Genomic DNA, 57,157 nt, shown 5'->3' on the forward strand with positions numbered 1-57,157 from the left:
ACTTCCCGTTTGGGTTTTTCGCCGGGTTTGGGGGGGGGGGGGGGGGGTGTTTTTTGGGTCCCCACCCAAAACCCCCCCCCACGACCCCCTCGTGACATCGCCCATCTGGACATCAATCAGACATCGAGTCAACGAAAAGTGTCCTTTGTGGACACTCGGGGGCGCGGCCGGCTCCTGTCGGCCAGTCCAGAACCCACGACCGCGAAGGCCGCCTCTGCCTTGAGCCAGTGAAGGGTCCTTCACCGCAGAGGCTCGGTCACGCCACATTTGCCCTTCCCCTCAATAGAACCGTCCTCACCACTCACGAGACTGATAAATCCCCCGCATCCGTTTGACAACACCGTTCTCGCGGGGCCATCGTCCTGGGCATGAGCGCTTACACCCGGCAGGCGATGGCGCGGCTGTTCGATCGGACGGCGGAGACCTACGACGCGCTCGGCGTCGACTTCTTCGGCGCGTTCGCCGCGGAACTGCTCGACCGGGTCGGGCTCGTTCCCGGTGAGCGCGTGCTGGATGTCGGCTGCGGACGGGGCGCGGTGCTGTTCCCCGCGGCCGAGCAGGTCGGTCCGGAAGGATCGGTGCTGGGGATCGACCTTTCCGCGGAAATGGTCGAGCGCACCGCGAAGGATATCGAGGCACGTGGTGCCAACGCCTCGGTTTCCCTTATGGACGCCCAAGAACCGACGCTGGACGACGCCGCCTTCGATGCCGTCCTCGCGTCGTTCGTGGTGTTCTTCCTGCCTGTTCCGGTCGACGGCCTGCGGTCTTGGCATCGCCTCCTCGCACCCGGCGGCCGGCTGGGTGTCACCACGTTCGGCGCCGACGATCCCCGGTGGGCGGGCGTGCGCGAGGTGTTCAAACCGTTCGTTCCGCCGGAGCTGGCCTGGACACTGGCCGTCAGGGCGGGACTGTTCGCCACCATCGAAGGATTCGGCCAGGCCGTGGAGTCGGCGGGTTTCACCGGTGTCACGTCCGTGGAACGCGTCTATCCGGTGAAGTTCGCCGACCCCGGGCACTGGATCACCTGGTCGTGGTCGCACGGCCAGCGGATGTTCTGGGAGCTGATCCCGGAAGACCACCTCGACGCCGTGCGCCAGGCCGTGCTCGCGGAGCTCGAACCGCTTCGCGAGCACGACGGGAGCGTGGTGCTGGCGCAGACCGTGCGCTACACCCTCGCCCACCGCGGTTGACCGGTCACAACGCGAGCCTCGGCCAGGACACCGTGTCGCGTGACAACTGCCGGTCGTGCGTGGCGATCACCACCGCGGCCGGGGTCGTTTCGAGCGCGGCGGTCAGCTCGTCGACGAGTGCGGCGGAGAGGTGGTTGGTCGGCTCGTCCAGCAGCACGACGTGCGGACGGCGAGCCAGCACCAGTGCCAGGTCCAGCCGACGCCGGGCGCCGACCGACAGTTCGGCCACCGGCCGGTGCCGGTCGTAGCCGGCGAGCAGGCCCAGCTCGCCCAGCCCCGGCCCGGGGATCCCGGCCCTGGTGAGCTGTTCGTCGTACAGCTCCATCGCCGTCCGCCTGGCCGGCAGCTCGGATTCCTGGCCCAGCCTGCCGATCCGCGCGGACCGCGAACGCGTGACCGTGCCGGTCCCGGGCTCCAGCTCCCCGGCCAGCACGGACAGGAGCGTCGATTTGCCCGCGCCGTTGCGGCCGGTGACGACCAGCCGGTCGCCGCTTTCCAGCACCAGATCGACCGGACCCGCGAGCCGTCCGGCCACCGTCACCCCGGCGGCACGCAGGAGCGTCGCGCCTCCGTGCGCCGGTAGCTCGGGCATGGCGAACCGGGCGGGTGGCGGCGGAACGGCGACCACGTGCTCGGCCAGTTCTTCCTGCCGCCGGTGGACCGCGCGGACCAGCCCTGGCGCGCGTGTGGCGCGGACGTGCCTGCCGGTGCCCTTGGGCGGCCGCCAGTTGTCACGCAACCGGTTCCGCGCCGCGGACAGGTCGTCGGCCAGCCGTTGCCGCTCGGCGATCTGCTCGGCGTGCGCCGACTCCCAGCGGGCGCGTTCGGCTCGCCGGGCCTCGACATAGGCCGCGTATCCGCCGCCGTAGACGCGTGGCCGTCCGTCGCTCGACGGATCGAGGTCGATCACCGTGGTGGCGACGTCCGCGAGCAGGGCCCGGTCATGGCTGACCAGGACGATCACGCCCGGATGCGCGCGCAACCGCTCGGTGAGATGGTCGAGCCCCGCCGCGTCGAGATGGTTGGTCGGCTCGTCGAGCAGCAGGACCGGGTGCCCGGCACCGAGCAGGCAGGCCAGCCGGACCCGGTGCCGCTGGCCGACCGACAGTGTCCCGAGTGGACGGTCGCGGTCGTCGAAGGCGTTCAAGGCCGCCAAGGACACTTCGACACGCCTGTCGGCGTCCCACGCGTCGAGGGCCTCGGCTTCTTCGAGCGCGGCGGCGAACGCGTCTTCGGCTCCGGAACGTCCGTCGCTGAGCGCCTCGGTGGCGGCCTCGAGCCGGGCCAGCGCGCCGCGGACGGCGGCCAGTTCGAGGTCGATCAACGCGCCGACGGTGTCGGTCGCCCCGAGCGGGATCTGCTGGTCGGCGACGCCGGCCGAACCGGATCGATGCACCTCGCCGCGGTCGGCGGCCAGGTCACCGGCGAGTACCCGGAGAAGAGTGGTCTTGCCGCGACCGTTCTCCCCGACGATGGCGACACGTTCGCCGGCCGCGGCGACGAGGTCGACCCCGGACAGGACGGGCCGTCCCCCGAAGGAGAGGTGGACGCCGGACAGGCGGACGTGCGCCGCGCGCACAGGCGCGGGCGAAAGAGGGGATGACATGAAGGAACTGCCTCCGGTGAAAGTGATGAGCAGGAAGAACGAAGTCCGGTACCGCGGCTCGCGGTACCGGTGGAGGCGTCGTTCCTCAGAGGAACAGCAGTTGCTGCATCACGATCACGAGGGTAGGTCACGTCCGGAGAGCGCCGCATCCGATTTTCGGGACCACACGTTCGCACCATCCCCCACGACTAGCGGTCACCCCATGGAGACCCCCTTTCACCTGCGGCGACACGCCTCTCCTAGCCCGCGATCACGGCTTCAAACCCCCACTTTCAGGGGTCACCCTCAGGGGCATCACGACGGTTGCCATGATCACCGGCCCGTTCGACGGTGGGCTTCTCAGCAGGCATCTTCCGAGAGGAGCGGGACCGATGGCGAAGACCATGCAGCCGCAGGAACTCATCGACAGTGCCGTGGTCGACCCGACCGGCAACAAGCTCGGCAAGGTGGGCAACGTCTACCTCGCCGACGCGACGCGCCAGCCGGAATGGATCACCGTCAAGACGGGCCTGTTCGGCACCAAGGAGAGTTTCGTCCCGCTGTCCGGAGCGCACGCGGACCAGGACGGCGTCCACGTCCGCGTCGACAAGGACGCGGTCACCGACGCACCCCGCATCGAGGCCGACGGCCACTTGTCCGCGGAGGAAAGCGCGCAGCTCTACCGGCACTACGGGCTGCCGATGCCGAGGACCTCGCCGGACGGCCGGATGGACGACCGGGCGCAGGGCCGGGGCGACGCGGGCCGGACCAGGGCAGGGATGGACACGGGAACGGACACCGGCAGGAAGCACCGGGACGCCGAGCCCACCATGACCCGGTCCGAGGAGCGGCTGAACGTCGGCACCGAGCAGGTCGAAACCGGCCATGTCCGGCTGCGCAAGTACGTCGTGACCGAGGAGCAGCAGGTCACCGTTCCGGTCAGCCACGAGGAGGTGCGCATCGAACGCGAGCCGATCACGAAGCCGGGCGGTGAGCGCGCCGAGATCGCCGAGGACGAACAGGAAGTCGTGCTCCACGCCGAGAAACCGGTCGTGAACAAGGAAACCGTCGAGGTGGAACGGGCGAGGCTCAAGACCGAGACCGTCACCGAGGACCAGACCGTGTCCGGCAAGGTACGCAAGGAACAGTTCGAGGTCACCGACGACGAAGGCAAGCACCGCAAGTCGTGAGCCCGCCCCCGGGGTCAGCGCATGCGGCGGGCGCGGGCGGCCGCGACCACGAAACCGGTCGCCACGGCGCCCGCGATCGAACAGCCGACACCGAACAGCACCGCGGGCTCGTGCACTCGCAGGACCGACACGCACAGCCACGCCGACGCGCCGAACAGCAGGCCGAGCACCGGGCCGCCGACGAGGGCGCCCCGCCAGCGGTGACCGTTCCGGATGGTCCGCAGCCCGGATTCCAGGTACGCCAAGGCGAACAGGGCGAGGATCAGGCTGCCCGCGCCGAGCGCGCTCGCGAGCGGATGCTGCCGCGTGACGACGGCGAAGGTCCTCGGAACGCCGTCGGCCGTCAAGGTCGCGGTGACGGCTCCGCCGACGATCCAGCGGGTGACCCCGGGAAAAGCGAGATCGGCACGGAAGCCGTCGCCCTCGGGTTTCGGCACCGCCGACGCGGATCCGAGCGGGATCCCGGCGGCCGAAAGGGCGAGGGTCACCTGTTCCGGGCGCCCCTCCCCCGTCACGGCGAACGTCTTGCTGAGGTCCACCGGCGCCGACGAGGCGGCGACACCGTCGATCTTCAGTGTCGTGGCCTCGTGCGGCAGGCGTTCCGGGGTGAGCAGCGTGAGCACCACGAGCGCGATCGCGGCGGCCGCCGCGGCCAGTCGGAACCAGAGCACCGCACCGGACCGGGACTCGGGCTCGAAGCTCGCGCGGGTCGCCGACAGTGTCGGATCCGGTGCGGGGCGGTGCACCGGTCTTGTCGGACCGTCTCCGGCCGGGACCGGCGCGCCGAACGCGGAGATCACCCGAGGGGTGAGGTGCCGCACCGGCACGCGGGAGCGTTCCAGCCAGCCCGGTCCGTACACGGCGGTGGCGGCCGAGGCGAGGTCGGCCGCGAAGGTCTCCGCGTCGCGATACCGGGAGTCGAGCTCGCGCGAGAGGCTGCGCATGACGACCCCGGCGATCGGCGACGGCACGCCGTCGATCGGGCGCGGATCGGTGAACATGTGCTGGCGCATCATGCTGATCGCGCCACGGGTGTTGTCGAACGGCAGCTTCCCGGACAGCAGTTCGTAGAGCACCGTGCCGGCCGAGTAGACGTCTGCCGCCGGGCTCAGCGCGTTGCCCATGGCCTGCTCGGGCGCGATGTAGGCGGGTGTGCCGAGGACCTCGCCGCCGTGCGTGACAAGGGTGGCGCCCTCGCTGATCACCTTCGCGATGCCGAAGTCGGCGACCTTCATCACGCCTTGTGTGGTGAAGAGCAGGTTCTTCGGCTTGACGTCCAGATGCAGCACGCCCGCTTCGTGCGCCGCGTGGAGCCCGGCGAGCATCGCCAGCCCGATCGCGCAGGCCTGCTCCCCGCCGATCTCCCCGCTGCGGAAGCGGCTGTACACGGTGCCGCCGTCGAGGCGTTCCATCACCATCAGATGCTCGCGGCCGGTGCGGACATAGTCGTACACGGGCACGATGTGCGGATGGTCGAGGCTGGCCAGCACACGCGCTTCGCGGTCGAAGAGCTCACTGCTGGCGGCGTGGTTCAGCACGTCCCACGGCAGCTGTTTGATGGCGACGTCGCGGCGCAGCGAACGATGGACGCCGGCGAAGACGACCCCCATACCGCCCTGGCCGATCGCCGGCCCGATCTCGTACTGCGGCAGCGCGGCGACGACCTCGGCGGGTGCGCTCATCGGTTGAATTCCTTGGTGGAGTCGGGAAAGCGGACCGTCTCGTCGACGGCGGGCCCCGGCGCGGGATGCGGGGTCAGGTAGCCGAGCAGGAACGCGATGACGGCGGCGCCGAGCACCACCGGGATCTCGATCGCGGGCTCCGGCGGGACGAGCCGCAGGACCGACAGCGAGACGACGGCGACGAGGCCGGTGCCGAAGCCGGCGGGCAGGAAACGCAGGCCGCGACGCCACCGGTTGGCAGGGAGGCGATGGCGGGCGAGCGCGAGCAGGGCCGTCAGCCACGCCAGCACGGTGAGCACGAGCATCGCGAGCCCGAAGGCGCCGTAGACGGACCAGAAGGATCCGCGGATGTCGGCGACCGTGGTCGCCTCGCCGAGGGTTCCGCGCCGGGCGTCCAGCAGTTCGACCGTCGACGGGAGCAGCCCGATCGCCTGGCCGGAGAGGTCGGCCATGTCCAGTACGAAGGTCCTGGTGACGCGACTGTGCGCGGGCACTTCGAACGGCGCCGTGGTGTCGTAGGCGAAGAAGGTCAGGGCGAGCGCCACTCCGGACACCCGCACGCTACGGACCTTGACGGCGGTGCCGCCGCTGTTGGTCGCCGTGACGGTGAGTTCTAGTTGCTTCGCCGGATCGATCACGACCGTGGCGTTGGTGATCGGCCGGTCGTCGAAGGTGACCGCCAGGTCGAGTCCGCCACTGTCCGCGACGGCCGGTGGCGAGCCGAGGAGGACCGCGCACAGACCCAACGCAACCCCTGCCGCGATGACACGTCCCATTTTGCGCATCCCCTGTTTTCCTTATCCGACTGGTCCGGAATGCTACAGCGAGTACTTACCGGAGAGGGACGTCCCAATGCGTATCGTGGTTCGCCTGATATTCGGCACCGTGACCGGGTTGTTGTTCCTGCTTTCCCAGGTGGGAGCGGGAAACGCGCAGCAGTCCCCTTATCAGTCCACGGTTGGTTTGAAACCTTCGAGCGGCCCCGCCGGGAGTTCGTTCACCATTTCCTGGAATTTCTCTCCGTGCAAAGGCCCGATTTCTTTCACCTGGGAAGAAACGGCCATTACGTCGGTCAGCGCCCCCAGTGGACAGACCGGGGCGACGGTTCCGGGCAACGCGACACCCGGCGGCCACACGGTCACGGGCACCTGCACGAACGCGCGGACCGGTCAGCCGTTGACCGGAAACGCGACCTTCCGGGTGACCGGGACCGTGACGACGGCGCCACCGACGACGAAGGTGCCCCCGACGACGAAGCCGACCGTCCCGGTGACCACCACGACCAGACCCGGAACGACCACCACCCCGGTCACCACCACCCCGGTCACCACGACGACGCCGCCGTCCACGACGACCCCACCGTCCACAACAGGCACTCCCCCGCCGACGACGACGGACGTCCCCTCGTCCAGCAGCACGCCGCCGGGCCCCGACGACCTGATCCTCGATCGGCCGATCGTGAAGCCCGGCGACGCACTGTCCGCGACCGGCAAGGGGTGCACGCCTGGCGAGCGGGTCACGCTGACGTCGGACGGCGAGCGCGTCGGCGGCGCCTATGCCGACGCCACCGGCGCCTTCACCGCGGCCGTCGAGTTCACCCGGATCGAGGCGGGCAGGCATACCGTCGTCGCCGACTGCGGCGTGCGGCTGACCGGCGCCGTCGAGCAGGTGGTGACCAGTTCGTCAGGCGGGCACAGCGGCACCCTGGTGGTACTCGTGTTCTTCGTGCTGGCCGGCATCACCGTGATCCGCTTCCCCTGAGGTCACCGAGGTGGCCGCATCGCCGCGAAGACCAGGAACACCGCGGCGAGGAAGAGGGCGGCGACCGCCAGGTCGACCAGGAAACCGACGACGAGTGCGGTGATCATCGCTCACTCCTGTGCCGTCCTGGCGGCTTCGCGGCGGCGCGCGTACAGACTGGTGAACGAAACCGTGACCAGGACGGCGATGATCACGCCCAGCGACGCCGGTGTGGGGACCTGCGGCACCGACGGCCAGATCCCGTGTGCCCAGTGCAGGACCAGCTTCACCCCGATGAAGGCGAGGATGATGGCGAGGCCGTGGTTCAGGTGGACCAGCTTCGCCAGCGCCGAGTGGAGCACGAAGTACAAGGCACGCAAGCCCATCAGCGCGAAGGCGTTGGTGGCGAACACGAGGTACGGGTCTTCGGTGATGCCGTAGACCGCGGGCACCGAATCGACCGCGAACACCACGTCGGTGGCGAACACCGCGACGACCACGACCGCCAGCGGGGTGAGCGCGCGGCGCCCGTGTTCACGCACGGTGAGCCGGGTGCCGTGATAGTCGTCGGTGACCGGCATCAGCCGTCGCAGCAGCCGGACCGACCGCAGCTGCGAAAGATCCAGCTCGTCCTTGCCGCCGGACATGGCCTCGCGCAGGATCTTGACCGCCGAGACGAACAGGATCACGCCGAACACGAGGAACGCCCAGGTGCCCGCCGACAGCATCGCGGCACCGGCCGCGATGAACACGCCGCGAAGCACCAGCGCGCCCACGATGCCGTACAGCAGCACGCGTTGCTGCACGGCCGCGGGGACCGCGAAGGCGGCGAGCAGCAGCATGAAGACGAACAGGTTGTCGACCGACAGGGACTTTTCGACGACGAAACCCGTCATGAACTCCAGCGCCTGGCCGCTACCGAACTCGAGCCACAGCCAGAGCCCGAACACGACCGGGAGCGCGAGGTAGAAGACCGACCAGCCGACGGCCTCCCGCATCGACACCTCGTGGGGACGGCGGGTCACCACGAAATCGGCGACGAGCAGCGCGACCAGGACGGCGATGCTGATCGCCCACAACCCCGGCGATCCCACGGTTGCCACGGACTCGGGCATGAAGCCTCCTCGAACTCGAAGTTCGAGGTCTCCTTCACCCCTGCGGGGCGGTCTCCCGGGGACACCAGCGGAGTGTCCGTATTGACCGGGCAGACCCTTGGGAAGTACTCCCCTCGCCGGTCCAGTATCGCACTTGGTAAAGAGTTATTAAAGGTCGGGTCAAGCCGGGCCCTCCCTCAGCACGCCGCGCACCGCGTCGACGGACAGGTCGTCCCAGGGAAATTCGGCCATCCACCAGGTCGCGCCCGCTCGTTCGTAGGGCGCGAGATCCGTGCCCACGGGGACGCCGATGGCGAAGTCGTACGGCTTCTCGCCGTCTTCACGCAGCGCGGTGATCGTCTCGACCACCTCGGCGAACTCGTCCGCGTGCGGCAGATGCACCGGAAAGAACCCGTCGTACCGCGCGGCCCTGCGCATCGGCTTCGGCTTCCCGGGGAAGCCCGCCAGCCACACGGGAATCCGCCGCGCCGGCCGAGGCAGGAAGGTGATGTCGTCGACGGTGTAGTGCACGCCGTGGTGCCGCACGGGCTCCCCCGACCAGGCCGCGATGAGGATCTCGAGCGACTCGTCGAGCATCTCGCCGCGCTTGCGGTCGTCCACTTCGTCGCCGGTCTTCGAGAACTCGCCGCCGAAGCGGTCACTGCCGAGCCCCGCGCCGAGGATCAGCCTTCCGCCGCTCAGCTGGTCGAGGGTGGCCGTTTCACGCGCCAGCTTGACCGGACGGCGCCTGGCCAGCGGCGTGACCATCGGGCCGATGGCGAGGTTCTCGGTGGCGGACGCGACGGCGGCGAGGGTGATCCACGGATCGGCGATCGCCCGCACCGGCTCATGCCATCGGACGTGGTCCCACACGAACAGGCCGTGCCAGCCCGCTTCTTCGGCTTCTGCGGCGAGACGCGCGATGATCACCGGATCGGCCAGTTCGTCGAAGATCGGCAGCCAGAGTGCTGAGCGCAGAGTCATGAGTGCGACCGTACGGACCGACACCGACACTCGCGGCGAATTCCCGACGTGCGCTAAGCCGTAACTCGCGTGCTTCCAGCCGTAACTCGCGTGCTTGGAGGCGGAACACACGGCACCGGCGTGTTACGCCTCCAAGCACGCGAGTTCCGTCTTCAAGCACGCGAGTTACGGGTCTGGACACGCGAGTCACGCCTCACCGCTTGACACGACCACTAGAGTTCAACCAGTAAGTTGATTAACCTTGTGGTTGATTGCCCTGTGGAAGAGACTTCGATGACCGACCTGACGATCACCCGCCTCCTCGACGCTCCCCGCGAGCTCGTCTTCCGGGTGTGGACCGATCCGGACCATCTCGCCCAGTGGTGGGGCCCGGTCGGATTCACCACCAAGTCCTGCACCGTCAACCTCACCGAGGGTGGCAAGTGGCGCACGTGCATGAGCGACGGCGAAACCGAGCACTGGGCGTCGGGCGTCTATCACGAGATCGTCCCGCCGGAGCGGCTCGTCTTCAGCTTCGCCTGGGAGGAACCGGAAGGCTCCCGCGGCCATGACACCCTCGTCACGGTCGTCCTCTCCGACCTCGACGGCAAGACCGAAATGGCGTTCCACCAGGCGATCTTCGAGACCGTGGCGGAACGCGACAGCCACGTCGAAGGCTGGCAGTCCTGCTTCAGCCGCCTCGCCACCCACCTCGCGGAGCAACGCTAGCCGAGTTCCCGCAGGACCTCCCGCGCCCGCGCCACTCCGTCCTCGTCCCGCAGCCGCCCGGCTACGTACTGGGCACCGCGGCGGAACAGCAGGTTGCCGGACAGCTCCAGCAGCCGCGCGGTCAGCGAGTCCGCGGTGAGGTCCCGGAGCGGCAGCGGTCGCGGCCCGGCACCGAGCCGGAACACCCGGTCTCCCCAGTAGGGCTGGTCGGAGAACACCGGGCAGACCAGCGCCGGGACCCCCGCGCGCAACGCGGCCGCGGTCGTGCCCGCGCCGCCGTGGTGCACCACCGCCGCCGTGCGCGGGAACAGCCACGCGTGCGGGACGTCCTCGACCGTCAGCAGATCGTCGTCGCCGGACGCGGCATCGGTACCTAGCAGGCCGCGCAACCCCGCCCGGCGCAACGCCGTGCGGACGGCGGCGAACGTCCGCTCCGCCTCCGACGGCCGCATGCTGCCGAAGCCGACGTACACCGGAGGCGGCCCGGACGCGAGGAAATCCCGCAGTCGCGGGTCCGGCCGCCACGCGGCGGGCGCCTCGAGAAACCAGTACCCGGTGACGTGCACCCTCGACGGCCAATCCTTCGGCCGCGGCACGACCGCGTCGGAAAAACCGCACAGCACCGGGGTTTCCGATCGCCGGGGTCCGCGGAGACCGGCCGCGGGCAGCCCCAGCGACCGCTCGCGCCACCGGTCCACCTCCGGCCTCAGCACCTGCCAGGCGGCGGCGTCGACAGCGCGGAAACTCAACCGCCTGCCGCACGGCCCGGCCTTGGCCGCCCACGGCACCAGCGGATGCGCGAACGCCCGTGTCGGCACGCTGGGCTGGTAGTGCAGCTCGACGTCGGGGACACCGAGCGAGGCACCCAGGTGCGCGCCGAGGAACCCGAGCGTCGGGGCGAGGACGAGGTCCGCCCCCGCCGCTCCTCGCTGGACGTCGGCCAGCAGACGCTCCATCACCGGGGCCAACGCACCGCGCAGCCCACGCAGGAAGGTCGCGGACGTGCGCCCCTGGGTCCATTCGCGTCCGCCGTCCGATCCGAGGATCTCGCTCGGGTCGGCGGAGAGCGGCGCGAAATCCAGGCCGTGCCCGGTCACCAAGGTGCGGAACCGCTCGGCCGCCAGCACCCGGACCCGGTCGCCGTCGAGACCACACCCCAGGGCGATGCACGGCTGGACGTCGCCGCGGGAACCCGGAGCGACGATCACGACGAGCCTGGTCATCGCTTCGCCGCCGTCAACCAGTAGCGGAGGCGGAACGGCAGCTTCGCCAGTATCGCCGCGATATGCGCGTCCCTGCCGACCAAGTACCGCGGCGCGACCCGCCGGGCGGTCAGCGCGTGGACGACGACCCTTGCCGCCCGCTCCGGCGGAACACCGTTCCGCGCGGACCGCTCCGCGCTGCGTTCGGCCTCGTCCAGTTGCGCCGCATATCTCTCCCGCGCGGCTTCCGGCAGGGCGGCACGCACTTCTTCGGCTGCGGCGCGGGCGCGCGGCCAGATCGACGTGGCGACGGCACCGGGCTCGACGAGGACGACGCCGATCCCGGACGGGGCCAGTTCGGCGCGCAGGCTGTCGGTCAAGCCGACCAGGGCGAACTTCGAGGTGTGATACGGCCCGACCATCGGCCCGGCGATCCGCCCGCCCATCGACCCGACCGTCACCACCCTGGCGGCCGGCGCGGCGCGCAGCGCGGGCAACATCGCCTGCGTGACGGCCAGCTGACCGGTGACGTTGACCTCCAGCTGCTGCCGGAAGTCTTCGAGCGGGACGTGTTCCAGCGGTCCCGGCCGGGCCATCCCGGCGTTGTTCACCAGACCACGCAGCGGCCCCGCCGCCGCGACCTTCTCACCGCACGCCGCGATCGACGCCGGATCGCGGAGATCCATCCGCAGTACGGTGACGGCCTCGCCGTGAACACGGGCGAGTTCCGTTTCGTCCGCGTCGGTACGCACACTGGCCCAGACGTGGGCGCCCCGCCGGACGAGTTCGGCCACGCATGCTCGGCCGATCCCACTCGACGCCCCGGTGACCACAAAGGACGGACGGGTCACGATGCCTCCCCCTGCTTCACCGGCGCGGAAAGCGCCCGCAGCATCCTCGGCCAGGTCTTGTGCAGCTGGTCCTGCCAGTACGCCCAGTGGTGCGTGCCCGGCCCGTAGAAGTCCGTCATGACCGGGACGCCGAGCCGGTTCAGCCGGTCCGCCATCGCGGTGGTCTGGCCGGAGCACAGGAATTCGAGCAGCATCGCGCCGGGCAGCACGTCGATCGGGAGTTTCCCGTCGAACGGCCCCGGTAGGCCGTTGCCCGTGGACAGATACAGCTCGGTGCCGCGAAGGCGGTCGGCGTTCACCAGCGGATCGTGCGCGTCCCACCGGGACGACTCGCGCCTCCGGTCGCCCCAGAGCGCTTCGGGATCCTGCCGGGCCGAGGCGACGATCGCGCTGGTCAGCAGCTCGCCGTACGGGCCGGTGGGGTTGAGATTTCCGCTGAACGACCCGGCGAAGCGGAACACTCCCGGCCGCCGGGCGGCGAGTTCCACCGCGCCGTATCCGCCGAGCGAGAGCCCCGCCGCGACCCGCCGCCCGTCCCCGCGATAGCCGCGATCGATCAGCTGCGGGATCTCGACCGCGGTGAACGTCTCCCACTGGTTGAGCACGACGTTCTTGCCGTAATTCCACCAGTCGGAAAAGAACCCGGCGGAACCGGAACCCGGCATCACCACGAGCGCACCCGAGTCGTCGGCGAGTTTCCGGATGTCGGTATTGGCGGTCCACCCGCGGTAGTCCTGGAGGCGCGTCTCACCGGCGAGCAGGTACACCGCCGGCCACTTCCGCTCCGGTTCGGCTTCCCACCTTGACGGCAGGATCAGCCGGACCATCGCGTAGCTTCCGACGCCGACCGAGCGCACGGTGAGGTCCAGCATCCGCGGGTCACCGTCCACAGTGGTCTGGGCGACGACGTGCGAGCCGTCGTCGGCACGGGCGTCCGGGACACCGCTCTCGGCCCGCGCCGGTGCGGCGGCGACGCTCGGCAGCAAGCACATCGCGACCGCCAGCGACGCGACGGCCCGCAGCCGCCTCGAAGTAGTGCGCATACGTAATCCTTTGTCCCGGTCGTTCGATCGAATTCGAAAATGTGACAGCGATTACCCGAGAAAGAAAATCAGAGGTGGCGACACGTTAAGCGGACGGACCCCTTCCAGGCAATTGTCCTGCCCACAATCCGGGAGGACAATATGAATGCCAGGGAAACAAGAAATGCCCCCACCTCCCCCATCAGGGTGACCCGTCGCTCACGGACAGTGAAGAACTGTGGCACGGGAGTACCAGACCGGCTCGCGCACCAGCGAAAATCCCGGAACCCGCAGGTCACACCCAGTACACGAAGGACATTTACGTTCTCTTGACACCTTCCGGTATTCGATTTCCCGTCGTAGCCTTCGTCGTGCCGCCCGGGTTCGGCGTCCCCTCACGCGACCCGGCGCCCCGCGTCCCACCGAAGGGACCAGACCCCATCAGGACCCTTCCGAAAGGGCTATTCATGGCTGCCCGAATTCGCGCCCTCGTCTTGTCCGCAGCAGCATTGCTGACCATTTCCGGCACACCCGGAGAATCGATTCAGGCCGCGCCCGCGCCGCCTTCCCCCACTGTTCCGCCCGCCGCCCTGCTACCTCCGGAAACCGTCCCGGACGCGTCCGCGCGCGACGGTTTCGACGTGGCGTCGGCACTGTCCACCTCGGACCGCGGGCGAAGCGGCAAGGTCGACGTCGGCGGATGCGAGGACGTCGTCCACGGCAGGCTGGTCGGCGCCGGTGCCACCGGCCAGGGCTTCCAGTCCGCCGTGCCCGGCGGGCAGGTCTCCGAACTCGTCGCGCGTACGACGAACCCGCCCGATCTGGCGGCGTGGGCCGCGCAGGCCGGACGGTGCTCGAAGGTGACGGTCGACGACGCGGCCGGTAACGCGGTGTCGACCGTCACCGTCCACCCCGCTCCCGCCGTTCCGGGGGCGAAAACCCTTTCCTACCAACAACTCCTGACACTACCCGGCCAGCCCCCCGAGCTGCCGGGACTGCGTCTGCGCACCGTCGCCATCGCCGCCGACGACGTTTTGGTCGTGCTTCGTGACGCCGGAACGACCGGCCTCGATCTCGACGCCCTCGCCGTCGCCGCCTGGCGGCACGCCGCAGGGCCGCTCGGCCGCTGAATCCCCCCTGAAAACCCCGAGGAGACGCCATGTCCCTGGCCCCCGAAAACCTGCCCGCCACGGCCGGCCCCACCCTCCCCGCCTGCCTCCGGCACTGGGCGGACACCGACGGCGACCGGGCCGCGCTGACCTTCGCCGACTTCTCGGCCGATCGCGCCGGACGACGGCGGACGTTGAGCTGGAAGCAACTCCAAGAACGCGTCGACGCCGTCGCGGCGGCTCTCCCCGTCGGGCCCGGTGACCGGGTGGCGGTGCTGTGCCCGCAGAGCGCCGATTACGTCGTCGCCTTCCTCGGCGCGATCACCGCGGGCGCGATCGCCGTGCCGCTGTTCGATCCCGGGTTGCCTGGGCACGCCGGACGGCTCGCCGCGGTGCTGACCGACTGCTCCCCCACCGCGGTCGTCACCACGTCCGCGTCGGTGGACGCGGTCCGCGAGTTCCTGGTGGGCCTGCCCGGTGGCGAAGACGTCGCCGTCGTCGCGGCCGACAAGCCCACCGCCGGGCCCGGCCGCGCGTGGCCCGCCCCGGCCCCGGCGCCGGACGACGTGGCGTACCTGCAGTACACGTCCGGTTCGACCCGCAGCCCGGCGGGAGTGGTGCTGACCCACGCGAACGTGCTCGCCAACGTCAGCCAGGCGGTGCACGGACTCGGGATCGACCCGGCGGGGACCACGGTGTCGTGGCTGCCGCTGTTCCACGACATGGGTCTCGTCCTCGGCCTGATCACGCCGCTGGCCATGGGCATGCGGTCGGTACTGATGGACCCGCTGGCCTTCATCGAGCGCCCGGTGCGCTGGCTGGAGTTGCTCGGCGACCACAACGCGAGCTGGAGCGCCGCCCCGAACTTCGCGTTCCACTACGCCGCGAGCCGGGTGCGCGAGGAGGACCGCGCCAAGCTCCGCCTCGACCGCGTCGCCGCGATCGTCAACGGCGCGGAGCCGATCAACACCGGAGTGCTCGACCGGTTCCATGACACCTTCGCCGAAGCCGGGTACACCCCGGACAAGACGCGGCCCGCGTACGGGCTGGCCGAAGCGACCGTCTTCGTCACCACTGGCCCCGGTGTTCCCCCGCGTGTCACCACGTTCGACCGCGTCGCGCTGGGCGCGGGAACGGCGCGGCAGGCGGACACCGGTCTCCGGCTCGTCGCCTGCGGTGTCCCGGTGGGTCAGCACGTGGCGCTGGTCGATCCGGAAACCGGCGTCGCGCTCGAAGACGGCGCGGTCGGCGAGATCTGGGTCCACGGACCCAACGTCGGCACCGGCTACTGGCAGAAACCGTTGGAGAGCACCGAAACCTTCGGCGCCCGGTTGACGGGCGACCACGGGGACCTTCCGGCTGGTCCGTGGCTGCGCACCGGCGACCTCGGCGTCCGGCACGACGGTGAGGTCTACATCGCGGGACGGATCAAGGACCTGCTCATCGTCGACGGCCGTAACCACTACCCGCAGGACGTCGAAGCGACCGCCGCCTCGGCCGACCGCGACATCCGCCCCGGCAGTGTCGCCGCGTTCGCCGTCGAAGGCACCGACACCGAAGCCGCGGTGGTCGTCGCCGAGCACCGCGGTCACACCGCGCTGACCACGGAGGACGAACGAGCCCTCGCCGCCTCGATCCGACGGCTGGTTTCCGACGCGCACGGCCTCGCCCTGCGTGACGTCGTGCTCGTCCCGGCGGGCCTGGTCCCGCGGACCTCCAGCGGCAAGATCGCGCGGAGCGCCTGCCGCGACCGCTACCTCGCCGACGATTACGGAAAGGCCTTGGTGCGATGAGAAACCCGACGTTCGACGCCCCGGCGCTGCGCCGCTGGCTGCTCGACACCGTCGCCGAGCACACCGGCGTCGACGCGGCCCGGCTCGAAGCCGACCGCCCACTCAGCGACTACGGCCTGTCCTCCCGCCAGGCCGTCGGTATCGCCGCCGACCTCGAAGATCTGCTCGGCACCCCGCTCCCGGCCACCCTGCTGTGGGAGAGCCCGACCATCGATCACCTGGCCCGCTCGCTCACCGGCGGCACGGAGCCCGAGGCGGAGCAGACGGGCACGGACCGCCGCCGGACCGACCCGATCGCCGTCGTCGGCCTCGGCTGCCGGTGGCCGGGCGCGGACGGCCTCGACGAGTTCTGGGATCTGCTGCGCAGCGGACGGGACGCCGTCCGGACCGCTCCGCCGGGCCGCTGGAACGCCGACGCGGCCCCGATCGTCGGCGGCTTCCTCGACGACGTGGCCGGTTTCGACGCCGACCACTTCGGCATCACCCCGCGCGAGGCGTCCACAATGGACCCGCAACAGCGGATGCTGCTGGAGGTCGCCTGGGCCGCGCTCGAACACGCCGGGATCGCCCCGGCCTCCCTGCGCGGCAGCCGGACCGGCGTGTTCACCGGGATCTCGACCCACGACTACGGGCATCTCACGATGGCGGGCGGTGGCGTCGACCTCTGGACCGCGACCGGTGCCGCCGGGAGTATCGCGGCCAACCGGCTCTCCTACGTCTACGACCTGCGCGGGCCGAGCATGGCGGTGGACACCGCCTGCTCCTCGTCGCTGGTCGCGGTGCACCACGCGGTGCGCGCGCTGCGCGACGGCGAGGCGGATCTGGTGTTGGCGGGCGGGGTGAACCTCATGCTGCTGCCCGGTCCGACCGCCGCGTTCGCCGCCGCCGGCCTGCTCGCCGGGGACGGGCGGTGCAAGACGTTCGCCGCGGACGCCGACGGCATCGCGCGTGCCGAGGGCTGCGGTGTCGTCGTGCTCAAGCGGCTGACGGACGCCGAGTACGACGGCGACCGGGTGCTGGCGGTGATCCGCTCCACCGCGGTCAACTCCGACGGCCGGTCACAGGGTATGGCGGCGCCGAACCCGGTCGCCCAGCAAGACATGCTGCGCACGGCGTACCACGGCGCCCGGCTCGATCCGTCCACTGTGGACTACGTCGAGGCGCACGGCACCGGCACGTTGCTCGGTGACCCGATCGAGGCCCGCTCGCTCGGCGCCGTGCTCGGCAAGGACCGCCCGGCCGACGCCCCGCTGCTGATCGGCTCGGTGAAGACGAACATCGCGCACGCGGAGGCGGCCGCGGGGATCGCCGGGCTGATCAAGGTCGTCCTGGCGATGACCAGGGACGAATTGCCACCACAGCTGCATTTCACCGCCCCCAATCCGCACATCCCGTTCGACGACCTGCGCCTGAAGGTGGTCACCGAGCCGACGCCGTGGCCACGCCGGTCCGGCCGTGCCACGGCGGGAGTGTCCGCGTTCGGGTTCGGCGGGACCAACGCGCACGTCGTCCTCGAACAGGCGCCGCCGCTGGAACCGGCGCCGGATCGGGCCGACGTCCGGATCGGACTGCTGTCCGCCCGCACCCGCGACCGCCTCACCGAACGGGCGGCGCAGCTGGCGGACTGGCTGGACTCCACGCCGTCGCTTTCCCTCGCCGACATCACCCACACGTTGTCCCGGCGTGACAACGGCGGATCGCACCGTGCCGCCGTCGTGGCAGGCGACACCGCCGAACTGGCGGTACTGCTGCGGGCCGTCGGTTCCGGCGCCGATCCGCTTCCCGCGGGCGCCGTCACCGGCACCGCCGTGAGCACCGGCGGCGCGGTCTTCGTGTTCTCCGGTCACGGCTCGCAGTGGCCGGGGATGGGGGAAGGGCTGCTGCGCGCGGAACCCGCGTTCGCCGCGCAGGTCGACAAGCTGCACGACCTGTTCACCGAGCACACCGGCCGATCGCTTCGCGCGTTGCTCACCAGCGCGGATCCCCTGTCCCTGCCCGAAACCCAAACGGCCATCTTCGGGACGCAGGTGGCGCTGGCCGGCCAGTGGGAGGCACTCGGGGTCCGGCCATCGGCCGTCGTCGGGCACTCGCTCGGTTCCGCGGCCGCCGCCGTGGTGAGCGGCGTGCTCACCACCGACGAGGCCGTCCACCTGGTCGCGACCCGTGCCCGACTGCTGGGCACCCTCGGCCCGGGTGGCGCGATGGCGGCGGTCGAACTGGCGCCGGAGGAACTGGAGCTGTACCCCGACATCGAACTCGCCGTCGAATCCGCGCCGGGGCAGCTGACCGTGGCCGGGGACGCGACCGTGCTCGACCTGCTCGTCGCGGAACTCGAAGCCGCCGGGCTGACCGCGCGGCGGCTGCCGGTCGAGGTCGCCGGGCATTCCGCCCGTGTCGATCCGGTGCTGCCCGCGCTCCGGGAGGCGCTCGTCGAACTGGGCGGCCGTCGTCCGACGGTGCCTTGGTACGACACGGTTCTGGCCGATCCGCGGGAGTTGCCGGACTTCGACGCCAGGTACTGGGCCGCGCACCTGCGCCGTCCGGTGCGGTTCCGGCAGGCCGTGGCGGCCGCCGCCGCGGACGGGCACCGTGTCTTCCTGGAGGTGTCGCCGCATCCGATCCTCCGGGGCTCGGTGGCGAGAACCCTCGAAGCCGAGGGGATCCACGACGCCGTCGTCACGGGAACCCTGCGCCGGGGCCAGGACGAGGTCCGCACGCTGGGCACCGCAGCGGCCGAGTTGTACTGCGCGGGCACCTGGATCACCACCGCCGACCCGGACGACGGTGCCCGGTTGGTCGACGTCCCGTCGATGCCGTGGCGGCACGAACGCCACTGGTACACCACCGCCGAAGCAGCCCCGACGTTCGCGGCACGCACGCCGGAACCCGAACCGGTGCGCATCGCCGGGGGCGACCGGCTGACCGAGATCGTCGCCGCCGTCATGGGACTGCGTCCCGATCGCCTCGACGCCGACGTCCCGCTGGTGGCACTCGGGCTGGACTCCCTGATGGCGAACCGGATCTCCGACGCCGTCCGCCGGGAGTTCGGTACGGAACCCGACGCCGTCAGTGTGCTCCGCGGCGCCACTCTCGCCGATCTCAGCCGCGATCTCGCACCCCGCGAGAACGAGGAACCATTGCCGTCCCGTGGTCGCGCCTGGGACGCGGCGGATCGCCTCGTCCTGCGTCTGTGGCAGGAGCACACCGGGACCGAAGCGACCGGCACGCAGGTTCGGCTGACCGAGACCGGCACACCCGACCGGCTGGCCGAACTGCTCGCCGAGGGGCTCAGCGCCGAACTCGACACGCCGGTGACCGCCGCCGAACTCCGGCGACACGACTCGCTCGCGGCCATCGCCGATGTCGCCCGCGCCGTCCTCGACACGAGGGAGGAGCGGGGGGCGGTGCACGTCCTCGCTCCCGGCGAAGCGGGAGTCGCGCCGCTGCTGCTGTTCCACCCCGGCGGCAGCACCTGCACCGTGTACCGGCCGCTGCTGGACCGGCTGCCCACCTCGGTGCCATGCGTCGGCTTCGAACGAGTTCCCGGAGTCAGTATCGAAGACCGTGTCGAGCAGTTGCTGCCGCTGGTACGGGAACAGCGTCGCGACCGGCCGTATCGGCTGGCGGGCTGGTCGTTCGGCGGGGCGCTGGCCTACGGCGTCGCCGCGCGGCTCGCCGAAGAAGGGGAAGAGGTCGAGTTCGTCGCGCTGATCGACACCATGCTCCCGCTCCCGGAGCCGGACCTCGACCCGCGGGCGTCGTCCGCCCGGCGGTTCCTGCGGTTCACCGGCTATGTCGAGGGCACCTACGGCCGCGAAGTGCGGCTCGGTCACGAAGAGTTGGCTCCGTTGCCCGAAGAGGAGCAGATCGAGCTGACCATGCGGCGGGTCGCCGAGGCGGGCTTGCTCAGCCCCGGCGTGCTCCGGCACCAGCGTCAGTCCTTTTTGGACACGCTGGCGGCCGAACGGGGCACGCCCCGCCGTTACGACGGACGGGTCGTGCTCTACCGGGCGACCGAGCAGTACGCGGCCGGGCTGGCGATGGAGCCCCGGTACTCGCGCACGGATCTCGCGGCGGGCTGGGCGGAATTGTGCCCAGGGCTGGAGATCGTGCCGGTCGAGGCGCACCACCTGTCGGTCGTCGACCCGCCGCACGTCGATGTCGTGGCGAGGCATCTGACGGGACTCCTGTGACCACGGCCCGGGCCGAGCGAGCGGTCGACCGCGCCTGGCCGCTGCTGGCGGTACTCGGCGCCGGGCTCTTCCTCGTGGCGGTCGACGCGACCGTGCTGCACGTCGCGTTGCCCGATCTCGTCCGGCAGCTGCGGCCCGGCGCGTCGGCTCAGGTGTGGATCGTGGCGATCTACCCGCTGACCGCCGCGCCGCTGCTGCTGCCGTTCGGCACCCTCGGCGACCGGTACGGACGGCGACGCGTGCTGGTCACCGGGTACGTCGTGTTCGGGATCGCGTCGCTCGGCTGCGCGTTCGCGCCGAACGTCCCGGCACTGCTGGCGTTCCGCGCGTTGCTCGGCTGTGGCGGCGCGATGATCATGCCGGTGACGATGTCGCTGCTCCGCGAACTGTTCCCGGAGCAGCGGCATCGCCGCACGGCGATCGCGGTGTGCAGCGGGATCGCGGGCACCGGATCGGTGTTCGGGCCGATCCTCGGCGGGGTGCTCGTCGAGGCGTGGGGCTGGCGGACGACGTTCCTGCTGAATCCACCGGTGATCCTGGCGGCAGTCGCGCTGGCGTTGCGGTGGCTCCCCCGGAATCCGCCGGGCCGAGGTACGTGGGACGCGCTCAGCGCCGCCCTCGCCGCGGGCGGTGTCCTCGGGATCGCTTTCGCCGTCGGGCACCCGGGTACGTGGCCCACGGCCGTCGCGTCTGGTGCGACCGGATGTGTCCTCATCGGACTGTTTCTGCGCCGCCAGCGCCGGACCGAACCGCCGCTGCTGGACCTCACCCTGTTCCGGCGGCCGGGAGTGCGCGCCGCGGTGGGCGGGGTCCTGCTGGTGATGAGCACCCTCGTCGGGCTCGGCCTGCTGTTCGCCCAGTACCTGCAGGTGGTGCTCGGGCTTTCGCCCACCGCGGCGGCGGGCCGGTTGCTCCTGGTGCTGAGCGCTTCGGCCGTCGGCAGTGTCGTGACTCCGTCGCTGCTGGGACGCTTCGGCAACGCCCGGGTCCGCACGGCCGGGTTCACCGTGGCGGCGGTGTCGTTGCTGGTCCCCGCGGCGGGATCGGCCGCGCTCACGTCGCCGGTGCTGCTCGGCGCCGGGCTGACGGGACTGGGCCTGGGGATGGCTCTAGCGCTCACGTCGAGCACCGACACCCTCCTTTCGGCGACCTCGGCGGACCAGGCAGGCGGCGCCGCGGCCGTGGAGAAGACCGGCTACGAACTGGGCGCCGGCTTCGGGACGACGGTGTTCGGTTCCCTGGCCGCCGCGGTGTACGCGGGGCACCTGGCCGTCCCCTCCGGCGTGCCGGAACCGGCGCGGCAACTGGCCTTGTCGGGGCCCGCTCAAGCCGAAGCGGCCACGGCCGGTCTCACTCCGCGTTTGACCGGCGAGTTGCTCGATGCCGCGAAGGCCGCCTGCACCACAGGACTACAGGTGTCGGCGGCCGTCGCTTGTGGACTGTTCATGGTGGCCGTCGTCGTCAGCGCGGGCGTGCCTCGTCGGTGAACTGCTCGGCGAACTCGCCGGTCGGCGGGATCTCCTGGATGACGTCGATCAGCACGCCGTTGGGGTCGGCGACGATGAAGTGCCGCTGTCCGAAATCCTCGCTGCGCAGGGAAAGCGCCTCGGGCAGTCCAGCCTCTTCGACCAGCCGCCGGTGCTCGGCGTCGACGTCTTCGACCTCGAAGTTCAGCAAGAGTCCCTGCACGGGTTTGCCTGCCCCGGCAGGAATGGTCTCGTGCCCGGGGGCGAGGATCGCCAGCTCCCACTCGCCGCGTTTGAGGCTGACGTACCAGTCGGCTTCGAAGGTGGGCTCGAAGCCGAAGTGGTCGCAGTAGAAGTCCCGTGTCTCGGTGATCTTCTCGGTCATGAGAACGGGGTAGAAGCTGGTCAGACGCATGATGCCACCTTGCTCGCGAACAATACCGACCGTCGGTTTGTTTCTCTGAAGTTAGCCAACCGACGGTCGGTATGTCAAGATTCCGGCCATGGCCCGCACGAAGCAGCAGCAACGCGAAGAGACGATGGAGGCGTTGACCGCCACTGCCCGGCGACTGTTCGCCGAGCACGGGTACGGCAAGGTGGGGCTGGAGACCATCGCGCAGACCGCGGGCGTGAGCAAAGGCGCGCTCTACCACCACTTCAGCAGCAAGTCGGACTTGTTCCGGCACGTGCTCGGCGTCGTGCAGCACGACGTCGGCGAGCAGATCGCACGGGCCGCGGACGCCGCGCCGGACTCGTGGTCCGGACTGCTCGCCGGCTGCCGCGCGTTCCTCGCCGCGGCGACCGATCCGGTGACTCAGCAGATCATGCTGCTGGACGGTCCTTCAGTGGTCGGCTGGCAGGATTGGCGCGAACTGGACGCGGAGTCGTCCGCCCGGCACCTCGCCGAAGCGCTGACCGAACTGATGGCCGAGGGTGTCCTGGCGACGCGGCCTGTCGAACCGTTGGTACGCCTGCTTTCCGGCGCGATGAACGAGGCCGCCGTCTGGCTCGCCCACTCCCCCGACCCGAAGGCCGACCTCGCCGCGACCATGGACACGCTCACGCCGATGATCGAATCGCTGCGCTGAGGCCGAACTGACGGCGTTGGGGTCTCGTGAGTGGTAAGGACGGTTAGAACCGTCCTTACCACTCACGAGACCCAGCGCCCACCGCAACGCGAAAGGCCCCACCCTCGCCGGGTGGGGCCTTCACTGCGGTGGGCGATACTGGGATCGAACCAGTGACCTCTTCGGTGTGAACGAAGCGCTCTCCCCCTGAGCTAATCGCCCGCGGTACGAACTTCGGTCCACCGGGGAAGCGAACCTGGTGCGCGATACTGGGATTGAACCAGTGACCTCTTCCGTGTCAGGGAAGCGCTCTCCCGCTGAGCTAAACGCGCGTGGTGTTTCGTTCGTACTGACGATAGCTTAGCGGACCCCGTTTCCGGGGCTGTCACAGGGGGTTGCCTACCCGCGTGGCTCAGGGTTTCGGCAGCCGCGAGGCGACCGAGCCCGCGATCTCCTTCGCCCGGTCGCAAGGGCTTCCGCTCCCCTCACGCGCCAGCAAGCGGACCGCGACGTGTTCGGCTTCGCGGTCCGGCAGCGGGCGATGCCGCCAGGTGACGGCGCAGTTCGAGTCGCCGAACTCCCGCATGTCGCCGGTGACACCGCTGCCGAGATCGACCGGCGAACCCTCCGGCGCGTAGGAACCTCGCTGCAATTCGACGGTCAGGGTGTCCCCGCCGCCCACCCACTCGCAGATCCGCAGCGTCCGCGGGGCAGGCTGCGCGTTGGGCATGGTCTTGCCGAGCACCGCCGGGTCGGCGATCGTGCACGGATCGAGCGGGAGAAGGCTCGCCGGATCACTCGCGCGGTCGACCTCGTGCGTGCGCAGCCGGGTGAGCGCGGCGGTCAGCATGTCGTCGGCGGCCTTGCAGGGGTCACCTTCCCGGCCGGGATGGGAGACGACGACGCCGAGCCGCCGGTCCGTCGGCAGCTGGACGACCGAGTCGCATCCGCCGCTGATCGTGCTACGCAGCAACGGAAGTCCTTCGGCCGTGCTGTCCGTCCGGTCGAGACTGCTGGTGGACACGCCTTCGCCGAGCCGCAGCTCGAAGTCGACGCCCTTGAGACCGGTGTACTTGCAGCGAGCCGGGTAGATCGGGCCCGTCTCCGGTTTCAGGGTGCCGAACTCCTGCACGAACCGGCCCGCGAGCACCTTGCACGGATCCACCAGGCGCAGGCGTTCCGCGCCGAGCGCGTCGGTCGCCGACAGCGAAGTCGTCCCGGGGTTCTCCGGCTTGGCGTAGTCCGCGATGGTGAGGCCTAGCGCGACCATCCCCGAAACGACGAGCAGGACGACCGCGGCGAGCGAGCCGAACAGGATCTTCTTCGTCCGCGGCGCCATCTTCTTGGGCGGCGGGCGCCAGATCGGCAATGGCAGGGCCAGCACCGAGCGTACTTCTGCGTCCTGTTGCCGGATCCGGGCGTGCACGGCGGGCGGCCAGGGCGCCGCGCCCGGAGGCACTGGGCCGAGGAAGTCCAGAATCTGTTCCGGAGTCGGCCGTCGTGCGGGGTCCTTGGCCAGACAAGGCTCGGCGATCCGCCGGATCTCGTCCGGGACGTCGCTGAAATCCGCCGCGGCGTGCACGACGTTATACAGGGTCTGCGGCGCGGTCGGGCCGGTGAAGGGGCCGCGTCCGGTCGCGGCCATGACCAGGATCGCGCCGAGGGAGAACACGTCGCTCGCGCCGGTGACCCGCCCACTGCCCGCCTGTTCCGGCGACATGAACGCGGGCGAACCGATGATCGCGCCGGTTCCAGTGAGATCCTGCGCGTCCTCCGCCACCCGCGCGATACCGAAGTCGATCACCCTGGGGCCGTCACTCGTCAGGATGATGTTGCTGGGCTTGAGATCCCGGTGGATCAGTCCGGCGCGGTGGATCTCGGTCAGCGCCGCGGCGAGCCCGGACGCCAGCAGCCGCACCGACTCGACGGGCAGCGGCCCGGCACCGTCCACGGCCTCCTTCAAGGACGGTCCGGTGACGAAGACCGAGGCGAGCCACGGGCTTTCCGCTTCCGCGTCGGCGTCCATGACCGCGGCCGTGTAGGCGCCGGAGACCAACCGCGATGTGGCGACCTCGCGCCGGAACCGTTCACGGAAGCGTGGATCGTGCGCGAACTGGGCGTGCAGCTGTTTGACGGCGACGAGCCTGCCGTCCGGGGCGAGGCCGAGCACGACGCGGCCCATCCCGCCTTCACCGAGTTCGGCGATGATCCGGTACGGGCCGATCTGCCGGGGTTCGCCGGGGTTCAACGGTTTCACTGGTCAGCCCTAGGGTTTCGGAAGTTTCGGCAGCAGTGCCCCGGCGAAGGCCTTCGCCTTTTCACAGGCTTCGTCGGCGGTCATCTTCGTACCACTGGTCCCGACCGTCAGCTCGACGTTCTCCCCGTCGCGATCGCTGACGGACCGGTGCTGCCAGGTCAGCGAGCAGGTGGAGCGCGCGATGCCGTCGTCCTTCTTGGCCAGGTACACCTTGGCGCCGCCGAGATCCAGGGTGGCGGCCTCCGTGTAGTACGAGTCCTTCGATTGCGCGGGCGGGTACGCGCGCACGAAGCTCAGGCGGACGCTGCCCGCCGCGTCGTACCGGCATTGGTGCAGGTGTTCGCGGATCGTTTCGACGACCGGGCCGATCAGCCGGTCCGTGGTCGCGGGGCCGAGCAGCGCGCACGGGTCCAGCGGAGCCAGTGTGCCCGCCGGGAGTTCGCGTTCGTGGCCTCCGGCGCGGATCCGTTTGACCGCGTCGGCGAGCGCCGCCTTGACCACCGAACACGCCTGGTCCTTTGTGGACACCGAGTTCACGTCGACGCTGAGCTTGGTGTTCGGCAGGCCGCTGACCGGGACGGCGACCGCGCACGCGTCGTCGGACCCCTTGATGCGCAGCGGAAGCCCTTCCAGCTCGCCGCCGGCTTCGCCTTCGACCAGGTCGCCGCCGACGCTCAGCTCCAGCCACTTACCCGACGGCGAGGAGTACGTGCACGAGTCGAACTGGATGTCGATCTCCGTACTCAGCTTGCCGAACCCGGGCACGTCCCGGCCCGCGAGCACCTTGCACAGGTCGACCCGGCGCAGGTTGTCCGGGCCGAGCGGATCCTGATTGACCGGGGTGGCGACCGGTTCGTCCGGTTGCGGTGACGAACTCGGCGCGATGGCGGCCGGAGGCGGATCGTCCCCGGACAGCGAGATCGCCGCGACGGTGCCACCGGCCAGCAGCACCACGGCGGCCGCGGCCAGTCCCGCGTACAGGCCGCGGCGGGATCGCTTCGGCGGCGGCGGGTTCAGCAGCCGCCGGACCTCGGCCTGCTGTGTCTCGATGAGCTGCGACACCACCGGCGGCCACGGGCTGGTCGTCGGCGGGATCGGGCCGAGCCGCTCCAGCACCCAGGCGGGTGACGGCCGGTCCGCCGGGTTCTTCGCCAGGCACGGCTCGACGATCTGCCGCAGCTCCGGCGCCAACTGCCGCAGGTCGGGCTGGAGGTGCACGACGTTGTACAAGGTGTGCGGAGTGGACGTCCCGGTGAAGGGGCCGCGTCCGGTCGCGGCCATCACCAGCAGCGCGCCGAACGAGAACAGGTCGCTCGCCGGGGTCAGCGGCTTCCCCTCGGCCTGTTCCGGGGACATGAACCCGGGCGAACCGATGACGGCGCCGGTGTGCGTGAGCTCGGAGTCGCCTTCGACGGCGCGCGCGATCCCGAAGTCGATCACCCTGGGGCCGTCACCGGTGAGAATGACGTTGCTGGGCTTCAGATCGCGGTGGATCAGCCCGGCACGGTGGATGTCGCCCAGCGCCAGCGCAAGCCCGGCGGCGAGATGGCGGACCGCCATCGGCGGCAGCGGGCCGGCGGCGGAGACCGCCTCCGACAGTGCGGGTCCGGGCACGAACACCGACGCCAGCCACGGTGTCGGCGCGTTCGGGTCGGCGTCCATGACCGGTGCGGTATACGCGCCGGACACCAGACGGGACGTTTCGACCTCCCGGCGGAACCGCTCGCGGAAGCCGGGGTCCTGCGCGAAACCCGGGTGAACCTGCTTGATCGCGACCAGGCGCCCGTCGGCGGAGATCCCGAGCAGCACCCGGCCCATCCCGCCCTCGCCGAGCGCGGCGAACACCCGGTAGCGCCCCACGCCGGTGGGTTCGCCGGTGTTCAACGGCTTCACGAAGGCCCCCCTTGTCCCGAGGGGCGATGGTACAAAACCACCCGCAAGTGTCACGCGGCGCGTCGGTCCGCCCGGCCGAAGTCCTTGAGCCGGAGGCTGTTGGACACGACGAGCACCGAGGACAGCGACATCGCTGCCCCGGCGATCAGCGGGTTCAGCAGGCCGAGCGCGGCCAGCGGGATCGCGGCGACGTTGTACCCGAACGCCCAGGCCAGGTTCCCCCGGATGATCCGCAGGGTGCGGTCGGCGAGCCGGATGGCGTCGGGGACCACGCGCAGATCTTCGCGGACCAGCACCATGTCGGCCGAGCGCACCGCGATGTCGCTGCCCTGCGCCATCGCCATGCCTAGATCCGCGGTGGCCAGCGCCGGGCCGTCGTTGATCCCGTCGCCGACCATCGCGACCCGCGCTCCCCCGGCCCGCAGTTCGTCGATGACCGCGGCCTTCTCCGCGGGCAGCACTCCGGCACGCACGTCGGAGACGCCGATCTCGTCCGCGACCACGCGGGCGGCGGCTTCGTTGTCGCCGGTCAGCAGCACGGTCCGAAGGCCGAGCGCGTGCAGGGCGTCGACAGCGGCTCGTGCCGACGGCTTCACGACGTCCCGGACCGCGAGCTGCCCGGCGATCCGGCCGTCGACCGCGACGAGGACCGCCGTGGTGCCGTCCTCCGCCGTGAAGTCGTCGGGGACGGCGATCCCGCGGTCGGCGAACAAGCGCGCGTTGCCGACGAGGACCTCGTGCCCCTCGACCTCGCCCTTCGCGCCGAGCCCTGGCAGTGCGCCGAATCCTTCGACCGGGGGCAGATCCGGCAGTTCCGCCCGCGCCGCGGTCACCACGGCCGCCGCGATCGCGTGCTCCGAACCGGCCTCCACGGCCCCGGCGAACCGCAGCACCTCGCCGAGGGTGAACCCGTCGGCGGGGCGGCCCGAGGTGACGGTCATCTTCCCGGTGGTGACGGTGCCGGTCTTGTCCAGTACGACGGTGTCCACCGTGCGGCTCGCCTCGAGCGCGTCCGGCCCCTTGATGAGGATGCCGAGCTGAGCGCCGCGGCCGACCCCGGCCATCAACGCGGTCGGCGTCGCCAGCCCGAGCGCGCACGGGCAGGCGATGATGAGGACGGCGACGGCCGCCGCGAACCCTTCGCGGGCGGGTGCCCCGCCGAGCAGCCAGGCCGCGAGCGTCACCACCGCCACGCCGAGCACGGCGGGGACGAACACCGCGCAGATCCGGTCGACCAGCCGTTGCACCGCGGCCTTGCGGGCCTGCGCGCGTTCGGCCAGCGCGGTCATCTGGGCCAGCTGCGTATGCGTGCCGACCGCGGTCGCGCGGACGACGAGCCTGCCGTCCCGGTTCACCGAAGCACCGACGACCCGGTCCCCGGTGGCGACTTCCGCGGGCACCGGCTCACCGGTCACCGCACTCACATCCACAGTGGACAGTCCGCTGCGGACGACGCCGTCGGCGGCGATCGACTCCCCCGGCTTGACCACGAACAGGTCCCCGACGGCCAGTTCGCCGACCGGGACCATGCGCTCGACACCGTCCCGCAGCACCCGGACGTCCTTGGCGGCCAAGGCGTCCAGCGCGGCCAGGAGTCCGGCGGCACTGCGCCTGGACCGGCTCTCGAAATACCGGCCCGCCAGCAGGAAGGTGGTCACACCGGCGGCGACGTCGAGGTAGATCGCGTCGGCGCCGGCCGCTGTCGGGCCGAAGCCGATCCAGTACCCGGGTTCCGTGCCGCCCGCGAAGGCGGACCACGCCGACCACGCGAACGACGAGAGCACGCCCAGCGACACCAAGGTGTCCATACTGGACGACCGATGACGGAGATTCCGCAGCGTGGCACGGTGGAACGGCAGCGCGGACCAGAACACCACGGGAACGGCCAGGGCGAGGCACAGCAGTTCCCAGCCGGGGAACCGCAGCCGCGGCACCAACGCGAGGGTGATCGAGAGGTTCCCCAGCGGGATCGCCAGCAGCGCGGCGACGACCAGCCGTCGCCGGAGATCCCGGACCCGGGTGAAGCCGATGTCGGGATCCTCTTCGCCGCGAAGCTCCGCCGTGTAGCCGGATTTGCGGACCCGCTCGATGAGCACGTCGTCAGCCAGCGCCGCGGGCACCTGCACGGTGGCGCGCTCGGTCGCGTAGTTCACCGACGCGCGCACCCCGTCCAGCTTGTTCAGCGTGCGTTCCACCCGCGCCGAACAAGCGGCGCAGGTCATCCCCGACACGGTCAGTTCCACCGTGCGGACGGCGGCCTCCGGCGCGGAAATCGTCATTTCGTGGCACTCCCAGGATTCACCAGTGGTTCCTCGGTGGCGGAACAGGTGTCCGGGTCGTGTCGCGAGGCAGATTACCGCCGCCGGGAACCGGCGCCGCCGTCGGCCCGACTACTGCGGTGGTGGTGGAAACAGGCGTCTCAAGTCAGGCTTCGGTACAGCTGGTCGTGAGTGGCGTTTCGGGTTCTAATGAGAGGAAGGGCAAACGTGGCGTGATCGAATCCTGTCACGCGGGCCGTCTTCGCCGGCTTCGTGATGAGATCACCGCCCTGGACAACAGGGTTCCGGACTGACTCGCCGGCCGACTCCGGCGTGAAGTGCCCACCCGGGACGCTTCACGCCGATTGCGTGCCCGATTGATGTCCTGATGTCCGCTTCTTGCCGGGGTCGTGAGTGGCAAAGACGGTTAGAACGATCATTGCCGCTCACGACCCCCGCACAAAGCACCCAAATCGGGCACAAGGGGGTGTCTTCGTGTCCCTTGTGGACAGCGGGGTCGCGATCAGCTCGGCAGGCCGGGCCTCCAGCACGCAGCACGCCGCATTTGCCTTACCCCTCAAATAGAACACGAATCGCCACTCACGACCGGCTGTACCACTAGGCCTGGCGCGGGGTCAGCGCGAGTTCGAAGGTGTTGCCGTCCCCCTGGACGAGCGTGCTCACGTAGGAGGTGAACGCGCCACAGCCGGTCAGCGGCGCCAGCGAATAGGTGCCGCTGAGCGCGCCGCCCTTCGCCATGGTGAAACCGTCGCCGGTGCGCAGTTCCGCCGTCGACGGGGCCGACGTCCGGCAGCCCGGCCCGGTGCTGACCGGCATGCCGACGAGCGTCACCAGCGGGAGGACGGTGGTGAACCGGGATCTCGCGACGAAACCGGTCCCGGCGAGATCGCCGCCCTGCGGTCCGTCGGCGACGAACTCCAGATCGGCCGAACCCGGCAGGAAGCCGAACAGCCGGAAATCGGCGTGCGCCTTGTCGAACACCGGGCCGCCACTGAACACCGTCGCCGCGGTCGGGCTCAGCTCGAAGGCGCCGGTCAGCGGCGCGTCGGCACCGAGTGCCTTGATACCGGTCTTCCCGGCGATCGTGAACCGGTGCCCCGCGGGCTTCTCGCCGAGATCGAAGGAGAGCAGGATCGGGTCCTGGCCGGGGTCGAGCGTGCAGTCCGAGGTGAAGGAGCCCAGCCCGGTAAAGGAGCCATCGGCCTTCTTCGGAGTGAGTCGAGTGGTGAAGTCGCCGACGGTCAGCGTCGTCTTGCCCGGTTTCGCCAGCGTGATGGTGGGCACGGAGCCGGTCGCCACCGGGCTGAACGTGCCGGACGGCGGGACGTCGGTCTTGGCGACGTTCAGCGGGATGCGCACGGGAAGCGGGTTCGCGTCGCCGTTGACCAGTGTCACACCGGCCGCCGCGGTGCCTTCGATGGTGGTGGCGCCGACGAGGTTGAGGCCGCGCGCCGCCTTGTCCGGCACCGTCACGGTGATGGTCAGGCCGGAGGTGGTGAGCGTACCGCCGGGCGCCGTCGGCACCTCGAAGTCGGCCTTGATGTTCACGTCGAGCTTCTGCAGCCCGATCAGTGGGAACGGGCAGGTGAACGACAGTTTCTTGTCGACGGGCGTACCGGCCGCCGCGCCGCGGACGGCGACGAACAGCAGGCAGCCCGCCGTGAGCAGGACGGTGAGGCCCGCCGCGAGCAGCATCCGGACGTTGATGCGAAGGGGCATGGTCGCCTTCCTGGACGGCACGGAAACGGCACCGGTCCCCGTCACGGAACGCGACGGGGACCGGCTGCCTGACTTACTTCTTGGTGAGGTTCAGATCGAGCGTGTTGCCGTCGCTCTTGGCGAACGCGCTGATCCAGTCGTTCAGCTGACCGCAGTTCTGCAGGGCCGACAGCGAGTAGGTGCCCGTGAGCTTCCCGCCCTTGAGCAGGTCGAAGTCCGGACCGGTGGTCATCTCGCTGGTGGACGGGCTGACCGTGCCGCACTTGGGGTCACTGCTGATGGGGATCCCGAAGACCTGCACGCTCGGCAGGAACACGTTGAACTTGATGTGCGCCTTGAACCCGGTGCCGACGAGCTCACCGGTCTGCTTGCCGACCTGCTCGACCTTGATCTCCGAACGGCCGTCGACGAACCCGAACAGCTTGAACTGGGTGGACGACGGGTCGAGCTTCAGGTCACCGGTGAACGTCTTCGACGCGAGATCCACGTCCGCGTCGAAGCCACCGTTGATCGCCGCCGTGCTGCCGAGCGACTTCAGCGCGGTCTGTCCCTTGATGCCGAACGCGTACTTGATCCCGCCGCCACCGGGCGTGGTGGTGGTAGTGGGCGGGGTCGTCGGCGTGGTCGGGGTGGTCGGCGTCGTGGGAGTGGTGGGCGTGGTCGGGGTGGTGGGCGTGGTCGTGCCGCCACCGCCGTCACCGATCTTGATCGTGGCCAGCGTGTTGTTCTGGCCAGGATCCTGCTTGCACGGCGCGTCGATCGTGCCGTCCGGCGTGATGCCGGTGACCGAACCGTCGGCCTTGCGCGGGGTGACCTTCAGCTGCAGGTCACCCACGGTGATCTTCGCTTCGCCGGGCTGGTTGAAGGTCAGCGAAGGCGTCTTGCCCGCCGCGTTGACCGTCATCTCGCCCGAGGTGGGGATGTTCTGCTTGGCGATGTCGTTCGGGACGTTGACCGGGAGGTTGAGCCCCGGTGCCGCCACGGTCGCCGCCGCGACGGCCTGTCCTTCCAGCGTGGTCGCACCGATCAGGTTGAGCCCGCTGACCGTGTCCGCGTTGATCGTGGAGACGGCCTTGATGTCGAACGTGCCGGTCGGCTGACCGGTCTTGACCGACAGCGGAAGATCGGTGTTGATCACCACCTTCAGCGACTGCGACCCCACGAGCGGCAGGTCGCAGTGGTAGTTGAGCGGGAGCGAGATCGGATCGGCGACACTGGACTGTGCCCCGACCACGAGTACCGCGGCGGCAAGCCCCACGGCACCGGCAGCGGCGGCGGCGACCGCCTTCTTGGTTCCTCTACGGTGACTCACGATCGTCCTTCCGTGGTATCAACGATGATACGAAACGGCGTACAATTCCCCAGAGCAATGAATATCGGCCCGAGAGAATTCTCCGGGTAGCGACGATGTCTGACGGATCGCAACCGAACAGTAAACTAACGACGCGTCCACACCGCTATCAAGTGCTTCACCGGAAAAGTTGACCGGCCACGGGTAAATTGTCACGCGGGCACGGTACAACCGGCTGGTTCCTAGTAGCGGCACATGGGTTTCCCCAGTTCAGAGCCAGGTAAGACCGCTCGCGGAACCGCTGACGAGAGTGACAATCTCACCACTGAAAACTATCTCGCGCATGCCAATCACCTTTTTCGGTGTCGCGGCCGCCTTGCCTGCCTGAATCTTTCGTGAGTAACCTCGCGGTTCAGCAAGCCGGTCACCGCCGACCAGTGCGGAATCCCGCTCGTCGCGCCGGGGCAGGCCCTCTTTCGCCGAATTCGACGGGGAAACCATGAAAAGAATGCGCCGCATGGCAGCGCGAATCGCGTTCGCCGCCGTCTCCACGACCGCCGCGGCGGTCCTGTTGAGCGCCTGCGGGTCCGACGATCCCGCCGACGCCGGCAGACACGCCGACCCGGCCGCGCTCGCCTGGGTGGACAAGGTGTGCTCGGGTGTCGCGACGGGCTCGGCGAAGCTGTCCAAGCCACCCGCGTTCGACCCCGCCGACCCGCAGGGGACCAAGACCGCCATGGTGGGTTTCCTGAATTCGCTGTCCGCCGCGCTCGACGACATGGCGGGCGGGATCCGGAACGCCGGTGTGCCACCGGTCCCGGATGGACAGTCCGCTGTGGACAAGGCCACCACCACGCTCGGTGAGACCAAATCGAAGGTGTCCGCCACCCTGACGCGGATGCAGGACGCGAAGGTCACCGACCAGGCGAGCCTGCAGAAGGTGGTCGCCGACGCCGACAGCACGATGAGCGGATTGAGCGAGCCGGAAGGCCCGATCAAGCACCTTCGTGCCAACCCCGAACTGGAGCTCGCGTTCGCCGAGTCCACGACCTGCCGCCAGGTCTACGGCGGCAACGCCTGAGCGGACACCCTCGAAGCCCGGGGCAGGTGTCGCGAAAGCCACTTTCGGGACACCTGATGTCCTGAAAGTGGCTTTCGCGACGCTCTGCCCCTCACCCAGCCCACCGCCTCTGGAGGCCCGGCCGTGCCGACCCCGTTCCCCCGCCCGTCCCGCCGGACGCTCGCCGTCGCCCTGGCGATCGTCCTGTCTGCCGGTCTCCTGACCGTGCTGAGCGGGAGCCCGGCGAGCTCCGCCGCCCCGTCGGCGTCCGACGACTCGTTCTACACCCCGCCGTCCCCGCTCCCGGCGGGCAAACCGGGTGACATCATCCGCTCGCGTGTCTCGAAAGCCGGTCCGCGTAAGGATTCCGTCAACGCGTGGCAGGTGATGTACCTGTCGACCGACGCCCTCGGGCGGCCGGACGCGGTGACCGGGACCGTGCTGGTACCGAAGAACGTGGACCCGGCGAAGGCGCCGATCGTCTCGTTCGGCGCCGGTACGCACGGCCCCGCCTTCCACTGCACGCCGTCGAAGATGATCGACATCGGCGCGTTCTACGAGCAATCCGGCCTCGACGACGCGCTCGACGCCGGATTCGCCGTCGCGCTCACCGACTACGAAGGCTATCGCCAGGATCCGAAGACGACGTACGTGGTCGGGCGTTCGGAAGGACCGGCGATGATCGACGCGGTCCGCGCCGCGCAGCGCCTGCCGGAGGCGAACCTGTCCACCGACGCCAAGGTGCTCTTCCGCGGGTACTCGCAGGGCGGCGGGGCGGCGGCCTGGGCCGGCGAACTGCAACCGGCCTACGCGCCGGAGCTGAACCTCGTCGGTGTCGCCGCCGGCGGCGTGCCCGCCGACCTCGTCCAGGTCACGCTGCAACTCGACGGAAAATTCGGTTTCGGCGTCTTCGCCTACGCACTGATCGGCCTCGACCACGCCTATCCCGAGCTGAAGCTGGATTCGTTCCTCAGCGACAACGGCCGCGTGAAGCTGGCGGAGATGCAGAAGAGCGCGTGCACCTTCGAGCTGCTCACCACCTACGCGAATCAGAAGATCGCCGACTACACGACCAGCGCCGGTTACGTGCGGCCGGAATGGGTGAAGCGGCTCAACGAGAACAAGCTCGGCGGCACTCCGCCGAAGGTCCCGGTATTCCTCTACCACGCCACCCAGGACCAGCTCGTGCAGTTCGCGCAGGCCGAGGCGCTGCGCAAGGCCTACTGCGCCGCGGGTGTCAAGACGACCTGGAAGACCTTCGACACCGACCACATCACGGCGGTCTACACCGGCAACGCCGACGTGCTCGCCTTCCTCAAGGACCGGGTCACGGGCACCCCGGCGACGTCGAACTGCTGAGCCGGGCGGTGCTCAGAACCGCCCCGGCATCCTTTGTGGACGATGGTGCGCGGACCGGCGAGCGGCGTGAGCTGCTCCGGTTCGCCACCGTCGGCCTCGCGGCGTTCGGGCTCACGCTCGGGGCCAACTACGGGCTGAAACTCACCGTCCTGCAAGAGAAACCGGTCACGGCGCTCGCGATCGCGACCGTCGTGACCACCGCCTTCTCATATCTGCTGTCCCGGCGCTGGGCGTTCCACACCCGCGGCGGCAGACGCGGCTTCCCGGAAGCGGCGCTGTTCTTCACCGTGAACGCGATCGCCGTGACGATCAACCTGTGCCCACCGCTGATCTCGCGCTACGTCCTGCGGCTCGAGGTGCCCGAAGTCGGTTTCCTCGTCCAGGAGATCGCCGACTTCGTCAGCGGGATGGTGCTGGGCACCGCGGCGGGTTCGGCGTTCCGCTGGTGGGGCTACCGCCGCTGGGTGTTCCCGGTGGCGGGAGCGCGTCAGACGTCGGCGGGCCGCAACCGTTCCGCGCGCAGCGCCAGCTCGATCCGCAGCCGCTGATCCGGATCGTCCAGCCGTTCGCCGAACAGCTCCGTGAGCCGCCGCAGCCGTGCCCGCACCGTCTGCGGATGCACGGCGAGCCGTCGGGCGATCTCGGGCGCGCTCCCCCGCGTCTGCACCTGTGTGAGCAGGGTCGCCGCCAGTTCGTCGTGCTGGCGCGGCGCCAGCCTCGACAAGGGTTCGAGCGCCTCGCCGGCCAGCCGGTCGAGCAGGAACTCGTCGGCGAGCAACAGCAGCGTGGTGATGTGCTCTTCGCACCACAGCACCGGGCCGACCGTCGTGATCATGCCCCGCTGGGTGAGTTCGGACGCGCGCCGCGCGATCCGGAACGACTCGGCGGCCTGCGCGACCGGGACGGACACCCCGACCGTCGCCGACCAGCCGGACGGCAGGTCCCGCAGGCCGCCGAGGTCGGCCTCCGGACAAGCCACGAGCGCGCCGGGAACGTCGGAGACAAGGTCCACCGGGACCGCCGCGGGCAGCAGGCCCGGCGGGAACGAGGGCGCGCCGGGCGCCGCGGTGAAGACGACCGCGGTGATCCGTTCGGGGATCCGCCAGCCGATGGCGACGGCGAGCGCGCCGGCGTCGGCCTGGCTGTATCCGGAGCCACCGGTCAGCAGCCGGAAGAGCCTGGCCCGCTGCTCCGCGGGGCCCGTCGCCTCGGCTTGGGCGGCGTTGTACCCGTCCGTCAGCGCCATCGTCACTTCGACGACGTCACCGAACAGACATTCCGCCGCGCCGTAGAGGACGTCGCCGGGCAGCTGGAGCTGGCGGCCGATCGCGGCGATCGAACGCCACAGCACCCGGCTCGAGACCCGGAACGCCGCCTGCGCGGACTCCCTGCTGAGCCCTTGCTGGAACGCGATCCGGCCCTGGGCACGGAAATCGGCCAGCAGGTCGTTCTGCAGGAGTTCGGGGACGCCGACCCGGTCGATGGCGCGTTCGATACTGCGCCTGGTCAGCTCGACGGCCGCGGCACGGGCCTCGCCGTCGCTGAACACTTCGGCGCATTCGCCCACCTCGGACACCACGCCTTCGACACAGTGCCGGGCGATCGCCGGGATGCGCGGGCGGATGGCGTCACCGAGTTCCCTCGGCAGGCGTTCCCACAACACGCCAACGGACTGCCAGCTCACGTGTGCGATCCCCCGCTGTGAAGTAGGCCGACGATTTCGGGCACCCAATCCCTTTCGTCCGCGCGCCACCGGCGCACTCGAATGCACGGAGCGTAGGACCGCCGACACATCCGTGTCAAAAGACGTCACACCGAAACGCCCGCTCGTTGTCACGTGGCTGAGCGTCGCGACTTTCCGTTGCAAATTCAACGTCACATTCGGGGTACAGGCCGTCCGCCGATCCAGTACAAACGGCCCGCACCGTTCCCGTCGATCCGACGCGATTATGCAAACGGATTCATGTTTCCCTTCCTGGTTCGAAGAAAATCAAAGGGTGGTCTTGGTGGTCGAGTACCGCGGTTTCGGCATGCTGGCGGCGCTGCCGCGTTCGCTCGGCGAAGAACTGCGTCCGTATACCGGTCACGCCGCGGCCGCCATGGTCAAACAGGTGCAGCGCTCGGTCACCGCGTATTCGCAGCCGTTGCGCGGGGTCTTCGGCCGCGTCCTGGTCGTCTCCTGCGAACGGGCGGTGCGCCACTACGTCGAGTGCATCGGCGATCCGGACGTGCCCCACGACCGCTGGATCGACTTCTACCGTATGCGCGGGCGGATCGAATTCACCGAGGGCCGCAGCCTGGAACCGTTGCACGACAGCGTGACCATCGGCGCACGGGCGGCATGGCGGGCGATGCGGCCCATCGTGCGCGGGCTCGGCGTGGGCCTCGACGTCATCGCGCTCGCGGCCGAGTCCGTCTTCGTCTACGTCGACGAACTGTGCGCCACGACGATCGAGGGGTATCAGGAGGCGGAGGCCAGGGCGGCGGGCGCGATCCCGCTCCGGCGCCGTCGCCTGCTCGAACTGATCGCCCAGGCGCCGGAAGGTTCCGCGTGCAGCATCGCCAGCCTCGCCGACGGCGCAGGCTGGCGGGTTCCGCGAGCCGCGGCCATGGTGGCACTCCAGCGCGCTCCCGGCGCCCCCGCCTTCCCGGTCCACCTCCTGGACACCACCGTGCTGGCCGACCTCGACACGGCCGAGCCGTACCTACTCACCGCGGATCCGGACACCGATCTCGCCCCGCTGAAGGACGCACTGGACGGCTGGCGGGTGGCGGTCTCCCCCGTCGTGCCGCTCGCCGACGCCCCGGCCGCCCTCCGCACCGCCCGCCGCGCGCTACTGCTGAACAGTGAGGACGCGCCCGGCCCGGTCATCTGGTGCCGGGATCACCTCGCCACACTGTGGCTGCTGGCCGAGGACTTCCTCGGTGCCGAACTCGCCAAGCAGAGCCTCGACCCGTTCACCTCGCTGAGCGGGAAACAGCAGGAGCGGCTCAGCGAAACCCTGCTGGCGTGGCTGGAAACGCGCGGTGGCGCGCCGGAGATCGCGCAGCGGCTCGGCGTGCATCCGCAGACCGTGCGGAACCGCCTCCGTCAGCTGGAGGACCTGTTCGGCGACCGTCTCAAAGACGCCGACGACCGGCTGAACATGCAACTCGCGCTCCGCGCGCAGCGGCTCATGCGCGCCCACCGCCGCGACGAAGGGACGCCAGGGAGCTGACACGCCGGACCCTGCGTTCCGGCGGCCGCACGGTGGGGAGCACCCAGCGGAGGCCGCGGCGGGCACGCTTCGCCCTCGGCTGATCGACGTGGAAGTCCGCCCGGCAGGCCATCGCGTTCTCCGTCGTTACGGGTGTTTACCGACGCTTTCCTGAATACCGGGACGGTGGGAAAATGTCGATGCGCAATTGCCCCGCCCGCGCGGTTTTGGCATCCGGCTCGGGGTCGGCCCCGGCATTCTTGTCACCCGGGTCGCAATTGCCGGACGTGTCCGGCGACACGCTGACGGACCCGGCGTTCTACACGTTATTTTGACGCCTGACAACGGAAAGGCGGGACATGGCCCTCGAAGCGCGCACACTGACCCTGCACGGGCGGGAAATCCGGCTACGGGAATACGTTCCGTCCACAAAGGACGCTGCGGGTGAACCGCTCGTACTGCTGCACGGCATCTCGGGCAGCAGCGAGACCTGGGTCCCGCTGCTCGACCACTTCGAGCACACCGGGTTCGGGCGCCATGTCCTCGCCCCCGATCTTCCGGGCCACGGTGATTCGGCCGCACCTCGGGCCGATTACGGCCTCGGCGCGATGGCCAGTGTGGTCCGCGACGTCCTCGCGCTCACCCGGAACCGGCACGCGACCATCGTCGGGCATTCCCTCGGCGGCGGGATCGCGATGCAGTTCGCCTACCAGTTCCCCGAGATGTGCGCCCGGCTGGTGCTCGTGGGCAGCGCCGGGCTCGGCCCGCAGGTGACCCCTGTGCTGCGCGCGACGGCGCTGCCGGGGGCCAACGCGACGCTCACCGTCGCGGTCAATCCGGTCACCGTCGCGATCGCTCGCGGGATCGCCGCCGCCGGCCGCGCGCTCGGCGGGAAGCTCTCCGCCGAGACCCGAGAGCTGACCCGTCACCTTGCGTCACTGGCCGCCCCGGGCAGGCGTCGGGCGTTCCTGTTCATCGCGCGCAGCCTGATCGACCTCCGGGGCCAGCGCGCGAGCGCGATCGACAAGCTCTATCTCGCCCGGGAGGTGCCCACCCTCGTCGTCTGGGGAGCGCACGACCCGCTCATCCCGGTCGCCCACGGCCGCAAGACCGCCGAAGTGCTGCCGGACAGCCGATTGACGGTGTTCGAAAATGCGAAACACTTTCCACATGTGGCCGACCCGGCCCGGTTCGGTGACGAGCTCGAACGCTTCCTCACCGAGACCGCTCCGGCCCGGTTGAGCCTGGACGAGGTCGTCGAGGTGCTCATCCGCGCCAGCGAGGCGGCGGAAGCGCCCGAAAACGTCCCGGAAAAATTGTCATCCGGACGCCATCTCAGGCCTGCCTGAATGTCACCCACCATCGGATCGGACCACCCGTTCGGGTGTAGTCCATCCAGGTGGCCGCTCAAGCTCCCGCCAGCCGTTGACAGTCCTCTCGGCCGGATTTTATGTTGCGTGAGCCACAAAATCTGGATCGGCTTCACCGTTGAAGAGGCTGATTTTGTTGCCAGCAAGGATAAAAAACATGACCGACTTGGATACCGGATTCTCGCGGCACGATCTGCGGACCGCACGACCCGACCCCGGCGTGCGTCACCCCGCCACCCCGCTCCGCCAGCCACCGGGTCCGGTCCAGCGACCGCGCGCCTTCACGCCGGCACCGAGAACCCCAGTGGAGAACCGACCTGTGCGCAGCACCGGTGCGAATGGACTGTGGGCGTCACTGCCCAGAGACCTTGGCGAGCGGTTCCGGCCGCGGGCCGACCCCTTGGCACGAGCCATCCTGCAGGAGGTGCAACGAGCCGTCCCCGAGTACGCGCAGCCGTTGGAAGGCGCGTTCGGACAGATGATCACGCAGGGTATCCGGCAGGCGATCCTGCACTGCCTCGACACCGTCGGTCAGGGGACGGCGCCGCTCGACAAATGGTCGGCGGTGTTCCGCAACCTCGGGAAGGTCGAATTCAACGAGGGCCGCAGCCTCGACTGTCTCCAGACGGCCTACCGCGTCGGCGGCCGCGTCGCGTGGCGGCACGTTTCGGAATTCGGGCAGGCGATCGGAGCGGACGCCGATCTCCTGTGCACCGCGGCCGAAGCGATTTTCGCTTACGTGGACGAGATTTCCGCACTGTCCATCGAGGGCTACACGGCCGCGCAGGAGCGGGCCGCGGGCACCAGGGCCAGACGCAGGCGCAGGCTGCTCGAACTGATGCTCTCCGATCCCCCGTCCTCACCGCAGTCGATCGCGTCCCACGCCGCCAACGCGCAGTGGGCGCTGCCGACCGAGATCACGGTCGTCGCGCTGGAGCGACGGCTCGGCCCGCTTGACCCCGACAGCGCCGACCTGGACGCCGACGTCCTCGTCGACTTCGAAGGCCCCAAACCCTGCCTGGTCACCGGCGACCCGGACAAGCATCTGAAGGATCTCGCCGAACGGCTCCCCGGCTGGCGCGCGGTGATCGGCCCGGCCGTGCGGCTCACCGAAGCGCCGCGCTCCCTGCTGTGGGCGCGCCGCACGCTGCGGCTGGTCCAGCGAGGGGTCCTTCCGGACAATCCGGTCACGCGGTACAGCGATCATCTGTCCACCCTGTGGCTGCTCGCGGACGAGTTCCTGGTCCGTGAACTGTGCACGCGCAGCCTCGCCCCGTTCGACGACCTCACCCCCAAACAGCGGGCGCGGCTCGGCGAGACGTTGCTGATCTGGCTGCAATCCCGGGGCAGCGCTCCGGAGATCGCGAAGAAACTCAAGGTCCACCCGCAGACCGTCCGGTACCGCATGCACCAGCTCATCGATCTCTTCGGCGACCGGTTGAACAACGCCGACGACCGGCTCGACATGGAGATCGCCCTGCGCGCGGAGGCCTTGCTCGCCGAGGACTGACAGATCAGCGTTTCCCACTCACAACGAGGTGACGAGGTGACCCGACCGCAGGACGCCCGCAGCGGGGTCGAGGCGACGTACGGTCCGCTGCTCACGCCTGCCCGGCCGGGTGGGCCGAGCGGGCGCCCGGTCCAGCTCTGGGCGTTGCTGCCGAGAGAGCTGGCGACGGTGTTCAGACCGGTGCTGGCCGACGTGGCCGGGGAGGTGGTCCGCGAGATCCAGCGGACCATCCCCGACTACGCGCGGCCGCTGGACGGCGCGTTCGGGAAGGCGCTCAAGACCGGCGTCCAGATGGCGTTCCTGCAGTTCGTGGAACGGATCGGGAACCCGGAAGCGCCGTCGGAGGACCGCCGGAGCGTATTCCTGAGCCTGGGTGTCCAGGAGTTCCACCAGGGCCGCAACGTCGACGTCCTCCAGGCGGCGTACCGCGTCGGCGCCAGGGTGACCTGGCGCCGGGTGGCCGAAGCGGGCCGACGCGCGGGAGTTCCTTCGGCGACACTGTGCCTGCTCGCGGAAGCCATCTTCGCCTATATCGACGAACTGTCGGCGCTCTCGGTCGAGGGCCATGCGGAGGCACGGGAAAAGGCCGCCGGCGCACTGGAGCGCCGGCGGCACCGTTTGATGGAACTCCTGCTCGCCGAGCCACCGTCACCGCCGGACGTCGTCAAACACGCCGCCGACCTGGCCCGCTGGCAACTACCGGATCTGCTCGTCGCCGTCGCTCTCGACCGGCCGTCGGACGAAGCACCGGCGGCCGCGCCGACCGCGCTGGCCGACTTCGAGAGCGCCTCGCCCTGTCTTCTGCTCCCCGCCCCCGAACCGGACGAACGGGACCGGTTCGCCGAAGAACTGACCGGCTGGCGGGCCGCGATCGGCCCCGCCGTCCCACCCGTTTTCGCGGCACGTTCGCTGCGGGCCGCACGCGAGGCCCTGCGGCTCGTCGACTCCGGCGCGCTCGCCGACGAGCCCGTGACGTGGTGCGTCGACCATCTTTCCCGCCTGTGGCTGCTCAAGGAGCCGTTTCTGGCCGCCGAGCTGGTCCGGGAACGCCTCGGGCCGCTGGCCGGGTTGACCGGGAAGCAGCATTCGCGGCTGGCGGGAACGCTGCTGGCGTGGCTGGAGACCTGCGGGAACGTCCGCGAGGTGGCGGAACGGCTCGCCGTGCATCCGCAGACGGTGCGGTCCCGTGCCCAAGAGCTGGAGGCGCTGTTCGCGGACGGGCTGCGGGACCCTGAGCGACGGTTCGAGATGATCCTGGCCCTTCGGGCGGCCCCTTCTTGAGGCTTTGCGGCGGACCGCTCGGGTGTCCCCAATGTGGCATTGGGGACACCCGGCTCGGCCGAGGAAAGTACGTGAAGCCCTCTTCCTCGGCTGAGCCGAGGGAAGGGGCTTCAGGCGCAACAGGCCTTTGGGTTCTGGAGGGTGGTGTCGCGAAAGCCGCTTTCGGGACATGATCGCCGGGCGGTCGTGAGCCCGACGGCGGCCGGAGATTGCGAAAGAGAGTGGCTTTCGCAACCCTCCTCCAGGCACGGCACCCAGCAGGACCACGAAAGCCCGTGAGGGCCTCCTTCCCTAGGCTCAGGGTCAGGGGCTCGGCAAAGTCGCGTAAACGCTGCTCGGTGTCGCTCTTGGTGATTCGAACGGGGCCGACGGCAGGGGGCTTGAACGGACGGTGTCCACAAGGACGCCAGCTGACAGGTGGACGTCCGTTTGAGCGCATCTGTACGGTTTTCGAGCGGGGTCGTGAGTGACGAAGAGGGTTCCATTGAGGGGTAAGTCAAATGTGGCGTGACCGAGCCTCTGCGGTGAAGGGCCCCTTCGCTGGGTCAAGGCGGAGAGGCGGCCCTTCCCGGTGTGGTTCTGGACTGGCCGACAGGAGTCAGCTGCGCTCTGAGTGTCCACAGGGGACGCTTTCCGGTGACGAAATGTCTGTTTCAAGGCCATATGCCCGCTTTGGCAAGGGGGTCGTGAGTGACAAGTAGGGTTCTAACCCTCTTTGCCACTCACGACCCCCTCGCCAAATCGCACAAATCGCTCAACTCGGGCACTGACACCACGGAAAACGTCCCTTATGGACAGTCAGGAAGGTGTCTCTTCGGCAAGTCCGCTCCTGCCGCCAACTCCGGCACGCCACGTTTGACTTACCCCTCTATAACCCTCTTTGCCACTCACGACCCCATCACAAAACGCCCGAAGCAGACACGGTCACACCGACAGTGTCCCATCCGGCACCCGCTTGACCCGCGGATAGCCGACTTTGCCGGGATCCTGACCCTTCGGGCGGCCCCTTCTTGAGGCGAAAGCCCGTGAAGGCCTCCTTCCCTACCTTGAGAGTAGGGAAGGAGGCCTTCACGGACCGGCGACCGCTCAAGTCAGGCGGCCGCCAGGGCGGTCACCCGCCACTTCCCCTCGGCCCGTTCCGCGCTGACGCTCAGCTGAGCCGCACCGGTACTGCGTTGCCCGTCCCCGCGCACGCCGGTCTGGTCCAGGAACACCAGCAGCGACGCCCGGTCCCCGTCGAGGACCTTCACTCCCGAGACCACCGCGGTCGAGGTCACGACCAGTTTCTGCTCCGCCGCGAGCCCCCGGACCTGCGCGAACAGCTGGTCGTACTGCCCCAGCGCCGGCCCGGTGAGGACCTCTTTCGCGGCTTGCTCGCTCTTGGCGGGGTCGTCGTAGCGGTAGGAGAAGACCGTGCCGAGCGCCTTGCCGATCTGATCGCTCACCTCCGCGGTGGTGGCGACGTCGGTCAGCGCCGTGTTGTGCGCCAGCACCGCCGTGGCGTCCCGCGCCTCGATGGCGAACCACCCCGCCAGAGCCGCCATCACCAGCGCGACCGCGCCGAACACCAGCGCACCCCGCCGCCGCACCGGAGCGACGGCGGGAGGATCGGCCGGAGCCTCCTCCGAGGCTTCCGCAGGTTCGAGTACCTTTGTGCCACCGCCCATCTTCCCGGCGACCTTCACCGCGCGCCGCGCCGGTTTGACGGCTCGTTTCGTGGTCATCCCTTCCTCCATCAGGGCTTTCCGGTGTCGGTCACCGGCACCTGGCCGAGCGACGTGACCCGCCACCCGTCCGGTGTCCGGTTCAGGCCGGCGCGGAACCGGTTGTGCTTGGTCACCGCTTCCCCGCCTTCGGGCCGCACCTCGAGTTCGACCGAAGCGATCACCTCGGCCGTTCCACCGCCACTGTCCACTTCGGTCACCGCGGCGTCGACGACCCGGCCGGTGGTCACGGTCTTCGCCTGGCCGATCCGGCCGAGACCGCCTTCACGGTCGCGCGCCAGTTCGTCGTGCAACGCGCCGCCGGACAGGTTCAGCCAGTTCTGGTAGCCCTGCTCCGCCTGCCGGTAGTCCAAAGTGGTCAGAGCGGCGACGGCCTGTCTGCCCACCTGCAACGCCTCCTCGCGAACCGTCGCCCGCGCGACACCTTCGTCGTGGCTCGCTTCCCACCACGAGTAGCCGAACCAAGCCGCCAAAGCCGTGGCGATCGCGGCGAGGAACGCGGCGATTCGAGTCATGGCCTTCACCTTCCCGGCACGTTCTGCGAGCCGCGCACGTTCGTGGGGTTGCCCTTGGGCAGGGCACAGCGCGCCGCGGTGTTCAACGGACGCGGCGAAGTGTCGAGTCCGTCGCGGTAGGCGGTCCCGTAACCGGTGACGCACGGCGGCGGATCGAAGAACGTCAGCGAGAGACCGACGTGCGCGCCGTCGGGTCCCATGATCGCGTGCCCCGCGGCGACCGCTTTCGGCGCGGTGACCAGCAGTTGTTCGAGGCCGTCCTGGCGCGTTTCCAGCACGTCCGCGGTGGTCAGCAGGTTGGCCAGCAGGATGCCGAGGCTGGGGCCGGTCTCCCGCAGAAGCGTGCTGACCTCGTTCGCGGCCGCGGGGACGGCCGGGATCAGCCGCCGCAGATCGCCGTCGGAGCTCTTCAAGGTCGCGGCGAGCAGTTTCGCGTTGGCACCGAACGAGCGGATCGCGTCCGCCTGCGAGACCTGGGTGTCGAGCACGGTCTGCGCGTCGGTCACGAGCCGGGTCAGCGGGCCGACATGCGCGCTCGCCTCCTGCACGAACTCGATCCCCCGCCCGACGAGCTGGTCCAGCGCCGGGCCGGCGTCGGACGTCGCGTTGTACAGCTCGTCGACCACGGTCCGCAGGGCGGGCTTCGGCACCGAATTGGCGAAAGAGTCCACACTGGACAGGACGATGTCCACCGGCAGCGGGATCTTCGTGTCCGCCTCGGCGATCACCGAACCGTCGCGCAGCATGGCGCCGTCGCCGCGGCGCGGCCGCAGATCGACGTACTGCTCGCCGACGGCGGATCGGTTGGCGACGACGGCTTCGGTGTCCGCGGGCACTTCCGGGCCGCCTGGCTCGATTTCGAGATCGACCTCCATCCCGGAGGCCGTCAGCCGCAGTTCACCGACCCGGCCGATCGGCACGCCCCGGTAGGTGACTTCGGCGTTGGTGAAGATGCCGCCACCGGTGGCGAGCCGCACTTTGACGGTGTACCCGCGATCGAGCACCAGTTTGTCCAGGCCCGCGTACGTCGCGCCCACGTACGCGACGCCGAGGACCGCGATGGTCACGAAGACCACCAGCTGGACGCGGACGAACTTGGTCAGCATCAGCGGCCACCACTGTTCTTGAAGGTCAGGAACGTGTTCAGGTAGTCACCGCGGATGGCTTCGAGCGCGGCGTCGGGAAATGGGAAGGTGAAGATCATCTCCATCGCCTTCGGCAGTTTGTCCCCGGAGTCGGCCAGCTTCCGCAGCAACGGTTCGAGCGCCTTGAGGTCGGCGACGAGGTCGTCCTTGCTGCGGTTCACCGTATCGACCGCGACCGAGGTCAGCCCGTCCAGCGATTTGAGCATCCCGACCAGCGCCTGACGCTGCTGGTTCAGCACCTCGATGCCGGGGGTGAGCCCGTTCAGCGTCGCCTTGATCTCCTCGGTGTTCGCGTTCAGCGTCGCCGCGAGCTTGTTGACGCTCTCGATGGCGCGAGTGATCTCGGCCTTATGTTCGTCGAGGCCGCGTACGAACGTGTCCAAATTGGACAGCAGGCTGCGTGCCGCGCTTTCCTTGCCGCCGAGCGCGTCGTTGAGTTCACGGGTGATGTTCTGCACCTGCGCGACGCCACCACCGTTGAGCAGCAGGGAAAGCGCACCGAACACCTCCTCGATCTCCGGGGTCAGCGAAGAACTGGCCAGCGGGATCACCGCGCCGTCGACCAGCCGCCCGCTCGGGGTCCCCTCGGGAGGCGGCGCGAGCTCGACGAACTTCTCGCCGAGGATGCTCGCCTGCCGCAGCCGTGCGACGGAGTTGGCAGGCAGGTTCACGTCCCCGTTGATGAGCAGGCCGACCACCGCGCTTCGGCCGTCCGGCGCCAGCTCGACGGTCCGCACCTGACCGACCGGGACGTCGTTGACCTTCACCCCGGACTGGGGCACGAGGTCCAGCACGTTCGTGAAGCTCGCCGTGACGTGGATCGGGCGCTCGCCCAGCGCGGCCCCGCCCGGCAGCGGGATGTCGTAGACGTCGACACCGCCGCTGCAGCCGGTGGCGGCCAGCACGAGGACCAGGACGGCAGATAGTGTCCTGCTTTTCATTTCGCCCCCGAGAATTCGGTGAGGTTCCCTCGGCCGTCCAGCGTTCCCGCGCCCTGGTTGTACGCGCCGAGCACGTTCGCCAGCGCGTTCGGCGCGGCGTCGAGTGCTTCGCTCAGCGACGCCTTCTGCTGACTGAGCAGCTTGGTGATCTCGGCGAGTTTGTCCACATCGGACTTGACCTTGCCCCGGTTGTCCTTGATGAAGCCCTGCACCACGCTGAGCGCTTCGGTCAGTTCGGTCATCGCGCCGGAGAACTGGTCCCGCTGATCGGCAAGGATCTTGCTGAGCGAGGAGATCTGCTGGATCGCCTGTTTCACCTTGTCGTCGTTCGAAGCGAGCATCGCGGTGAACTTGCTGATGTTGTCGACCGAGTTGAACAGGTCGTCCTTGGAATCGCTCGCGGTCCTGGCGAACTCGCCGAGGTTCTTGATCGCTTCGCCGAGCTTGCCGCCGTTGCCGTCGAGGTACTCCGCGGCCTTGGTCAGGACGTCGCTGACCGCGCCGTCCCGGTTGGCGCCCTTCGGCCCCAGCGCGGTCATCAGCTGGTTGAGGCTGCCCAGGAGTTCATCGACCTCGACCGGGGTGACGGTGCGCTCGGGCGGGATCCGCCCGTCGTCGGCCAGTTCCGGCCCGCCGACGTACACCGGGGTGAGCTGGACGTACCGGTCGGCGACCAGGCTCGGCGTGATCACGACGGCGCCGACGTCGGCGGGCAGCTTGACATCGGGCCGGACCGTCATGGTCACCTCGACGTTCGTGCCGCGCGGTTCGACTTTGGTCACCGAACCGATCGGGACACCGAGCACCCGCACCTCGGTGTTCGGGTACACCCCGACGGTCGCGGTGAAGAACCCGGTCAGGACACGGTCGGCCTGCCTGGTCAGCAGCGGCCAGGCCGCCGTCACGAGGAGCCCGGCGACGACGGCGAGCGCGAGCCTCCGTACCCAGGCCCGCCGCCGGGCCTGCGCCCCGAGATCCGACAACGTGAAGTGGCGCCCCATCAGCGTCCCCCCTTCCTCGAAGGCATGCAGCTGCCCGGTGTGCCGCCGGTCGGGACGAGTCCGCAGATGTAGGTGTCGATCCAGCGGCCGTTGCCGACCGCGTTGCCGAGCAGGCGGTAGAAGGGCCCGGCCAGCCGCAGGCTCTCGTTGAGCTTGTCCTGGTTCCGCAGCAGCACGGTGGCGACCCGATCGAGCTGGTCGAGCGCCGGGCCGAGCGTCTTCTGGTTGTCCGCCACCAGTCCCTTGAGCTGGATCGACAGGTTCTTCACCCCGCTGAACAGCTTCGCGATGGCGTCCTTGCGCGCGTTCAGCTCCGTGAGGAGAGTGTTCCCGTCGCGGATCAACGCCTCGATCTGCTGCGAGCGGTCCCCGAGCGTCTTCGACACCTTGTTCGTGTTCTCGAACAGCTTCACCAGCTCCTGGTCGCGAGATGCGAGCGTCTTGGACAGCGCGGTGATGCCGTCGAACGCGGTCCGGACCTCCTGCGGGGTGGAGGCGCCGAGCGTTTCCGACAGGGTCCCGAACGCCTTCGCCAGCTGGTCGGTGTCGATCGCTCCCACCGTGTTCGCGAGGTCGTTGAACACCGTGGTGACGTCGTACGGGGAACTCGTGCGCTGCACCGGGATCGGCTCGTCCGGATCGAGTTCCGCGTTGCCGACCGGGTCGAGGACCAGGTTCTTCTGCCCCAGCAGGGTCTTGATCTTGATCGCGGCGGTGGTGCGGTTGCCGATCCAGGTGTCCCTGACCCGGAACAGGACCTTGACCCGGCCACCGTCCAGCAGGACGTCGGAGACCTCGCCGACCTTGACCCCGGCCACGCGGACCTCGTCGTTGCGTTTGAGACCGGCGGCTTCGGTGAATTCGGCCGCGTACGTGGTTCCGCCGCCGACCAGCGGGAGATCGTCGGAGAAGAAGGTGGCCGAGCCCGCCACCGCCATCAGCAGCGCCGTGACGGCGCCGACGACGATCGGGTTGCGGCTGCGGAACGGTTTGATCCTCGGCGCTTTCACCGGCACCGTCCCTGGGTCAGCGGGATCCCGACCGGCGGGCCGCCCGGGGCGGGCGGTGCGTCCGATTTCACCGAGCACAGGTAGAAGTTGAACCACGAGCCGTACGAGACCATCGAGCCCATGCGGTCCAGCTTCTTCGGGAGGTTCGCCAGGAACTGCTCGAACACCGGGGTGTTGTCGGCGAGGTTCTTCGAGAGGTCGCCGAGGGTGTTGATGCTGTCCTTCAACGGCGCGCGGCCGTCCTGGAGCAGATCCGCGGTGGCGGTGGTGAGCTCGCCGAGCCCGCCGATCGCCTGCCCGATGGGTTTCGCGTCGCCGGCGAGCCCGGAGACCAGCTGCGCGGTGACGTCGACGAGTTTGTCGAACTGGTCGCCCTGGGAGTTGAGCGTGTCGAGCACCGTGTTGAGGTTCCCGACCACCTGGCCGATCACCTCGTCCTTGCCCGCCAGGGTGTTCGTGAGGGACGCGGTGTGTTCGAGCAGGCTGTCGACGGTGCTCCCCTCGCCCTGCAGCACCTGGACGATCTCGAACGACAGCTGGTTGACGTCACTCGGCGAAAGTGCCTGGAACAGCGGCTTGAATCCGTTGAACAACGCGGTCAGATCCAGCGCGGGATGCGTCCGCTCCGGCGGGATCAACGCGCCGTCGTCGAGCACCGCCGGCCCGTCCGGGCCGGGATCGATCGAGAGATATCGCTGGCCGACGAGGTTGCGGTACCTGATGGTGACCGTGGCCCCGGCGGTGAGGCGGCGTTTGTTCTCGACCGAGAACCGCACGTCCGCCAGCCGACGCTCGACCACCCCGACCGAATCCACCTGGCCGATGCGGACACCGGACATCCGGACCTCGTCACCGGGGTTGACCGACGTGGCGTCGGTGAACCTGGCGGTGTAGCCGACCGTCGTGCCGACCCCGGAGTTGGCGATGGTGATGGCCAGGATCCCGGTCGCCACCACGGTGATCACGAAGAAGACCAGGCCTTTGATCGCCGGCCCCGCGATACCCCTCATCGGACGGTCACCTCCGTACCACGCAAGGCCGGGCCCACGAGCACGCTGCTCCAGTCCGGGACCTCGGCCGGCTTCATCCCGAGCGACGGCGCCAGCATCTCGGCGACCAGCCCCCGCTCCCCCTTCGAATTGGCCGGGCCGAGGTCCCCATCGGCGGCGAACGCCACCGCCGCCGAAGTCCCGCCGCCGCCGTAGCAGCGCGGCCCGCCCTTCTGGTCGAACCGCGGATCGTCCCGGCCCGGCACGTATTTGTCGCGCGGATCGTGGACGGACAACGTCACGTGCAGTCCCGGCTCCCCGGTTCCCTTGCCCAAAGCCTTCTCCATCACCGGCTTGAGGCGGTTCACCGCGTCGAACAGGCAAGGGAACTCGGGCGAATATCGGGAAAGCAGCTCGAGTGTCGGCCTGCTCTTCACGCTGACGCCGATGATGTTGTCCTTGTTCTGCACCAGGAACTTGTTCAGGTCGCCGCTCGCGGTGGTGACGCTGGCGTACAGCTTGTCGAGGTCCGCCCGAGTGTCCACAATGGTCTTCGCGGTGGTGGAGAGATCCGAGAGCGCCTTGAGGATGTCCGGCGCGGCGCCGGTGTACAGATCCGCCACGTCGGCGAGACCGCTGATGTCGGCCTTGAACTGCGGCATCAGCGGGTTCACCTGGCTGAGCAGGTCGTTGAGCTGGACGATGCTGTCCCCCAAGGACTTCCCACGGTTGTCGAGCGCGAGCGAGATCGCGCCCAGCGAACTGTTCAGTTTCTGCGGCTGCACCGCACGCAGCAGCGGCAGCAGATCGCCGAGGACGCGTTCCAGCTCGATCGCGTTGGAAGACCGGTCCTGGCCGATGACGTCGCCGTCGCGCAGCGAACCTCCCGCGGGCCGCTCCGGGAGCACGAGGTTGACGTAACGCTCGCCGAACACCGTCTTCGGCAGCAACCGCGCCGAGACGTTGCGCGGCAGCTGATCGATCTTCGCCGGATCGAGGGCGAGATCGATCTCCGCGCCTTCCGCGGTGCCCCGCACCGACCTGACCTCGCCGAACGGGACGCCGCGGACCTTGACCTCGGCGGGCGGGGCCAACTGGTTGCCGACCCTGTCGGTTTTGAGCGTGACCAGTTCCGCGCGGTCGAAGTCCTTGTTGAAGATGGCGACGGCGAGCCAGCCGAGCAGCACCAGGATGACGAGGAAGACCACCCCCGCCGCCTGCGTCCGGGCGCGCGCGCTCATCCGGACACCTTCACGGTCGTGGTGGCGCCCCAGATCGCCAGGCTGAGGAACAGATCCAGCACGCTGATCAGCACGATCGACGTCCGCACGGCGCGACCGACCGCGACCCCGACGCCCGCAGGGCCGCCGGCGGCGCGATAGCCGTAGAAGCAGTGCGTGAGGATGACGCCGACGCTGAAGACGAGGACCTTGGCGAACGACCACAGCACGTCTTCAGGCGGCAGGAACAGGGAGAAGTAGTGGTCGTAGGTTCCGCCGGACTGTCCGAAGAAGACGACCGTGGTCACCCGCGAGCCGAGATAGGAGATCAACAGGCCGATCACGTACAGCGGGATGATCGCGATGAATCCGGCCACGATCCGGGTGGTGACGAGGTAGGGCATGCTGCGCACGGCCATCACTTCGAGTGCGTCGATCTCTTCGGAGATCCGCATGGCGCCCAGTTGTGCGGTGAACCCGGCGCCGACCGTCGCGGACAACGCGAGCCCCGCCGACAGCGGAGCGATCTCGCGGGTGTTGAAGTACGCGGTGAGGAAGCCGGTCATCGCGGAGATGTTGATCTGGTTCAGCGCGCTGAAACCCTGCAGCCCCACCGTGATCCCGGTGAACACGCACAGACCGACCATCACTCCGACGGTCCCGCCGATCACCGCGAGGGCCCCGCTGCCGAAGGTCACTTCGGCGAGCAGGCGTACCACTTCCCGGAAGTAGCGGGTGACCGCCATCGGGATCGCCGCGAGCGCGCGGATGTAGAACAGCAACTGGTCGCCCAGCTCGAAAAGACTGTTGCCGGGGCGTTTGAACGCCTCGCGGGCCCGTTCGGGGACGCTGGTCACGGGATCAGGTTCCCTTCGCCGGGACGAGCTGGAGGTACAGCGCGGTCAGGATCGTGTTGACGAAGAACAGGAGCAGGAACGTGATCACCACCGACTGGTTGACGACGTCGCCCACGCCTTTGGGGCCGCCCTTGGGGTTCAGGCCCCGGTAGGCGGCGACGACGCCGGCGAGGAAACCGAAGATGAACGCCTTGATCGAGCTGACCACGAGGTCGGGCAGCTGGGCGAGCGCGTTGAAACTCGCGAGGTACGCGCCCGGCGTCCCGCCCTGCACGATGACGTTGAAGAAGTAGCCGCCGAGCACGCCGACGACGCTGACCAAACCGTTCAGCAGCACCGAAACGCCGATGGCCGCCTGCACACGGGGCACGATCAGCCGGTGGATCGGCGAGACGCCGAGCACCTCCATCGCGTCGATCTCCTCGCGGATGGAGCGGGCGCCCAGATCCGCGCAGATCGCCGAACCGCCCGCTCCCGCGATGATCAGCGTGGTCACGATCGGGCTGGCCTGCTGCACCACCGCGAGGACGCTCGCGGCGCCGTTGAACTGCTGTGCGCCGATCTGGCTCGTGAGCGAACCCAGTTGCAGCGAGATGACCGCGCCGAACGGGATCGACACGAGGATCGCGGGGGTGATCGACACACTCGCGATGAACCAGAACTGCTGGATGAACTCGCGGACCTGCACCGGGCGGCGGAACATCGCGAGGACGACGTCGATCCCCATGGCGCACATGCGGCCGAACTCGCGCAGGCCCGCGGCGGCCTTCTCCGGCGCGCGGGCGAGCAGGGCGACTGGATTGGCCATCGTCAGGCTCCACATCCGTTGGGGGGCGGGCCATCGCCGACGCATCGCAGCCTGAGGTTGGTGACCAGGGTGTTTCCAGGACCGGACACCAGCCCGGTCAGCAACGGGCTCAGATCCTCACGCACCCCGCATCCGGTGAACCCCGGTGTCGTGAAGGTGCTCGTGACCTTCACCGGCGGGGCGGGGACCGCGAGCGGCACCAGGGCCTTGATGTTCACCGCGACCGATTGCGCGGTCCGGCAGTTCGGTCCGACGTCGAGGACCTTGCCGTCCACTTTGACGTTCGAGAGTTTGATGAACACCTTGTTCGTGACATCGGTATGCGCGCAGATGTTGGTGCCGACCTCCTTGCAGTCGCCCGTGGCGCCGGTGTCCACGTCGACAACGCCGGTCGCGTCGCCGTCCGGGATGAGTTCGACGGTGCCGGTGGCGGGCATGAACCGGAAGGACACGAAATAACTCGAAGTCGGCGGGATGGCGAGCTTGCCGGTGATCGGCGAGGTGTCGCTGAAACCGAGGATCTTGCCGTCGAACCGGCCCTGCGGGAAGGTGATGTCCGAACCGAGTTTCGCGACGCGGCTGGTCGTGGGCTGTTGGTCGTCGCCGACGTAGAAACCGAACGTCAATCCGGCTTGCGCGACGGCGGGTTCCTGCGCGAAGGCTTCCGGTGTCTGCTGTGTCCTGGCGGGATCTGCGGAGGCGGAAGCCAAGGAAAGCGCCCCCAGCCCCAGCACCGCCGGGAGCAGGAAGGCGCGCAGAACGCGCCCGGTCAGCACTGACATACGGGCTTCCTCATTTCGACTTGTCCGGCCGAACGGCCAACTGGTGCTGCACGCTACTGACGGAATGCCAGAGGGACAAGTAATTCGGGAATGGAGGGTCCGCGACAGGAAAAGATTGTAATGGGCGTAACTGTTTTGCGTCGGGTCTCGTGAGTGGTAATGACGGTTCTAACCGTCCTTGCCACTCACGAGCCCAAAAGCTTGCGGCCGCACCGAAACCCCGGCTACGTTCGGCGAATGGAGCAGGCTGCCATCGAGGTGACCGGCCTCGCCAAGCACTACGGTGAAGTGACGGCCCTCGCCGGCGTCAGTCTCCGGGTCGGCCGTGGCACCGTGCTCGCGGTGCTCGGCCACAACGGCGCGGGCAAGACGACGTTGATCGACATCCTCAGCACGCGCGTCAAACCGGACGGCGGCAGCGCCAAGGTCTGCGGTTTCGACGTCGTGCGCGCCGGGCATCACGTCCGGCGGCGGATCGGGGTCACCGGCCAGTTCGCGGCGGTCGACGACGCGCTCTCCGGGCGCGGCAATCTCGAACTCGTCGCCCGGCTGCTGGGCGCCAACCGGCATCAGGCCAGGGCTCGCGCGGCCGAACTGCTCGCCATGTTCGGCCTCGACGACGCGGCCGACCGGCCCGCGCGGACGTACTCCGGCGGCATGCGGCGGCGGCTCGACCTCGCCGCCGGGCTCGTCGGCTCCCCCGACGTCCTCTTCCTCGACGAACCGACGACCGGCCTCGACCCGCTCAGCCGCGCGGGGCTCTGGGACGGCGTCGAACGGCTCGCCGCGCGCGGCACCACCGTCGTGCTCACCACGCAGTACCTCGAGGAGGCGGACAGGCTGGCGGATCACGTCATCGTGCTGGGGCTGGGGCACGTCACCGTTGCCGGGCGGCCGTCGGAGCTGAAGGCCAGGCTCGGGGAACGGACCGCGACCCTGACCTTCGGCACCGACCTCGCCGCCCGCCGGGCACTGGCCGCGGTGCACCGGCTCGGCATGAGCTGCACGACGTCGGCCTCCGGGCTGGTGCTCGGTGTCGCGTTGTCCGGGCCCGCCGACATCACGGTGCTGGTGCGCGCGCTCGACGCGGCGGGGGCGCCGATGAAGGACCTTACCGTCGCCGAGCCGACGCTCGACGACGTCTACCTTTCGCTGCACCGGAATCCGGCGGTCACGTCATGACCGAGGCACGGCATCGCGCGCCGTCCCCGCCGGTGCTGGGTGACCCGTCGACCTGGCCGCCGAGCACCTTCGCCACCCAGGTCCGGGTGCTCGCCGCACGTTCGCTGAAGACGGCGTTCGGCGACCGGCGGCTCGTGTTCTTCGGGCTGCTGCAACCGATCGTGCTCCTCCTGCTGTTCAGCCAGGTCTTCAACGGGGTCAGCACGCTGCCCGGTGTCGCGGCTTACCAGGGCTACGTGAACTTCCTCGTCCCGGCGACGCTGGTGAACATCGCGATGACGACGGCGATGAGTTCGGGGGCGGGCCTGCTCGCGGAGATCTACAGTGGATTCACCGGACGTCTCCGCTGCATGCCCATCAGCCTTTCGGCCGTCCTGGTGGCGCGCACCATCTCGGATTCCGCCCGGCTCGGCGTGCAACTGCTGGTGACCGCGCTCGCCAGCGTGGTCCTGCTGGGGTTCCGGCCGACCGGCGGCGTCTTCGGCATCACCGCCGCCCTTGTGCTCACGCTCGTCGTCGGCTGGTGCCTGAGCTGGATCTTCGTCGCCATCACGACCTGGTTGCGCAAGGCCGAAACGCTGCAGATGGCGTCCTTTGTGGTCATGTTCCCGCTGATGTTCTCCTCCAGCGCGTACATGCCGCTCGAGACTATGCCGACGTGGCTGCGAGTGGTCTCGGCGCTCAACCCGCTGACCTACGCGATCGATGCGACCCGGGCACTCGCGCTCGGACGCCCTTCGGGCTGGTCGATCCCCATTTCGCTGGCGATCGCCGCCGTGGCGGCCGCGGGCGGCGGTTGGATCGCGGCGAGGACGTTCCGGTCGCCGCGAGGCGTCACCCCGATCGCCTGAACCCCGCACTCGCGTGCTTGAAGCCGGATCTCGCGTGCTTGGAGACGGAACTCGCGTGCTTGAAGGCGTAACTCGCGAGATCCGGCGCCAAGCACGCGAGTCCCGCTCAGCGCGGCAAGGCTTCCAGGTGGTCCGCGGCCGCCACGACTCCCCCGGCCGCCGCGAACGAGGCCTGCACCCGCGCGGCCGCGGCGGCGTAGGCGGGCTCGGTGAGCACCTCGGTGACCGTGTCGCGGATGTCGGGTGCCTTCACGCGGTCGAAGCGCAGCCGCAACCCGGCGCCGGCGGCCTCGACCTGCTGCGCCAGCATCGACTGATCGTCCCGGATCGGCGCGATCACCAGCGGCAGCCCCGAAGCGAGAGTCTCGCTGACGGTGTTGTGCCCGCCGTGGCAGATCACCGCCGCCGCCTTCCGCACCACGTCCGCCTGCGGGATCCGCTTGACCACCAGCACTTCGTCGCTGAGCAGCTCGCCGGTGGGGTCGACGACGAGACCTTGGACGTCCGGCATCCCGGCGAGGGCGTCGACGCATTCGGACAGGAAGCGGCGGCCGAGAGCGGCGTTGGCGGTGCCGAGGGTGGCCAGGACGAGCGGACGTCCGTCGAGCCGGTCCCACGAGAAGCCCACCGGGGGCGCGGGGGCCAGCGCCGGGCCGACGAACCGGACCGCGCCCACGTCGGCGATCGGGCCGGTCAGGGACACGGTGGTGAAAGCCAGGATGAGATCCGGCGAGAAACGCAGGTCCCCGCAGGACACTTCGTGCCGCCCTCGCAGGCCTTCCTGCAGGCCCTCGACCCAGGCGGCGATCTTCGGCATGGTGCCCAGCGGGTCCCCGAGTTCGGTGGACGTCGACGCGGACGTCACCCACGGCAGGGCGTGACGGCTCGCTACGAGGGCACCGGCGAACGCCTGCTGGTCGGCGAGCACGACGTCGGGCCGGAACGCGGCCACCGCCTTCTCGACCCCGGGCACCATCGCGTCCGCCAGCGGAACCAGGTACTGCTCCCAAAGGTATTTCAGCGCCGCGAACCCGCGCAGGCCCTCGGGGCGGCGCTCGACGGCGAACTCCAGCGCGTCGGCGGCCGCGTACACCCGGCCCGCCCGGGTCAGCTCGGACGTCGTGGGTTCCGGACCGCACCAGGCGACGTCGTGACCACGGTCCACCAGCTCGGCGGCCACCGCGCGCAACGGCGCCACGTGCCCGGTGAGCGGCGGGACGACCAGCAGGAATCTCATCCGCGTGGCCTCCCGTGCCGCGAGATCCAGTTCAGCAGCAGCTCCCGGACTTCCCGGTGCTGCTCGACGAGCACCGAATGGCCCTGCCCCTCGAACACGTGCAGTTCGCCACGGGGCAACAGGGACGTCAACGCGGTGAGGTCGTCGGCCTGATAACCGTGACTGCCCAAAATGGACAGTACCGGGCAGCCGATCCCCGCCACCTGGTCGAGAGTCAGCAGCGGACCGAGCGGGACCTCCTCGGCCATGGACGTGGACATGATCCGCTCGGCCGCCATCCGCGCCAGCCGCCGGTGATGCGCGCTGTAGTTGGCCTCGATCCAGTCGAAGCTTTCCTCGACCTTCAAGAAACGCACGGTGTGTTCGAGGATCTGCGCCATCTTGCCCGCCCACAGTTCGGTGGCGGGTTCCGACTCGATGCACACGATGCTGCGCACCCGTTCCGGTTTCGCCACGGCGTAGCTGTAGGCGAGGGTGCCGCCGAAACTGTTGCCCACCAGGTGAACCGGCCGGTCGAGGTCGAGCTGATCGAGCAGGTCGTCGAGGTCGGCGACGAAGTCCGCGATCGTGTACCCGCGCTCCGGGCGTTCTGTCTTGCCGTGCCCGCGCAGGTCGTAGCTGATCACGTCCACCCCGGCGGCGGCGACCGGCGGCGCGAGCGTGAGGTAGAAGCTCGCGAGGCTGTCGGTGCCCATTCCGTGCAGGAACACCACGGTCTCCGAACCCCCGCCGGGCACGAGCTGCACGTTGGTGCGCAGCCCGTTGACGGTCATCGTCGGCACCGCCTCACCCCCGTTCGCCGA

The 57,157-nt window shown here is 69.6% G+C and carries 50 protein-coding genes and 2 tRNA genes (1 of these 52 only partly in view); 18 read left to right on the top strand and 34 right to left on the bottom strand.

Features of this window, described 5'->3' with window-relative positions; genetic code table 11:
• Window positions 1-368 precede the first annotated feature (368 nt).
• Complete coding sequence (locus AC0685_RS06625) at window positions 369-1,190, top strand: class I SAM-dependent methyltransferase (RefSeq protein ID WP_478224660.1); 822 nt, start codon at window positions 369-371, stop codon at window positions 1,188-1,190.
• Window positions 1,191-1,194: 4 nt separating this feature from the next.
• Here AC0685_RS06625 and AC0685_RS06630 read toward each other — a convergent pair whose 3' ends face one another.
• A complete protein-coding gene (locus AC0685_RS06630) occupies window positions 1,195-2,796 on the bottom strand; it encodes an ABC-F family ATP-binding cassette domain-containing protein (protein WP_478224661.1) in 1,602 nt (533 codons plus the stop codon).
• Between the two features lie 371 nt (window positions 2,797-3,167).
• Here AC0685_RS06630 and AC0685_RS06635 point away from each other — a divergent pair, with 371 nt between their 5' ends.
• Complete coding sequence (locus AC0685_RS06635; RefSeq protein WP_478224662.1) at window positions 3,168-3,965, top strand: DUF2382 domain-containing protein; 798 nt, start codon at window positions 3,168-3,170, stop codon at window positions 3,963-3,965.
• A gap of 14 nt (window positions 3,966-3,979) precedes the next feature.
• Here AC0685_RS06635 and AC0685_RS06640 read toward each other — a convergent pair whose 3' ends face one another.
• From AC0685_RS06640 to AC0685_RS06655, 4 genes are all read right to left on the bottom strand, one after another.
• Window positions 3,980-5,647 carry a serine/threonine-protein kinase gene (locus AC0685_RS06640; protein ID WP_478224663.1) on the bottom strand — a complete coding sequence of 556 codons (1,668 nt, stop codon included), beginning with the start codon at window positions 5,645-5,647 and terminating at the stop codon, window positions 3,980-3,982.
• Complete coding sequence (locus AC0685_RS06645) at window positions 5,644-6,423, bottom strand: hypothetical protein (RefSeq protein WP_478224896.1); 780 nt, start codon at window positions 6,421-6,423, stop codon at window positions 5,644-5,646. The genes AC0685_RS06640 and AC0685_RS06645 overlap by 4 nt, the downstream gene beginning before the upstream one ends.
• Window positions 6,424-6,594: 171 nt before the next feature.
• Window positions 6,595-6,789: a hypothetical protein gene (locus AC0685_RS06650; RefSeq protein ID WP_478224664.1), complete on the bottom strand. Its 195-nt coding sequence runs from the start codon at window positions 6,787-6,789 to the stop codon at window positions 6,595-6,597.
• Window positions 6,790-6,816: 27 nt separating this feature from the next.
• Window positions 6,817-7,065: a hypothetical protein gene (locus AC0685_RS06655; protein ID WP_478224665.1), complete on the bottom strand. Its 249-nt coding sequence runs from the start codon at window positions 7,063-7,065 to the stop codon at window positions 6,817-6,819.
• A 40-nt stretch (window positions 7,066-7,105) separates the two neighbouring features.
• On the opposite strand from AC0685_RS06655, the gene AC0685_RS06660 reads away from it, so the two are divergent.
• On the top strand, window positions 7,106-7,408 hold the full coding sequence (locus tag AC0685_RS06660) for a hypothetical protein (protein ID WP_478224666.1): 303 nt from the start codon (window positions 7,106-7,108) through the stop codon (window positions 7,406-7,408).
• Between the two features lie 110 nt (window positions 7,409-7,518).
• On the opposite strand, the gene AC0685_RS06665 is transcribed toward AC0685_RS06660, so the two are convergent.
• A complete protein-coding gene (locus AC0685_RS06665) occupies window positions 7,519-8,502 on the bottom strand; it encodes a TerC/Alx family metal homeostasis membrane protein (protein ID WP_478224667.1) in 984 nt (327 codons plus the stop codon).
• A 159-nt stretch (window positions 8,503-8,661) separates the two neighbouring features.
• A complete protein-coding gene (locus AC0685_RS06670) occupies window positions 8,662-9,465 on the bottom strand; it encodes an LLM class flavin-dependent oxidoreductase (protein WP_478224668.1) in 804 nt (267 codons plus the stop codon).
• A 273-nt stretch (window positions 9,466-9,738) separates the two neighbouring features.
• On the opposite strand from AC0685_RS06670, the gene AC0685_RS06675 reads away from it, so the two are divergent.
• Window positions 9,739-10,173, top strand: coding sequence for an SRPBCC family protein (locus AC0685_RS06675; RefSeq protein WP_478224669.1), 435 nt, complete (start codon window positions 9,739-9,741; stop codon window positions 10,171-10,173).
• Here the strand turns inward: AC0685_RS06675 and AC0685_RS06680 are convergent.
• From AC0685_RS06680 to AC0685_RS06690, 3 genes are read right to left on the bottom strand one after another with little or no spacing between them, the layout of a single operon-like run.
• Window positions 10,170-11,396, bottom strand: coding sequence for a glycosyltransferase (locus tag AC0685_RS06680; protein ID WP_478224670.1), 1,227 nt, complete (start codon window positions 11,394-11,396; stop codon window positions 10,170-10,172). The genes AC0685_RS06675 and AC0685_RS06680 overlap by 4 nt on opposite strands.
• Entirely contained in the window at window positions 11,393-12,226 is an 834-nt protein-coding gene (locus tag AC0685_RS06685) for an SDR family NAD(P)-dependent oxidoreductase (protein WP_478224671.1), read from the bottom strand. Before AC0685_RS06685 ends, AC0685_RS06680 begins: the two co-directional genes overlap by 4 nt.
• Entirely contained in the window at window positions 12,223-13,269 is a 1,047-nt protein-coding gene (locus AC0685_RS06690) for an alpha/beta hydrolase (protein ID WP_478224672.1), read from the bottom strand. The genes AC0685_RS06685 and AC0685_RS06690 overlap by 4 nt, the downstream gene beginning before the upstream one ends.
• A gap of 446 nt (window positions 13,270-13,715) precedes the next feature.
• Between AC0685_RS06690 and AC0685_RS06695 the strand changes: the two genes are divergently transcribed.
• The 4 genes from AC0685_RS06695 to AC0685_RS06710 are packed head-to-tail and all read left to right on the top strand — an operon-like array spanning window position 13,716 to window position 21,830.
• Window positions 13,716-14,378 (top strand): hypothetical protein, encoded by a 663-nt coding sequence (locus tag AC0685_RS06695; RefSeq protein ID WP_478224673.1) that lies wholly within the window; start codon window positions 13,716-13,718, stop codon window positions 14,376-14,378.
• Window positions 14,379-14,407: 29 nt separating this feature from the next.
• Window positions 14,408-16,150 carry a fatty acyl-AMP ligase gene (locus AC0685_RS06700; protein WP_478224674.1) on the top strand — a complete coding sequence of 581 codons (1,743 nt, stop codon included), beginning with the start codon at window positions 14,408-14,410 and terminating at the stop codon, window positions 16,148-16,150.
• Entirely contained in the window at window positions 16,147-20,343 is a 4,197-nt protein-coding gene (locus tag AC0685_RS06705; protein WP_478224675.1) for a beta-ketoacyl synthase N-terminal-like domain-containing protein, read from the top strand. The genes AC0685_RS06700 and AC0685_RS06705 overlap by 4 nt, the downstream gene beginning before the upstream one ends.
• Window positions 20,340-21,830 carry an MFS transporter gene (locus AC0685_RS06710; protein WP_478224676.1) on the top strand — a complete coding sequence of 497 codons (1,491 nt, stop codon included), beginning with the start codon at window positions 20,340-20,342 and terminating at the stop codon, window positions 21,828-21,830. Before AC0685_RS06705 ends, AC0685_RS06710 begins: the two co-directional genes overlap by 4 nt.
• Here the strand turns inward: AC0685_RS06710 and AC0685_RS06715 are convergent.
• A complete protein-coding gene (locus AC0685_RS06715) occupies window positions 21,805-22,224 on the bottom strand; it encodes a VOC family protein (RefSeq protein ID WP_478224677.1) in 420 nt (139 codons plus the stop codon). The genes AC0685_RS06710 and AC0685_RS06715 overlap by 26 nt on opposite strands.
• An 88-nt stretch (window positions 22,225-22,312) precedes the next feature.
• On the opposite strand from AC0685_RS06715, the gene AC0685_RS06720 reads away from it, so the two are divergent.
• Window positions 22,313-22,897: a TetR/AcrR family transcriptional regulator gene (locus tag AC0685_RS06720; protein ID WP_478224678.1), complete on the top strand. Its 585-nt coding sequence runs from the start codon at window positions 22,313-22,315 to the stop codon at window positions 22,895-22,897.
• 129 nt (window positions 22,898-23,026) lie between these two features.
• On the opposite strand, the gene AC0685_RS06725 is transcribed toward AC0685_RS06720, so the two are convergent.
• The 8 genes from AC0685_RS06725 to AC0685_RS06760 all read right to left on the bottom strand — a co-directional run bounded on the left by AC0685_RS06725 (window position 23,027) and on the right by AC0685_RS06760 (window position 32,834).
• Window positions 23,027-23,098, bottom strand: a tRNA-Val gene (locus tag AC0685_RS06725).
• A 35-nt stretch (window positions 23,099-23,133) separates the two neighbouring features.
• Window positions 23,134-23,208: transfer RNA gene (locus tag AC0685_RS06730), tRNA-Val, on the bottom strand.
• 80 nt (window positions 23,209-23,288) lie between these two features.
• The gene (locus tag AC0685_RS06735; protein ID WP_478224679.1) at window positions 23,289-25,133 is read right to left on the bottom strand and encodes a serine/threonine-protein kinase; all 1,845 of its coding nucleotides are present in this window, start codon (window positions 25,131-25,133) and stop codon (window positions 23,289-23,291) included.
• Between the two features lie 9 nt (window positions 25,134-25,142).
• On the bottom strand, window positions 25,143-27,026 hold the full coding sequence (locus AC0685_RS06740) for a serine/threonine-protein kinase (protein WP_478224681.1): 1,884 nt from the start codon (window positions 27,024-27,026) through the stop codon (window positions 25,143-25,145).
• Window positions 27,027-27,076: 50 nt separating this feature from the next.
• Window positions 27,077-29,305 (bottom strand): heavy metal translocating P-type ATPase, encoded by a 2,229-nt coding sequence (locus tag AC0685_RS06745; protein ID WP_478224682.1) that lies wholly within the window; start codon window positions 29,303-29,305, stop codon window positions 27,077-27,079.
• Window positions 29,306-29,902: 597 nt separating this feature from the next.
• Window positions 29,903-31,024, bottom strand: coding sequence for a DUF6801 domain-containing protein (locus tag AC0685_RS06750; protein WP_478224683.1), 1,122 nt, complete (start codon window positions 31,022-31,024; stop codon window positions 29,903-29,905).
• A gap of 73 nt (window positions 31,025-31,097) precedes the next feature.
• Window positions 31,098-32,336 carry a DUF6801 domain-containing protein gene (locus AC0685_RS06755; protein ID WP_478224684.1) on the bottom strand — a complete coding sequence of 413 codons (1,239 nt, stop codon included), beginning with the start codon at window positions 32,334-32,336 and terminating at the stop codon, window positions 31,098-31,100.
• 249 nt (window positions 32,337-32,585) lie between these two features.
• Window positions 32,586-32,834 (bottom strand): hypothetical protein, encoded by a 249-nt coding sequence (locus tag AC0685_RS06760; protein WP_478224685.1) that lies wholly within the window; start codon window positions 32,832-32,834, stop codon window positions 32,586-32,588.
• On the opposite strand from AC0685_RS06760, the gene AC0685_RS06765 reads away from it, so the two are divergent.
• The 3 genes from AC0685_RS06765 (at window position 32,833) to AC0685_RS06775 (ending at window position 35,282) form a co-directional block, all read left to right on the top strand.
• Window positions 32,833-33,396 carry a hypothetical protein gene (locus AC0685_RS06765; RefSeq protein WP_478224686.1) on the top strand — a complete coding sequence of 188 codons (564 nt, stop codon included), beginning with the start codon at window positions 32,833-32,835 and terminating at the stop codon, window positions 33,394-33,396. The two genes, AC0685_RS06760 and AC0685_RS06765, sit on opposite strands and share 2 nt — an antisense overlap.
• Before the next feature lie 123 nt (window positions 33,397-33,519).
• The gene (locus tag AC0685_RS06770) at window positions 33,520-34,734 is read left to right on the top strand and encodes a lipase family protein (RefSeq protein ID WP_478224687.1); all 1,215 of its coding nucleotides are present in this window, start codon (window positions 33,520-33,522) and stop codon (window positions 34,732-34,734) included.
• Window positions 34,735-34,742: 8 nt separating this feature from the next.
• A complete protein-coding gene (locus tag AC0685_RS06775; RefSeq protein ID WP_478224688.1) occupies window positions 34,743-35,282 on the top strand; it encodes a GtrA family protein in 540 nt (179 codons plus the stop codon).
• On the opposite strand, the gene AC0685_RS06780 is transcribed toward AC0685_RS06775, so the two are convergent.
• Entirely contained in the window at window positions 35,222-36,418 is a 1,197-nt protein-coding gene (locus AC0685_RS06780; RefSeq protein WP_478224689.1) for a PucR-like N-terminal domain-containing protein, read from the bottom strand. The genes AC0685_RS06775 and AC0685_RS06780 overlap by 61 nt on opposite strands.
• 313 nt (window positions 36,419-36,731) lie before the next feature.
• Between AC0685_RS06780 and AC0685_RS06785 the strand changes: the two genes are divergently transcribed.
• From AC0685_RS06785 to AC0685_RS06800, 4 genes are all read left to right on the top strand, one after another.
• The gene (locus tag AC0685_RS06785) at window positions 36,732-37,952 is read left to right on the top strand and encodes a PucR-like N-terminal domain-containing protein (RefSeq protein ID WP_478224690.1); all 1,221 of its coding nucleotides are present in this window, start codon (window positions 36,732-36,734) and stop codon (window positions 37,950-37,952) included.
• Between the two features lie 338 nt (window positions 37,953-38,290).
• The gene (locus AC0685_RS06790; RefSeq protein WP_478224691.1) at window positions 38,291-39,280 is read left to right on the top strand and encodes an alpha/beta fold hydrolase; all 990 of its coding nucleotides are present in this window, start codon (window positions 38,291-38,293) and stop codon (window positions 39,278-39,280) included.
• A gap of 340 nt (window positions 39,281-39,620) precedes the next feature.
• Window positions 39,621-40,811 carry a PucR-like N-terminal domain-containing protein gene (locus tag AC0685_RS06795; RefSeq protein WP_478224897.1) on the top strand — a complete coding sequence of 397 codons (1,191 nt, stop codon included), beginning with the start codon at window positions 39,621-39,623 and terminating at the stop codon, window positions 40,809-40,811.
• Between the two features lie 36 nt (window positions 40,812-40,847).
• Window positions 40,848-42,092, top strand: coding sequence for a PucR family transcriptional regulator (locus AC0685_RS06800; protein ID WP_340685549.1), 1,245 nt, complete (start codon window positions 40,848-40,850; stop codon window positions 42,090-42,092).
• 1,091 nt (window positions 42,093-43,183) lie between these two features.
• On the opposite strand, the gene AC0685_RS06805 is transcribed toward AC0685_RS06800, so the two are convergent.
• The 11 genes from AC0685_RS06805 to AC0685_RS06855 are packed head-to-tail and all read right to left on the bottom strand — an operon-like array spanning window position 43,184 to window position 53,084.
• Window positions 43,184-43,816: a hypothetical protein gene (locus AC0685_RS06805; protein ID WP_478224692.1), complete on the bottom strand. Its 633-nt coding sequence runs from the start codon at window positions 43,814-43,816 to the stop codon at window positions 43,184-43,186.
• Window positions 43,817-43,827: 11 nt separating this feature from the next.
• On the bottom strand, window positions 43,828-44,331 hold the full coding sequence (locus AC0685_RS06810; RefSeq protein ID WP_478224693.1) for a hypothetical protein: 504 nt from the start codon (window positions 44,329-44,331) through the stop codon (window positions 43,828-43,830).
• A 5-nt stretch (window positions 44,332-44,336) separates the two neighbouring features.
• On the bottom strand, window positions 44,337-45,437 hold the full coding sequence (locus tag AC0685_RS06815; RefSeq protein ID WP_478224694.1) for an MCE family protein: 1,101 nt from the start codon (window positions 45,435-45,437) through the stop codon (window positions 44,337-44,339).
• The gene (locus AC0685_RS06820; protein WP_478224695.1) at window positions 45,437-46,417 is read right to left on the bottom strand and encodes an MCE family protein; all 981 of its coding nucleotides are present in this window, start codon (window positions 46,415-46,417) and stop codon (window positions 45,437-45,439) included. Before AC0685_RS06820 ends, AC0685_RS06815 begins: the two co-directional genes overlap by 1 nt.
• Window positions 46,414-47,418: an MCE family protein gene (locus AC0685_RS06825; RefSeq protein WP_478224696.1), complete on the bottom strand. Its 1,005-nt coding sequence runs from the start codon at window positions 47,416-47,418 to the stop codon at window positions 46,414-46,416. The genes AC0685_RS06820 and AC0685_RS06825 overlap by 4 nt, the downstream gene beginning before the upstream one ends.
• Window positions 47,418-48,428: an MCE family protein gene (locus AC0685_RS06830; RefSeq protein ID WP_478224697.1), complete on the bottom strand. Its 1,011-nt coding sequence runs from the start codon at window positions 48,426-48,428 to the stop codon at window positions 47,418-47,420. Before AC0685_RS06830 ends, AC0685_RS06825 begins: the two co-directional genes overlap by 1 nt.
• Window positions 48,425-49,438, bottom strand: coding sequence for an MCE family protein (locus AC0685_RS06835; RefSeq protein WP_478224698.1), 1,014 nt, complete (start codon window positions 49,436-49,438; stop codon window positions 48,425-48,427). Before AC0685_RS06835 ends, AC0685_RS06830 begins: the two co-directional genes overlap by 4 nt.
• Window positions 49,435-50,658: an MCE family protein gene (locus AC0685_RS06840; RefSeq protein ID WP_478224699.1), complete on the bottom strand. Its 1,224-nt coding sequence runs from the start codon at window positions 50,656-50,658 to the stop codon at window positions 49,435-49,437. The genes AC0685_RS06835 and AC0685_RS06840 overlap by 4 nt, the downstream gene beginning before the upstream one ends.
• On the bottom strand, window positions 50,655-51,494 hold the full coding sequence (locus AC0685_RS06845) for an MlaE family ABC transporter permease (protein WP_034315131.1): 840 nt from the start codon (window positions 51,492-51,494) through the stop codon (window positions 50,655-50,657). The genes AC0685_RS06840 and AC0685_RS06845 overlap by 4 nt, the downstream gene beginning before the upstream one ends.
• A 4-nt stretch (window positions 51,495-51,498) precedes the next feature.
• Entirely contained in the window at window positions 51,499-52,302 is an 804-nt protein-coding gene (locus tag AC0685_RS06850) for an MlaE family ABC transporter permease (RefSeq protein WP_125796979.1), read from the bottom strand.
• Window positions 52,303-52,304: 2 nt separating this feature from the next.
• Window positions 52,305-53,084 (bottom strand): hypothetical protein, encoded by a 780-nt coding sequence (locus AC0685_RS06855; protein WP_478224700.1) that lies wholly within the window; start codon window positions 53,082-53,084, stop codon window positions 52,305-52,307.
• A gap of 237 nt (window positions 53,085-53,321) precedes the next feature.
• Here AC0685_RS06855 and AC0685_RS06860 point away from each other — a divergent pair, with 237 nt between their 5' ends.
• The gene (locus AC0685_RS06860; RefSeq protein ID WP_478224701.1) at window positions 53,322-54,266 is read left to right on the top strand and encodes an ATP-binding cassette domain-containing protein; all 945 of its coding nucleotides are present in this window, start codon (window positions 53,322-53,324) and stop codon (window positions 54,264-54,266) included.
• Window positions 54,263-55,117: an ABC transporter permease gene (locus tag AC0685_RS06865; protein WP_340685560.1), complete on the top strand. Its 855-nt coding sequence runs from the start codon at window positions 54,263-54,265 to the stop codon at window positions 55,115-55,117. Before AC0685_RS06860 ends, AC0685_RS06865 begins: the two co-directional genes overlap by 4 nt.
• A gap of 106 nt (window positions 55,118-55,223) precedes the next feature.
• Here the strand turns inward: AC0685_RS06865 and AC0685_RS06870 are convergent, their stop codons facing one another.
• The 3 genes in view from AC0685_RS06870 to AC0685_RS06880 are tightly spaced (at most 4 nt apart) and all read right to left on the bottom strand, a layout consistent with a single transcriptional unit that may run on beyond the window.
• A complete protein-coding gene (locus AC0685_RS06870; RefSeq protein ID WP_478224702.1) occupies window positions 55,224-56,354 on the bottom strand; it encodes a glycosyltransferase in 1,131 nt (376 codons plus the stop codon).
• Complete coding sequence (locus tag AC0685_RS06875) at window positions 56,351-57,136, bottom strand: alpha/beta fold hydrolase (RefSeq protein ID WP_478224703.1); 786 nt, start codon at window positions 57,134-57,136, stop codon at window positions 56,351-56,353. The genes AC0685_RS06870 and AC0685_RS06875 overlap by 4 nt, the downstream gene beginning before the upstream one ends.
• 4 nt (window positions 57,137-57,140) lie before the next feature.
• Window positions 57,141-57,157, bottom strand: partial view of a phosphopantetheine-binding protein gene (locus AC0685_RS06880; protein WP_478224704.1) — the 3' end only. 283 nt of this gene lie beyond the right edge of the window; only the last 17 of its 300 coding nucleotides appear in the window; its start codon lies off the right edge, out of view; the stop codon is at window positions 57,141-57,143.

Source organism: Amycolatopsis sp. NPDC043889, assembly GCF_056435645.1.

Coding starts and splice junctions, on each gene's coding strand:
- AC0685_RS06625 (WP_478224660.1), top strand. CDS start 369: ATGAGCGCTTACACCCGGCAGGCGATGGCGCGGCTGTTCGATCGGACG.
- AC0685_RS06690 (WP_478224672.1), bottom strand. CDS start 13,269: ATGCGCACTACTTCGAGGCGGCTGCGGGCCGTCGCGTCGCTGGCGGTC.
- AC0685_RS06750 (WP_478224683.1), bottom strand. CDS start 31,024: ATGCCCCTTCGCATCAACGTCCGGATGCTGCTCGCGGCGGGCCTCACC.
- AC0685_RS06670 (WP_478224668.1), bottom strand. CDS start 9,465: ATGACTCTGCGCTCAGCACTCTGGCTGCCGATCTTCGACGAACTGGCC.
- AC0685_RS06630 (WP_478224661.1), bottom strand. CDS start 2,796: ATGTCATCCCCTCTTTCGCCCGCGCCTGTGCGCGCGGCGCACGTCCGC.
- AC0685_RS06855 (WP_478224700.1), bottom strand. CDS start 53,084: ATGTCAGTGCTGACCGGGCGCGTTCTGCGCGCCTTCCTGCTCCCGGCG.
- AC0685_RS06790 (WP_478224691.1), top strand. CDS start 38,291: ATGGCCCTCGAAGCGCGCACACTGACCCTGCACGGGCGGGAAATCCGG.
- AC0685_RS06840 (WP_478224699.1), bottom strand. CDS start 50,658: ATGAGCGCGCGCGCCCGGACGCAGGCGGCGGGGGTGGTCTTCCTCGTC.
- AC0685_RS06825 (WP_478224696.1), bottom strand. CDS start 47,418: ATGGGGCGCCACTTCACGTTGTCGGATCTCGGGGCGCAGGCCCGGCGG.
- AC0685_RS06665 (WP_478224667.1), bottom strand. CDS start 8,502: ATGCCCGAGTCCGTGGCAACCGTGGGATCGCCGGGGTTGTGGGCGATC.
- AC0685_RS06865 (WP_340685560.1), top strand. CDS start 54,263: ATGACCGAGGCACGGCATCGCGCGCCGTCCCCGCCGGTGCTGGGTGAC.
- AC0685_RS06815 (WP_478224694.1), bottom strand. CDS start 45,437: ATGCTGACCAAGTTCGTCCGCGTCCAGCTGGTGGTCTTCGTGACCATC.
- AC0685_RS06805 (WP_478224692.1), bottom strand. CDS start 43,816: ATGACCACGAAACGAGCCGTCAAACCGGCGCGGCGCGCGGTGAAGGTC.
- AC0685_RS06760 (WP_478224685.1), bottom strand. CDS start 32,834: ATGCGGCGCATTCTTTTCATGGTTTCCCCGTCGAATTCGGCGAAAGAG.
- AC0685_RS06835 (WP_478224698.1), bottom strand. CDS start 49,438: ATGAGGGGTATCGCGGGGCCGGCGATCAAAGGCCTGGTCTTCTTCGTG.
- AC0685_RS06765 (WP_478224686.1), top strand. CDS start 32,833: ATGGCAGCGCGAATCGCGTTCGCCGCCGTCTCCACGACCGCCGCGGCG.
- AC0685_RS06645 (WP_478224896.1), bottom strand. CDS start 6,423: ATGGGACGTGTCATCGCGGCAGGGGTTGCGTTGGGTCTGTGCGCGGTC.
- AC0685_RS06860 (WP_478224701.1), top strand. CDS start 53,322: ATGGAGCAGGCTGCCATCGAGGTGACCGGCCTCGCCAAGCACTACGGT.
- AC0685_RS06745 (WP_478224682.1), bottom strand. CDS start 29,305: ATGACGATTTCCGCGCCGGAGGCCGCCGTCCGCACGGTGGAACTGACC.
- AC0685_RS06675 (WP_478224669.1), top strand. CDS start 9,739: ATGACCGACCTGACGATCACCCGCCTCCTCGACGCTCCCCGCGAGCTC.
- AC0685_RS06715 (WP_478224677.1), bottom strand. CDS start 22,224: ATGCGTCTGACCAGCTTCTACCCCGTTCTCATGACCGAGAAGATCACC.
- AC0685_RS06680 (WP_478224670.1), bottom strand. CDS start 11,396: ATGACCAGGCTCGTCGTGATCGTCGCTCCGGGTTCCCGCGGCGACGTC.
- AC0685_RS06695 (WP_478224673.1), top strand. CDS start 13,716: ATGGCTGCCCGAATTCGCGCCCTCGTCTTGTCCGCAGCAGCATTGCTG.
- AC0685_RS06700 (WP_478224674.1), top strand. CDS start 14,408: ATGTCCCTGGCCCCCGAAAACCTGCCCGCCACGGCCGGCCCCACCCTC.
- AC0685_RS06820 (WP_478224695.1), bottom strand. CDS start 46,417: ATGAAAAGCAGGACACTATCTGCCGTCCTGGTCCTCGTGCTGGCCGCC.
- AC0685_RS06705 (WP_478224675.1), top strand. CDS start 16,147: ATGAGAAACCCGACGTTCGACGCCCCGGCGCTGCGCCGCTGGCTGCTC.
- AC0685_RS06635 (WP_478224662.1), top strand. CDS start 3,168: ATGGCGAAGACCATGCAGCCGCAGGAACTCATCGACAGTGCCGTGGTC.
- AC0685_RS06640 (WP_478224663.1), bottom strand. CDS start 5,647: ATGAGCGCACCCGCCGAGGTCGTCGCCGCGCTGCCGCAGTACGAGATC.
- AC0685_RS06810 (WP_478224693.1), bottom strand. CDS start 44,331: ATGACTCGAATCGCCGCGTTCCTCGCCGCGATCGCCACGGCTTTGGCG.
- AC0685_RS06870 (WP_478224702.1), bottom strand. CDS start 56,354: ATGAGATTCCTGCTGGTCGTCCCGCCGCTCACCGGGCACGTGGCGCCG.
- AC0685_RS06720 (WP_478224678.1), top strand. CDS start 22,313: ATGGCCCGCACGAAGCAGCAGCAACGCGAAGAGACGATGGAGGCGTTG.
- AC0685_RS06850 (WP_125796979.1), bottom strand. CDS start 52,302: ATGGCCAATCCAGTCGCCCTGCTCGCCCGCGCGCCGGAGAAGGCCGCC.